The sequence below is a fragment of the Streptomyces sp. NPDC005485 genome (assembly GCF_040606085.1).
In the GTDB taxonomy this organism is placed as follows: Bacteria; Actinomycetota; Actinomycetes; order Streptomycetales; family Streptomycetaceae; genus Streptomyces.
On sequence record NZ_JBEXDZ010000004.1, the window covers coordinates 56,869 to 114,539 of the forward strand.

The window sequence follows — 57,671 nt, forward strand, 5'->3', positions numbered from 1 at the left end:
GTGCGGGAGCTGGGGGCGAAGCCGCCGGACGGGGCCGTGGTCGCGGACGGATACCTGCTGCCCCTGGCGTCCGCCACCGCCGACGTCTGTTTCTCCTCCAACGTGCTGGAGCACGTGTCCGACCCGCAGACGTTCCTCAGCGAGATGGTGCGGGTCACCCGCCCCGACGGGCTGATCTACGTGTCGTTCACCAACTGGCTGTCCCCGTGGGGCGGTCACGAGTGGGCGCCGTGGCACTACTTCGGCGCGCAGCGGGCGCGGGCCCGCTACCAGCGCCGTACCGGAGTACCGGCCAAGCACACCCTCGGCGAGAACCTCTTCGCCGTACACATCGGCACCACCCTGCGGCAGGTCCGTGCCCGCGACGACGTCACGGTCGTCCAGGCGCGCTCCCGCTACTGGCCCTTCCTCGCCGGTGCCGTCGCGAAGACGCCGGGACTGCGCGAGTTCGCCACCTGGAATCTCCTCCTCATCCTCCGGCGGTGTCCACCATGACGACCACGGTCCAGGCTCCTCCCCCGGCAGCCGTCCCCACCGCCCGGGCCACCGCGGGACCCCCTGAGGGCCCGCGGTCGCGGCGGTGGCTGGTGGGGTTCTGGGCCGTGGTGTTCGTCCTGGTCCTGGTGGTGCACCCCGGGCGGACGACCTTCGACACCAAGCTCGGGGTCGCGCTCGACCCCTGGCAGTTCCTCTCCGACCTCGGCCAGTTGTGGCACGACCGGGGCGGCTTCGGCGGCATCCAGGACCAGTACGTCGGCTACGCCTGGCCGATGCTGCCGTTCTACGGCCTGTGCAAGCTGATCCATCTCCCGGTGTGGCTGGCGGAGCGGCTGTGGCTGTCGCTCATCGTGTCGGTGGCGTTCTGGGGCGCCCTGCGGCTGGCCGAGCGCCTGCGGATCGGGAGCGGTGCGTCCCGTCTGCTCGCGGCCGTGGCGTACGCGCTGTGGCCGGTGTTCACGATCGTCGTCGGCTCGACCTCGGCGGCCGCGCTGCCCGGCGCCTTCCTCCCGTGGGTGCTGCTCCCGCTCACCGACGAGCGCTTCACCGCTCGCGTCGCGGCCCTCCGCTCGGCGCTGTTCATCCCCTTCATGGGCGGTGTGAACGCGGCCGCGACCCTGGCCTCCCTGCTGCCGGTGGGGCTGTACCTGCTGTCCCGCCCGAGCGGACCCCGGCAGCGCAAGCTGATCACCTGGTGGGTGCCCGGCGTCATCCTGGCGACCGCGTGGTGGGTGGTCCCGCTGCTGATGCTCGGCATCTACGGCGAGAACTTCCTTCCCTACGTGGAGACTTCGCAGACGACGACGGCCACCATGTCGGCGACCGAGTCGCTGCGCGGCGGCGGCAACTGGGTCGCGTACCTGCACTTCGGCGAGGCGTGGCTGCCGGCCGGCTGGACCGTCGCGTCCTCGGTGATCGTGATCGTCTGCTCGGCGCTCGCGGCCGGGCTGGGCCTGGCGGGCCTCGCGAGACGGGACATGCCCGAGCGCCGCTGGCTGGTGCTGACCGTGCTGTCGGTCGCGCTCATCACCCTTGCCGGGTACGGCGGTTCGTTCGGCGCACCCTTCCACGGTGTCGTCCAGGACTGGCTGAACGGCGGTCTCGTCCCCTTCCGCAACATCTACAAGTTCCAGACGGGCCTGGCTCTCGCCCTCGTGTTCGGCCTGGCGCACCTGGTGGGCGTCGCCGCGCAGGAACGCGGGGCCCGCCGGGTGCGCGGACGCCGCCTCGCCCCGCTGGTCGCCGCGATCCTGGTGCTGCCCGGTCTCGCCTGGCCCTACCTCAACGGGTCGATCCTGAACCCGGGTTCGTTCCAGAAGCTGCCCACCTACTGGGAGACCACCGCCGACTGGCTGAAGAAGTACTCCCCCGACTCGCGCGCCCTCGTCGTCCCCGCCACCGCGCACGGCATCTACACCTGGGGCTCGCCCATCGACGAACCCCTCGACGTCCTCGCCGACTCCCGCTGGGCGGAGCGCGACTACGTGCCGTTCGGCACCCCGGGCAACCGGCGCGCCATGGACGCGGTCGAGCAGTCGCTGATGACGGGCGGCCAAGTGCCGGGCCTGGCCGACTACTTGAGCCGCGCGGGCCTCTACTACGTCGTCGTGCGCAACGACCTCGACCCCGACCAGGTCGGCTACGTGCCGACCGCGACCGTCAAGCGCACCCTGGAGCAGTCGGGCTACCAGCGGGTGACCGGCTTCGGCCCGGTGATGACCGGCGGACGCATCGCGAACGACACACCCATGCAGGTCGAGGGCCTGTATCCGCGCCAGCGCGCCGTGGAGATCTACGAGCCGACCGGCGAAGGTGTGCCGCGCCCCGGACAGGCCGGGCTGAAGCCGATCGCGGACACGGCCGTCGTCTCCGGTGGTCCCGAGGCGCTGCTGCCGCTGGCCGCCGACCCGTCGATGCGGGGCCGGGCCACGGTCCTGACCGGCGACAACCATCCCGGCCTCGGCACGCCCGGGGTGCAGATCCTCGGTGACGGGATGCGGCGCGCCGACACCCGCTTCGGCCTGGTCAACTCCAACACCTCGTACACGTACACCGCCGACGAGCGGAACCCCTCCGACAGCGCGCAGGACGCCGGGAGGAAGCCGCACCAGATCCTGCCGATGCAGGGCCTGGACCACCAGACGGTGGCACAGCTGCGCGGCGCCCGTTCGGTGACCGCGTCGTCGAGCGGCAACTGGCTGTTCCAGCTGCCGCAGTACGACCCCGTGAACGCCTTCGACGGCAACCCGGACACCGCGTGGGCGGAGGGCGCGGCGGGCTCGGCGAACGGGCAGTGGCTGCGGATCCGGTTCACCGGGTCCATCGACATGCCGTCGTCGTTCAAGGTCACACCGCTGCCCCAGGGCGGCGTGCGGTCGGCGCCGACGCGGGTGCGGGTGGAGACGGAGAAGGGGTCGGTCACCAGCTTCCTCGAACCGAACGGCATGACGCAGCGCATCAACGCCCGTGCAGGATCGACGAGTTGGATGAGGATCACGATCGTCGACTCCGTCGCCCGGCACACCGGCCTCACGGGTGCGGGCTTCTCCGAGATCGACCTCCCGGACGTCCAGGTGACCCGGCTGCTGCGGCTCCCGACGGACGCCGCCGGCTCGGACGCCTCCTCCGAGATCGTCTCGCTGCACCGCACCGCCGACCCCACCGGCCTCTCCCCGACGGGCACGGAGGCGGGCCTGCACCGCCGCTTCTCGACGTCGACGTCGGGCACGTACGACGTGAAGGCGAGCGCGGTCCCGATCCCGGGCGAGGGCCTCGACAAGCTGCTCTACGAGGTGGCGCCCGACCAGGAGCGCCGGATCACCGCGACGGCCGATTCCACGGCGGGAATGGGCGCGGGCCTGTCCGCGCGCAACCTCACCGACGGCGACCTCACGACGGCGTGGATCGCGGGCGACCGGCCGACGATCCACCTCAGCTGGCCGGACAAGCAGCCGGTCTCCTCGATCGTGCTGGCCCCGGCGGGCGGCCTGTCCACCCGCCCGACCGAGGTGAACATCAGCTCCCCGGACGGCGCCGCGATCGCCGGAGTCGACGAGAACGGCTGGGTCCGCTTCGACCCGATCACGACCGACCACCTCGACATCACGGTCACGAAGACGGCGCCGCTGACCGTCCACAACCCGGTCGCGGACGAGGACCTGCAACTGCCCGTCGGCCTGACCGAGGCCTACATCCCGGCCCTCGACCAGTACCGCACCCCCCAGCCCTCGGCCACCCGCACGTTCACCCTCCCGTGCGGCAAGGGACCGGTGCTCGCGGTGGACGGCAAACTGTACGAGACGAGCGCGAAGGGCACCGTACGGGATCTCGTGGAGCGTCGCGGCATCGAACTGACGCTATGTCAAGAAGGGCGTGCGGAGGACGGGTTGCAGCTCGACGCGGGTTCGCACCGGGTCGAGGCCGGGGACGCGGGCCCGCTGGTCGTGACCGATGTGACGCTCACCAGCGGCACGGTGGGCACCGAAGCCACCGCCGGCGCACGCGAGTTGAAGATACGGGACTGGCTGGGCGACCGCCGCGAGGTGTCGGTCGGCTCGGGCGCCGCCTCGTACCTGACGACGTACGAGAACTACAACGACGGCTGGAAGGCGACTCTGGGCGGCAAGGAACTCACGCCGGTACGGCTGGACGGCTGGCAGCAGGGCTGGCGCATCCCGTCCGGCGCGGGCGGGACCGTCAAGCTCTCCTACGGGCCCTCGACGACGTACGAGGCCGGGCTGATCGGCGGCGGAGTCGCGGTGGCGGCGCTCGCCGGGCTCGCCCTGTGGCGGCGCCGCTCGCCCAACCCCGACGTGCCGCAGCCGCTGCCGCCCGACCCCGGACTGTGGCTCGGCACGGTCGCGCTCACGCTCGTAGGCATCGTGATCGCGGGCTTCTTCGCCCTGCTGGTCCCGGTGCTGGCCCTGCTCGCGTGGAAACGGCACGCCCTGCTCGTACCGATCGCCTTCCTCTCGCTCGTGGGGGCGGGGATCGCGGCGGCGACGGGGGCCGGGTCGCCGGTGGGCGCGGGCGAGGGCGCGTTCGGGCCGGCGGCCCAACTGCTGGCCCTGATCGGCCTGTTCGCCGCGCTCGTGAGTGTGCAAGAGCCCAGTGCGCCCGATGCGGCGGGGACGACGGCACAGTTCGCGGCGCCGCCCGGCTCGGAGGCACCGACCGCGCCGCTTCCGCAGCGGCGGCGCGGGGAGGCCGGCGGGCCCGGCGCCCCGGGTCCCGCTGCGGAGCCCGGTCCCACGACGGGCTCCGGCCTCGCCTCCAGCACCACCATCTCCGCGCGCGGCCCGGAGTCCGCGCGGCCGGATCCCGACCCGCCGACGGCACGGATCGGGTTCCGCAAGCCGCGGTTCAAGGCGACGCCGCCCGAGCCGGAGGACACCCCGAAGCGGCCCGGCGAGACGCCGGCACCCGGCACGGGGACCACCGATACGAGTACCGGAACGGACACGGACGCGGAGAAGGGCCGGCCCGCATGACCGCACTGGAACAGCCCGCACGCGGCGGCACGGACGGCCCGGCGCGGCCGCCCGACCGCGTGCCGTTCCCCGTGGTGGACGAGGTCGCCCGGCACTGCCACCAGGAGGAGGAGCCCGAGACCGTCCACATCGAGGTCCATCTGCCGGGCCGGCTGGACCCCGCCCGTCTCACGTCCGCGTTCACCGAGGCCCTGCACCGCCACCCGCGCATCCTCATGCGCGAGGCGGCCGGGCCCTGGTACCGGCGGCGTTACGAGTGGGAACTGACCGCCGATCCCGACGTGCGGGTGGTGACGTTCCCGCCGCCGGACCGGGACGCCCTCAAGCACGCCCGGGACCGTGCACTGAACAACGCGCCGCCCCTGTCCGCCTCGCCGCCGATCCGCCTGGAAGTCGTCGACGAGGACGACCGGTCCGAAGGCACCGTCCTCTTCCTCACCATCAACCACACCGCCCTGGACGGTCCCGCCTGTCTGCGCGTGCTGGCCACCGCGGCGGAGCTGTACGGCGGCCGGGACAACTCCCCCGCCGCGCCCCCGGTCCGCCCGCCCGACGCCCCCGAGGAGCAGGTGGACACGCCGTCCGGCTGGGCCCCGCCCGCCCGCGTCGTCCACGGCACCCCCGAACCCTCGCCGGGCAACGGCCTGCTCGTCACCGAGCTGAGCGTCCCGCGCCGGCCCAAGGGCGCCCCGTACACCGTGAACGACCAGCTCATGGCCGCCACCGCCCTGATGATCACCCACTGGAACCGGGAACACGGCGCGCGGCCCCGCCCGCTGCGCATCACCATGCCCGTGGACGACCGGCCACGGGGCACCGACATGCCCATCGGCAACGGCACCCGGCTCGTCGAAGTCCCCTTCACACCCGAGGAGTTGGACCCGGACCGGATGGCCGAGCTGCTGCGCCGCACGGCGGACCGCACCCGCGCCCTCAAGTCCCTGCCGCGCCCCCAACTCGGCCATGGCGCCGCCCTGTTGACGGCGCCCGTGGTACCCGTGGCGTGGCGCGCCGCACTCACCCGCGGCCTGCGCAGAACGGTCGCCCCCTGGACGTCGACCACCCTCCTGAGCAACATCGGCCGCATCCCGTACAGCCTGGACTTCGGGGACACGGCCGGGCGCGCCCACGCGGTCTGGTTCTCCGCGCCGGCCCGTATGCCACGCGGCCTGACGGTGACGACCGCCTCCACCGCCGGCCGCCTCCACCTCGCCCTGCGCTGGTCGCGCACCCTGCTCAGCCACGGCGACGGCGCCCACCTCCGCGACCTCTTCGAGCACTATCTGCACGCGACGGAGGTCTCATGACGACCAGCGCCCCGGTGCGCAGGGAACTGCGCGACTTCTACGAGGACCCCGCCGTCCCCGTCGCCTCCGGCACCCCCCGCAGCCTGCGCCAGGCGCGCATGCTGGCCGCCGTGCTCGGCCCGGCCACCGACGGCGCGAGGACCGTCCTCGACATCGGCTGCGGCGACGGCACCGCGGCCGCCACCGCCGCGCCCCTCCTGGCCGGACACCGTCTCGTCGGCGTCGACTGGTCCCAGGACGCGCTCAGACGCGCCCACGCCCGCCTGCCGTACGCCGTACGCGGTGAACTCACCGACGGCGGCCTGCCGTTCGCGGCGGGCGCGGCCGACGCGGTGCTGTTCAGCGAGGTCATCGAGCACCTCGTCGACCCGGACGCCGCCCTGGACGAGATCCGTCGCGTGCTGCGCCCCGGCGGCCATCTCATGCTCTCCACCCCGAACCTGGCCGCCTGGTACAACCGCGCCCTGCTTCTGGCGGGCGTCCAGCCCGTGTTCTCCGAGGTGAGCCTGCGTGCCATCCACGGCCGCCCCGGGACGGAGGTCGTCGGCCATCTGCGGCTCTACACCGCCCGCGCGCTACGGGAGTTCGTGGCCGCGTCGGGCTTCGAGGTCGTACGGCTGCGCGGGGCACCCTTCCACGGTGTGCCGCGTCCGCTGCGCCCCCTGGACCGGGTGGCGTGCGCGGTTCCGTCGGCCTCCTCGATCCTGCTGCTGCACGCGCGGAGGACCTAGCCGATGTGGTGGGGAGTGGCCGCGGCCCTGATGGCGAACGTCCTGTACAGCACCGGATTCGTCCTGGAGAAGCGGGCGTTGGCCGCTCTGCCGGAGGTGAACTTCCGGCGTCCCGCCCGGCTGCTGCGCCTCGTCCTCGGCAGCCCGCTGTGGATCGGCGGCTCCCTCGCCCTCGCCGCGGGGTTCGGCGCGCAGCTCGCGGTCTACCGCACGCTTCCGATCGCCGCCGCTCAGGGGATCTTCGTTTCGGGGCTCGTGCTCCTTGTACTGCTCTCCGCGCGGCTGCTCGGCGAGGAGACGAGCGGCCGGGAGCGGTACGCGCTCGGGGCGATCCTCGCCGCCCTGCTCATGGTCGTCCTCTCGCTGCGCCAGGGCTCCGACACGGTGAGCCGCAGCGCCCCCGTGCCGCTGATCCTCCTGGTCTGCGTGCCGTCGCTGGCGGCGGGCGTGTGGCTCTACGGGGCCGCCGAGCGCCGCTCCCGGCACCGGCACCGCGTGCCGTCCACGGGCGTCGAGTACGGCGTCGCGGTGGGCCTGTTGTACGGGGTGAGTTCGCTGGCGATCAAGGGCGCCTCGACCTATCTGACGACAAGCGGGCCGGGCAGTGCGGTCGTCGAGCTGCTGCGCTCCCCGTACCCGTATCTGCTGCTGTTCACCGGCGCGTTCGGCCTCGTCATGTCGCAGGCGGCGCTGCAGCGCTGCAGGGCCTCGCTGATCGTGCCGGTCTGCACGACCGTGACCTGTCTGTTCACGGCGGTCCTCGGCACGCTCGCGTTCGGCGAGGCGCTTCCGCACGATCCGCTGCGGCTCGCGCTGCGCCTGGCGGGCACCGCTCTCGCGGTCTCCGTCCTTCTCGCCATGCCGAAACACGACGCGGCGCCCCAACCCCCCATAGGTGCCAAGGAGTTGACACCCCCATGAACCCCGACGACCCGCTGCTGAAGATCCTGGCCTGCCCGCTCGACAAGGGGCCGCTGCATCTGCTGACGCCGGAGGCCGAGAAGGAGGAGGTGCTCTACAACCCGCGGCTGCACCGCCGCTACCCGATCGTGGACGGCATCCCGCAGCTGCTGCCGTCCTCCGGCGAACAGGTCACGGAGGACGAACACGAGGAGCTGCTGAAGCGGATGGCTCCATGACGACCCTGACCGCGCGCCTGGCCCCCTTCCTCCCGCTGCGCCTGGTCGCCGCGACCGCCCGGCTGGTCTACCCGCGCTTCGAGCCCGAGCTGGCCCGGCTCGGCGACCTCTGCCCCACGGACTGCGGCACGGCCGTGGACGTGGGCGGCTGGTACGGGCCGTGGACGCGCCGGCTGGCGAAGCGGGCCGCCCGTGTGGTCACCGTCGAACCCGTCCCGCACCTGGCCCGGCTGCTCTCCTCCGGCGGCCCCGCGAACGTCCGCGTGGTCCCCGCCGCCGCTTCCGACCGCCCGGGCACCGCCCGTCTGTGGCTGCCGTCGGACGACGCGGGCGACCGGGGCGTGTCCTCGCTGGTCCGCCGGGACATCCACGCCCGCGCACTGGAGGTGCCCTGCGTGACGCTGGACGGCCTGGACCTGCGGGACGTCGACTTCATCAAGATCGACGTGGACGGCAACGAGCTGGCCGTGCTGCGCGGCGCGGCAACCCTGCTGGCCCGCGAACGCCCCGCCCTCTTCGTCGAGCTGGAGTCCCGTATCCAGCCGATCGCCCCGGTCGTGGAGCACCTCGCCGAGCGGGGCTACGACGGCTGGGTGCTGCCCGGCGCCGCCTGGCTGCCCCTCGCGTCGTTCCCCCTGGAAGCCCACCAGGCCCGCACCGCACACGTCGTCTCACAGGGTCTGCTGCGCAGGGTCCTCCCGCCGCACGGCCCGCGCTACGTCAACTCGGTCCTCTTCCTCCCGGACGGCCGCCGCCCGGGCCCCGGCCCCCGCACGCGCCAAGGCCGAGGAAACGAGCGCGCACAGTCCCGAGGAGTCGCCCACGGCCGGCGCCCCGACATGGACTGAGGCGCCTTGGAGGCGGGGAGGACGAAAACAGACACCACGCCCTCCACCCGGACGATCGCTTCCCAGGCCCGGCCCCCGCACGCGAAGAGGCCGAGGAACGAGCACACAGTCCCGAGGAGTCGCCCACAGCCATCGCCCCGACCCCGGCTGAGGCGCCCCGGGGACGAAGCGCGAACCGGACGCCGTGCGCGACCATGGACCCCATGCCCTCCGCAAAGCGACCCACCGGTGCCGGCCCCTTCACCCCGCTCGACTTCCAGCTGGTCCTGCTGCGCCGCATGGCCGACCACAACCCGGATCTCGTCGAGGACGCCCGCCGGGAGCTGGGCGCGTCCATGGGTGACATGCGTGAGGCGAACCGCCGCTGGCAGGCGATGCTGCACGCCCCGAGGTCCAGGGCGGCGGCCTCCCGCTACCGCTCGATCCTCGGCGTGCCTGAGCATGTCGAGAAGCGCCGGATCGGTGACCTCGCCTGTGAGGCCCTGCTGTGGCCGGTCCCCCTCTGGCCGGACCTCCGCTTCGAGGTGCTGCTCGGCCCGAACGGCGCGGCCTGGAACGAGTGGCTGGTCCGCGCGCCGGGCGCCCCGGGCCCGCTCCTGCGCACGCTCGACGACCTGACTCCCTGGTCCTGCACGGTCGACGAGGCCGCCCGCGCCTTCGCCCCCGCCCGCCCCCTGGAGGGCACGGCCCCGACCCGCTGGGGGCTGGCGTTCACGGCGCCGGACGCGGCGGGCGTGCGGCGCGAGTGCGCGGCCGAGTTCACATGGGGGCTGGTGCAGCGGGTGGCGGTCAACGAGCGGCAGCCCGGATGATCGCTTCCGCCACCGCCGGGACCGACTCCGGGTGCAGTCCGAGAAAGAGGTTCGGCTCGACCAGCTCCAGCTCCATCACCCGCGGCTCCCCGTCGTCGCCGTCCACGAGGTCGACCCGGGCGTAGAGCAGCTCGGGAGCGTCCGGTACGGCGGCCAACGCGGCCACGGCCACGGCGAGTTCGGCCGCGGTGGGCGTCCAGGTCTCAAGCCCGGGGTGGGCCACCTTGTCCTCGTCGTACGGTGTGCCGGGCGCCAGCACGGCCCCCTTGCGGCTGGCGTGCAGCAGACGGCCGCCGAAGAACTGCAGCGCGCGCTCACCGGTGCGGTCGATGTGCGCCAGATAGGGCTGCACCATCGCGGTCAGCCCCTCCTCGTGCATCCGCGCGAGCTGCCGCAGAGCCGTCTCCCGCTCGCCGGGGGTGTACCGGGCGGCGAACCGGGCGCCCGCACCGGAGGTCGGCTTCACCACGTACTCGTGGTCCTCGGGCAGGTCGCCGGGGTCGCCGGGCGCGACATACCGGGTGTGCACGACGGGGACCCCGGCCGCGGCCAGGTCCCCGATGTACCGCTTGTCGGTGTTCCACCGCACGACCCGCACCGGATTGGCGAGCCGCGTGGCCTTCCCGCACCGCTCGGCCCACGCCACGAACTCCGCGGCCCGCCAGCTGTAGTCCCACGTCGACCGGATCACGACAAGGTCGTACGCCCCCCAGTCCACATCCGGATCGTCCCAGTACACGGCCTCCGCCCCGGCCCCCGCCCCCTCCAGTGCCCGCACCAGCACCGGCAGATCCCCGTCACGACTGACCTCGCCGGGATCGGGCCGATACGTGGCGAGCGCGATACGGACAGCGGCGGTACGGGCCACGACAGACTCCATCCTCGGACGACTGATGTCCGGCGAGGCTAACAATGGCTGCCCTGACCCGGACAACGCGCCGCCCCACCGATTACTTCTCCCGCTCCCCCAGGTCATACGGGTGAAGCGCATCGGCGCCTCGTGAGTTGTTTCCCCGGACGGACAGGACATCGGCGACATGAGCGAACCCGTGAAGGGCCCCGCGAGCTACTTCCCCTCGATCGAGAAGAAGTACGGCCGGCCGGTCGCCGAGTGGAAGGGACTCATCCGTTCCTCGCCCCTGAGCAAGCACATGGAACTCGTCGCCTGGCTGAAGACCGAGCACGGGCTGGGGCACGGCCATGCCAACGCCCTGGTGGCGCACACCCTCGCCGAGGGCAAGGGCAACCAGGCCTAGGCGAAGAGGGGAGGCGGCGAGGAAGGGAGCGGTGCTCGGGTTCGGCTCGGGTGCCGTGCGGCGGCGGGTTTCCCCGGCTCTGGTGTAGGAACGGTCTTGTTGTCCCTGACATCCAGGCAAGGAGTACGCCGCGTGTCCTCCCTCTTTCCGGCCCTGGCGAACGGCTCGGTCGCGCAGCGGCCCGCCCTGCGCTTCGGCGACCGCTCCCTGACGTACGCGGAACTCGGCGCCTCGGCGGGGGCGCTCGCCGCGCGGATCGGCGGCGCGGGGAGGGTCGCCGTCTGGGCGACGCCGACCCTGGAGACGGCCGTCGCGGTGGTGGCCGCGCTGCTCGCCGGGGTTCCGGCCGTACCGCTCAACCCCAAGTCGGGCGGGAGCGAGCTCGGGCACATCCTGTCCGACAGTGCGCCGTCGCTGGTGCTGGCGGCTCCTGGTGATCAACTCCCCGATCCTGTCGGCCGGTTGGAGCGGGTCGACGTCGAGGCGCAGGGCAGCGGCGAGGCGGCGGCGCCGGTCGGCCTCGACCCCGCCGCCCCCGCCCTCGTCGTCTACACCTCCGGCACCACCGGCCCGCCCAAGGGCGCCGTCATCCCGCGGCGCGCGATCGCCACGACCCTTGACGCGCTGGCCGACGCCTGGCAGTGGACGGGCGACGACGTGCTCGTGCACGGGCTGCCGCTCTTCCATGTGCACGGGCTGATCCTGGGTGTTCTCGGACCGCTGCGGCGGGGCGGATCGGTACGGCATCTGGGGCGGTTCAGCGCGCAGGGCGTGGCGCGGGAGCTGAACGACGGCGCGACGATGCTGTTCGGGGTGCCGACGATGTACCACCGCCTCGCCGAGGCGCTCGCCGACGACACCGAACTCGCCAAGGCGCTCGGCCGGGCGCGCCTGCTGGTGTCCGGTTCCGCCGCGCTGCCCGTGCACGACCACGAGCGGATCGCGGCCGCGACGGGACGCAGGGTCGTCGAGCGGTACGGCATGACGGAGACCCTCATGAACACGAGTGTGCGTGCGGACGGGGTGCCGCGCCCCGGGACGGTCGGGGTGCCGCTGCCCGGTGTCGGGGTGCGGCTCGTCGAGGAGGACGGTTCCCTCATCGGCGGTTACGACGCCGACGGCAGCCCCACCGGTACCTGCGACGGTGAGACGGTCGGCGAGATCCAGGTCCGTGGCCCCAATCTCTTCTCCGAGTACCTGAACCGGCCCGACGCCACCGCCGCCGCGTTCACCGAGGACGGCTGGTTCCGCACCGGCGACATGGCGGTGCGCGACACGGACGGCGCCGTACGGATCGTCGGCCGCAAGGCCACCGACCTGATCAAGAGCGGCGGTTACAAGATCGGCGCCGGTGAGATCGAGAACGCCCTCCTTGAGCACCCGGCGGTGCGCGAGGCCGCCGTCACGGGCGAGCCGGACGACGACCTCGGCGAGCGGATCGTCGCCTGGGTCGTACCGGTGGACGATCCCCCGGCCCCCGCCCTGGCCGCAGAGCTCTCCGACCACGTCGCCCGCCGCCTCGCCCCGCACAAACGCCCCCGGGTGGTGCACTACCTCGTCTCCCTGCCCCGCAACGACATGGGCAAGATCCTGAAGCGAGACCTCAGGAATGACTGAGCGCTTCTCCGCCCGCGAGGCCGTCGCCCTCGTCATCGACACCCCCGACGGTTTCCGCGAACTGCCCGCTCCCGGCGGGGAGCAGGGGCCCGACGGCCCCCTCTCCTGGCAGGGCTACGACGCCTCGCGGGCCCGCGCCGCGGCCCGCACCGGTGAGGAGGAGTCCGTCGTCTGCGCCGCCGCGACGGTCGGCGGCACCCCGGCCGTGCTGATCGCGTTCGAGTTCGGCTTCCTCGGCGGCTCGCTCGGCGAACGCACCGGCGACCGGCTGGAAGCGGCGTACACCTACGCCCGTGAGCACCGGCTGCCGGTCGTCTCGCTCGTCGCGACGGGCGGCAGCCGGATGCAGGAGGGCATGCTCGCCCTCAGCCAACTCCAGTGCGTGGCACGGCAGTCGGCGCTCACCCGGGAGGCCGGGCTGCCGCAGATCGCCGTGTTGCGGGACCCGACGACGGGCGGTGGCTGGGCGACGCTGGGCGCGGGCGCCGACGTGACGCTGGCGCTGCCGGGCGCACAGGTGGGCTTCGCGGGCTCCCGGGTCCGGCCGCCCGACGCGGACCCGGCGGCGTACACGGCCGAGGCGCAGTGGGCCGCGGGCGCGGTCGACGCCGTCGTGGGCGAGGACGAGCTGCGGGAGACGGTGGCTCTGTGGCTGGGCCTGCTCACCCGGCCCTCGGGCGGGGCCGCACCCGCCCCCTACGCCCTCGGCGCCACCGGTCTGCCCGCCACCGGCTGGGACGCGGTGCTGCGCGCCCGCAGTACACAACACCCGCGCGCGCAGGCCTACTTGGACGACTACTTCACGCGGCGCGCGGCCCTCAGTGGCGACCGCTGCGGCGGCACGGACGCCGGCATGCTGTGCGGTTTCGGCGAGCACACCGACGAGCACGGGACGCGGACCGTCGCGTACGCCGCCCAGTGCGGCACCGCGACTCGCCCCGCCGGATACCGTACGGCCGCCCGGCTGATCCGGCTCGCCGGTCGACTCGGCATCCCTGTGCTGACGTTGGTGGACACGCCGGGTGCCGCGAACGACGCGGACGCGGAGCGGCAGGGCGTGGGCTCCGCGATCGCGGACCTGTTCGCCGCGGTGGCCACCGCCCGTACGCCGGTCACCACGCTGGTGATCGGCGAGGGCGGATCGGGCGGCGCTCTCGCACTGGCGGCGCCGGGCAACACCTGGGCCACGCCGGACAGTTACTTCTCCGTCATCGCACCGGAGCTCGCGGCCGCGATCCTCAAGCGCCCGGCGCACGAGGTGCGCCCCACGGCGGACCAACTCCGGATCCGCCCCCAGGACTTGGTGGACCTGGGGGTGGTCCGCGGCGTGCGGCGCCACTCGTCCGACGGGCCGGTTACCTCACCCCCACCGCCCTGATGATCTCCTGGCTGACCGTGCCGCCCCGGTCGTCACCGGCCGAGGCCCGCAGCGAGACGTACTCCGCGCCGCGCGGCACGGTCAGCGTCCCCTTCCACCTGGCGCCACGGCCGTCCAGGGTCACCGACGTCCACGACTTCCCGTCGTCGTAGGACACTTCGAGCCTGCCGCGGCCGATCGTCCCGGTGTCCGGGGCGCCCTTCACGTACTCGGCGAAGACCCCGACGGGCACCCGGCCGCCGCCGCGCACATCGCCGGCGAGGTCGGTGTCGATGTCGTAGCCGAGGTTGAGCAGGGGCAGGAAGGTCCAGCGGTCGTCGGGTGTGGCCGACGACCTGAAGGTCCACTCGGAGTGGCCCTTCGTGGAGAGCCTCCAACGGTCGGGGTCGAGGGTGGTGTCGGTGGCGACCTTGTAGGTGTGCTCGTCGGCGGGTGCCTCCCAGTCGTAGGCGCCCGAGCTCGTGCGCCGGTCGATCAGGGTGCCGTCCCGGTACACCTCCGTGTACTGGGTCATGCCGCTCTCCTGGCTCCACACGTCGCCGAAGCCGGTGTGGTCGGGGCCGGAGTCGCCCCAGCCGGGCGTGTTGAACTGCAGGACGTTGCCCGAGCGCTGCTGGCCCCAGCCGAGTCCGGTGCCGAGCCAGGGGTGCCAGACGGGCTTGAACCAGTTCCGTGCCGTGTGCGAGCCGCCTCGGTAGTCGATCAGACCGCTGCGCTCCTCCAGGGCGCCGTCGCCGACGGTCACGGACTCGTGCCAGAGCCGGCCCGGGGTGGTGGAGACGTGGTCGGTGCGCTCGGCCGGATAGTCGATCCGCTCCTGGAAGCCGATGCCGATGGGGAAGGCGTCGGTGATCGAGTACCGGAACTCGCCGCCCGAGGTGGGCTTCACGGCGTGGAACCTCGTGTCCACCGTCGCGAGTTCGCCCTTCCTCGGCTCGTACGTCAGGTCGCCCTTCGGGACGGCGCCGCGGTGCCCCTGCGAAAGGTCGTACACGTAGGGCGTGTTGCGGGTGCCGGTCATCTCGACTCGCGCCGTTGCCCTCAGCCGGGCCGCGTCGGCCGTGTTCACCGTGGCGATCTGCAGCGGCCGGTCGGCGCCGTCGTCCGTCCCGAACCAGGCGTTCAGCCGCCCGGCCGCGTCGTCCGTCACGAACAGCGCCTCGGCGCCCGCGTCCTGCGCGGCCCGGGCGAGCGCACCGGGCTCGACGCCCTCGGTGAGCCGCGCGAGAACCGCCTTGCCCTTCACACCGGTGAACGGCCCGGTCCCGACGTCGACGAGCGGCAGCCTGCTGCGCCCCTCGACGAGGGTGCCGCCGGGCTGGACGACGGCCTCGCCGACCCCCTTGACCTGCAGCGACGGCTTTCCGAGCCGCCACACGGTGCGGTACTCGAAGTCGCCCTTCGTGACCTTCGCGGTCGGCGCGGCGAAGATGCTGTCGTACTTGACGGGCACCTGGACGGCGCCGAACAGGTCGGAGCCGCCCGCGTTGCGGTCGTACTCCATCAGCAGCTGCCGGGTCTCGGTGCGCTGCTCGACCTTTGCCCGCACCTCCCGCAACTTCCTTGCGTCCAGGGTGACTTCACGATCCCGGTCGAGGGTGATCTCCGGGGCCGCGAGAAAGCCGAGGCCCAGCGAGTCCGTGCCGTGGCTGCCGTGCACGTCGAGGAAGGACGTCAGGCTGTACATGCCCGGGGCCAGCCGCAGCTTCAGGGTGCCGGAGTCGCCCACGGCCGCGCTGTACGGGTCGACGCCTGCCGCCAGCTGCTGCACCGCCACGTCGGCCGCCGTCGGGTCACCTTCGCGGTCCTTGACGTGCACGGTGAGCGTGTACCGCTCCTCCTCCTTGACCAGCCCGAACACGGTGTGCGCGACAGGGCGGCCGGCGGCGGACGCCACGATCTGCCCACTGGTCTGCCCCACAGGGGCCTTGGCGCCGTCTCCGGTCACGGTGGTGGACGCGGTGCCGTGCGCGGGCACGGTGAGCGTGGAGTCGGCGACCGTGGCGACACCGTCGGAGCCGCCCTGCACGGCAAGGCTCAACTCGACTGCCGCATCTGAGGAGTTGGTGTACGTCAGTGTCCTCGTGACCGGCTCGTTCGCGTCGTAGGGCCAGCCGTAGAACCCGAGATCCGCGCTCCCGGTGGCCGTGACGGCCGACCCGACCACGTCGGGCACACTGACCCGCCCCGCGCCCAACACATAGGCAGAGGCGTCCAGTTGCTTGGACGTCGACATCAGCGCGTCCTTGAGCCGCGCGCCGCTCCACTCGGGGTGCTTCTCCGCGAGCAGCGCGGCCACGCCCGCGACATGCGGGGTCGCCATCGACGTACCGCTCATGGAGGTGTAGTAGCCACTGCCGTCCACGAGCCCGGAGCGGGCGGCGAGGATGTCGACGCCGGGCGCGGAGATGTCGGGCTTGAGCGCGTTGTCGCCGTAGCGCGGTCCGGCGCTGGTGAAGTAGGCGGCCTCGTCGGCGGAGTCGACCGCGCCGACGGTCAGCGCGGAGTCGGCGGCGCCGGGCGAGCCGATGGAGGACGGGGCACCGGTGTTGCCGGCGGCGATGACGAAGAGCACGCCGGTCTCCGCGGAGAGGGTGTCGACCGCGGCGGCCATGGGGTCGGTGCCGTCGCTCGGCTCGGTCGAGCCGAGGCTCATGGAGATCACCTTGGCGTGCACGTCCCGGGCAGCCCACTCCATCCCGGCGATGATCTGCGACTCGCTGCCCGAACCCTGGTCGCTGAGCACCTTGCCGACGGCGAGCGTCGCCCCGGGCGCGACGCCGCGCTCCTTGCCGTCCGAGGCGGCACCACTGCCCCCGACGGTGGACGTGACGTGTGTGCCGTGCCCGTTGCGGTCGGCGACCTCCTGCCCCTCGATGAAGCTCTTGGTCGCGGAGACCCTCTGCGCTAGGTCGGGATGGCCGACGTCCACGCCGGTGTCGAGGACGGCGACCGTGACGCCCTTGCCCGTGAGCCCGGTCTCCCAGGCCTTCGCCGTACCGATCTGCGCGTTGCTCTCGGCCATGTCCGCGCTGACGCGCCCGTCGAGCCAGACCTTGCCGATACCCGCATCGCCATCGGTCACGGCCCGCCAGAACGTCCGCCCCTTGTCCGCGTCGAGGGCCGCGCCGCGAATGCTCGGCAGCGCCCGCGTCCGCTCGGCCCCGCGCGGGGTCGCGCCCTTCGTCTTCCCCTTGTACGTCACGATCAGCGGCAGCTCGGCCGTCTTCCGGTCGGTCAGCCCCTGCCGTATCAGCCCGCTCACGTCGAACAGCCGCCGGTCGAGGGTTCCCGCCCGCAGATACGGCAGAGCCTCGTCCGGTACGACGGTGACGGCGCCGTTCGCCACCTGCGTCCGCACCGCTCCGCCGGCCCCCTCGGGCCGCGTCACGGCGACCGTCTTCTTCCCGTCGGCGAGGTCGGTGACGGTCACCTTGTCGCCGGTGACGAGGGTGACGGTCTGGGCGGTACGGGCGGTGCCCGCCGTGCGCGTCGGCCCCTGGGTGTCGGCGTCCCGCGCGGCCCGCGCCTGCCCCGCGGGCAGCATGGCCAGCACAACTCCCGTCGCCAGCAAGGCCGTTGCGCGTCTCGCTCGTCCTGCTCCTGGTCCTCGGGTCATCGATGCCTCTCCTCGCCCACGGGGTGGTGTCGGGGTGCTGCGAAGAGTGTCGGGGCCCTTGTGTCGCGGAAGAGCCGGACGAGGCTGGCGGGAAGGCGCCCTGGCGTGTTCCCGCCAACGGCGGGGGCCGTTGTGAGCGGCGCGGAAACCGGGACAGCCCCAAGTACCGTCCGTAACAATGGAGATGCCGGAGGTCACAGACGACGGGGGTTCGAGGCGCCATGGACGGATTGGTCGAGTTCAGGACCCATGACGGAACGCCCGTCGTCGTCGAGACAGCCGAGGACGAGTCCGGCTCCCGGCTCGTCGCCCGGGACGACGGGACCGTCCAGGCGGCGCGCACCTTCGAAGGGTCGCTGGAGGGCGTGCGGGCCGCCGCCGAGTCCGCGCTGCGCGTGTTCCGCGACGGCAGTCTGCGCCCCGACTCCGTGGAGATCGAGTTCGGGGTGAAGCTCACCGCCGAAGCGGGCGCCCTGATCGCCAAGAGCACGGTCGAGGGCCACCTGGTCGTCAAGCTCTCCTGGTCGCCGGGGCCCACCGACAGCTCCCAGGAACCCTCACCGCAGGCATGACCAACGCCTCCTGGCACGCCAGGATCAGCTGCGGGCGGGAGACCGGCGCCGGGTTCCTGGTCACCGACCGGCACGTCCTGACCTGCGCACACGTGGTCGCCCGCAGCCGCACCGACGCGGTCGGCATCTCCTTCGCACAGGGCGAGCGGGACATTCCCGCGCAGGTGGTCGCGCACGGCGGCTGGGACGGCCGGGAGACCGACCCCGGCGACGTCGCCGTACTCGAACTCGACCGCCCCGTCCCGCTGAAGCCCGCCGAGTTCGCGACGCCGTCCGACGCGTACGGCGACCCACCGCGCCGGCTGCTGGCGTACGGCTTCCCCAAGCGGTTCGACGAGGGCACGCTCGCCGAATACCGGGCCACCGCCGACCAGTTGATCGCCGGTCAGTGGGTGCAGCTGGAGGCGTGGGCCGCGCACGGGCAGCCGCTCGTGCCCGGGTTCAGCGGCGCCGCGGTGACACTCGCGGACACCGGACGCGTCGTGGGCATGGTCTCCGCGGCCGCGCGCAGCCCCGAGATCCGCAACGGCCGGATGCTGCCCGCCCATGTCATGGCCCGCTACTGGCCGCGCCTGGGCGAACTGATCCCGACACCGGAGTACGGGCGGGGCGACAAGGAGCGGCTTCGGCAGCTCATCGAGGCGGTCGCGGAGCGGGGAGGAGCGCGCTGCGGGCCCGAGCGGCTGTACCAGGACGCGGTGGGCCCGCTCGGCCCGCCGCTGCCGTCGCACGGCTTCGCCTCGCTCTGGGACGCGGCCTGGTACCTGCTCTCCGAGGTGCCGGACAGCGAGGCCGCCGCCCGGTTCGCCGCGCGGCTCGCCGACTTCGTGGAGGACACGCCGACCCGGGGCGCCCTGCGCTCCTGGCCGCGCCCCCGGCGCACCCCGGAACCCCCGAAGCCGCGCACCACGGCGCCCGGCTGGTCCCCGATCCTCGTCGAGATCGCACCCAGCGGCTGCGGCGAGGGCCAGTTCCTGGTCGAGGTGTCCGCGTACAACGGCCGGCACCGCCGCGTCGTCGGTTCGCGCCCGCTCCCTGTCGACGGCGTCCGCCCCTACGTCCTGGAGCGCATCGACGAGGCCTACCACGAACTGGAGCCGGGGGCACGGGAGTTGATCGCTTTCGTGCTGCCGCGCCGCTGGCTCAACGCGGACGTGGCGCACTGGAAGCGCAGCGCCGACGACGACAGCCCGCTCGGCTCGTTCGCACCGCTCGTCGTGATGGACCTGGAGCGGCGGCGCAGCGGCGGCCTCCAGCACAAGCTGCTGCAGAAGTGGCGGCGCCTCGACGCCGAGCCTGCGGCCAGGCTGCACCGCATCGACTGCGCGGCCGTGGGGCAGGACCCGGTGAAGCTGACCATCGGCCTGCGGCGCGGCGCGGACATGGTGGGCTTCGGCGCCCCGCCCCGCGCGGACGGCACCCGGCGGCTGTTCCAGGCGAGCCTGAACGCGGCCGTGCCGGTGATGCTCTGGCCGCGCACGGGCTGCCGGGGCGAGCACCGCGGCGGAACCCACGGGGACTGCACGGGCGCCGTGTTCCTGGACCATCTCGCCGAACACCTGGCAGGTCTCCCGCCGGGCGAACTCCCTTTCCACATCCATGAGTTGCGCGAGACGGCGTACGCCTCGGACGCGCCGGAACCGCACTGGGCGCACGACCTGGCGCTGCTCTGGGAGGACCCCAGATGTCTGCCCGACCCGGTCGGCTATCTGCACAACCCCGTCGGCTGAGCGGCCTGCCCGCCTCGGACAGCCGGCATCCGGTACGCAGCAAGGAGAGAGCATGTCCCTGTGGCCCGTCTACACGGGTGGGAGCGAGCCCCACGACGGCATCGCGGACCTTCCCGCACCGCCGCCGTGGCGCGCCTTCGACGGCGGACCGGAGCTGGAGACCCCCGCGGAGGGCGGCGACACCTCGGCCACGTCCCCGGACCGCAGGCACCGCGCCCGCACCTACCGTGCCACGGATCGCGCGGTCCAACTCGTCAACGCGGCCCTGTACCTGCGCCGTCCGCTGCTGGTGACGGGCCCGCCCGGCAGCGGCAAGTCGAGCCTGGCGTACGCGGTGGCCAGGGAGCTGCGGCTCGGCCCGGTCCTGCGCTGGAACATCACCAGCCGCACCACGCTCCACGACGGCCTCTACCAGTACGACCCGCTGTCCCGCCTCTACGCCGCCGGGCGCTCCGCCGCCCGCGAACTGCCCGCCGACGGTGCGCTCCAGGACCATCTGCGGCTGGGCCCGCTGGGCACCGCGCTGCTCCCCTACGGCCGTCCGCGCGCGCTGCTCATCGACGAGATCGACAAGAGCGACCTGGACCTGCCCAACGACCTGCTGAACATCCTGGAGGAGGGCCAGTACGAGATTCCCGAGCTGGCCCGCGCCGCGCGTCACACTCCCGACGCGGAGGTGATGGTCGACGGCACCGACGACCGTGTCACCGTCTCCCGCGGGCGGGTCCGCTGCCGCGCCTTCCCCTTCGTGGTCCTCACCAGCAACGGCGAACGCGAGTTCCCGCCGGCCTTTCTGCGGCGCTGTGTCCGCCTCGAACTCCACCAGCCCCGCGACGCCCACCTGGAGTCCATCGTCCGCGCCCATCTGGGCGAGCCCGACGCCTACGCCCGCGAGCTGATCGCCCGCTTCCTCTCCCGCGGCACCGGCGGCGACCTCGCCACCGACCAGCTTCTCAACGCCATCTATCTCACCGGCGCGGCGGGCATCGACGCGGACTCCCGCGACGAACTGGCCGAGCAGCTGATGCCGTATCTGAGCGGGCCGCGGGACGACGATGACTTCTGACTCCGGTGGCGGGAGCGTCGACCGGTTCGCCGCCCTGCTCGGCCGGGCCGGGGGCGGGGCGCGGCCGAACTCCGTGGAACTGGCCGAACTGCTGTGGCTCGCGGGGAAGATGTCCCCCGGCGACCCGGTCCCGGAAGAGGCCCGTCCCGCCACTCTCGCCACCCCTGACGCCCCCGCCCCACCGCAACCCGCCTCCGCGCAGCCGGACCCCCAGCCCGCCCCCACGCCGCCGCCGGCTCCGGCGCCCCGACTTCCCGCCTCACGCGTCCCGTTGAGGCTGCCGGGAGGCCGGGACGCGGACGATCCCGCCGGCTCGTTCACCACCCTGCTCGCCCCCGCGCCCCCGATGCTGTCCCATCCCCTCGCCCTGCAACGCACCCTGCGCCCGCTCAAGCGCCGGGTGCCCGCGCCCGTCGGGCAGGAGCTCGACGAGGAGGCGACCGCGCACCGGATCGCGGGGCTCGGTGCGGCCCCGCAGTGGTGGCTGCCGGTGCTGCGTCCGGTGTCCGAGCGCTGGCTGACCCTGCACCTGGTGCACGACACCGGTCCGACCATGCCCGTCTGGCGCCCGCTCGTCCGCGAACTGCACACGACCCTGGTCCAGTCGGGTGTGTTCCGCACGGTGGAGCTGCACCGGCTGGACGCCGACGGGACGGTACGGCGTCCGGGCTCGCAGGAGTCGTACGCCGCCGGGCGCACGGTCACGCTGCTGGTCAGCGACTGCATGGGCCCGCAGTGGCGGGGCGGCGCGGCGGGCGCCCGCTGGTATCGCACGCTACGGCGCTGGGCGGCCCGGATGCCGGTCGCCGTGGTCCAGCCGCTGCCGGAGCGGCTGTGGCGCACCACCGCGCTGCCCGCCGAGCCCGCGCAGCTCGGCGCGCCGTGGCCCGCGGCGCCGAACGCCACGTACACCGTGGACTGCTACCTAGCCGAGAGCCTCCCTTCCGGCGTGCTCCCGCTGCCCGTCCTGGAACCCGCCGCGCCCTGGCTGGGGAACTGGTCGTCACTGGTGGCCGGGGCGGGCCGACTCCCGGGCTCCGTAGGCCTGTTGGGTCCCACACCGCCGCCCGCCCCGGTGGACGAGCGAGGCCGGGGCGACGTGGAGCGGCTCTCCCCCGAGGAACTGGTCCTGCGCTTCCGCTCGCTCGCCTCCCCCGAGGCCTTCCGTCTCGCCGGCCATCTCGCCGTCGGGCAGCCCCAGTTGCCGGTCATGCGCCTGGTCCAGGCGGCGATCGAACGCCGGCCCCAGCCTCAGCACCTCGCGGAGGTCATCCTCAGCGGCCTGCTCACCCACACCGGGGCCGGCCCGGACGCGTACGCCTTCCGCCCGGGCGTCCGCCCCCTCCTCCTGCGCACCCTGCCCCGCTCCGCCCATGGCCGCACGTCCGAACTGCTGGCCCGGGTGGGCGCGTTGATCGACGCGCGAGCGGGAGTGGCCGCCGGTGACTTCCCGGTGCTGGCACCGGGCGGCGACTCCCCGGCGTCCGCGGGCGAGCCGTTCGCGGCGGTGCGGGAGGAGAGTGTGCGGCGGTTGGGGGGCCACGGGGGAGGCCCCGAGGGGCTGCTTCTGGGGAGGTATCGGCTCCTGCGGCGGCTGGGGCGGGGCTCGCCGCAGGTATGGGAGGCCAAGGACACGCGGCTGGACAGGATGGTGGCGGCGTACGAGTACTCCGCGGCGAGGAACCATCAGCAGTTCGTGGAGAGGGCGCGACAACTCGCGGAGATCGACCACCGGAACATCGTCACGGTCCACGACTTCGGCATCGATCGCGGCGTCCCGTATCTCGTCACGGAATTCGTCGAAGGGGTGACGCTCGCCGAGCTGACCGCTCAGGGTGGCTTCCGGCTGCCCTTCACGATGCTCGCGCCGCTGGCCCGGCAGGTCGCGCGCGGCCTGAAGGCCGTACATCAATCCGGTACGGCCCACGGCCGTTTCACGCCGAACAGTCTTCAGTTGGACCCGGACGGCGGTGTCAAGATCACCCGCTTCGCCATGATGCCAACGGACGCGGACGACATTTCAAAGGATCTGAACGACTTCGGATGGATGCTGATCAAGCTGTCCGGCGTGAACGAGCCGAATCCCTCCCCCCATGTGCCCCTTGAGCGCGGGCCGCTGTTCACCGCTGTCTCCCACTCCCTCGGCTCGGCGGATCCGGACGTGCAGCGCCAGGGCCTGGACCTGCTGCTGTCCCCCTCCTTCGAAGAGATCCTGGACGCCGCCGCCGCGGACCGGCTCCGCTACCGCCTGCTCGGCCCGGTACGCGTCAGCCGGGGCGACCAGGCGCTGCCCTCGCTCCCCCCGGAGGAGAGGGCCCTGCTCGCCATGCTGCTCCTGCGGCATGGCAGGACGGTTTCGTACGACGACCTCATCGCCGGTCTGCGGGAGCGGCAGCCTCCCGACGACCGCCCGGCCCAGGCTCTGGCCGCTCATGCCTCCGCACTCCGCAGGGCCCTCGGCCCCGGCGCCCTCGCCACCACCACCGACGGCTACGCCCTCCTCGCACCCCCTTCCACCATCGACATCAACCGCTGCGAAGACCTTGTCGCCACGGCCAAGTCCCGTCGGGACGAGGGCGATCCCGCCGCGGCGCGCGAGGCCATCAAGTACGCCCTCGCCCTCTGGCACGGTGAACCCCTGGACGGCGCCCCGGGCCCCGCCGCCAAGGCAACGCGCACCCGGCTGCACGCCCTGTATCTCTCCCTCTGCGCCACCCGCGCCGAACTCGACCTGGAGCTCGGCCACTTCGAGCAGGCCGCAGGTGATCTCACCGCACTCCTCCAGGAGCACTCCAAACGCGAGGACTTCCGGCGGCTGCACATCCTCGCTCTCAAGGGCATGGGCCGGATCACGGATGCGATGGCGTCGTACGAGGCGTACGAGACGCACCGGGAGCAGCAGCACAGCGAGCCCAATCCCACGATGCTGGCGCTCTACCGCGAGCTGCGGGCCGCGCCGGAGCGTGGTCGTTCCACGGTCGTCGCCGAGTTCACGGAGCCCGGGGACCACCCGGCGGCGTACGACGTCCTGGGCCGCACGCTCACCCGGCTGCTCTCGCTCAGCGACCTGGCCTCGAACGCGTACGAGGTGCTCGCGCGCGACAACGGCTATGTGGTGATCACCGAGCCCGATACATCCGTACTACCCATCCTGGACGAGGTGTTTCGCGAGCTGTCCCATCTGCTCACGAAGTTGGAGCAAACACCGAGGGTCCGGCTCACGTTCTGGCACACCGCGCACTTCGCCCGGCCCGGCGTGCCGACCAGGCAACCCGACCTGGAAGCCGCCCTCGCGAACTCGACGGCGGACCTCGTGGTCGTCCTCTCCCCCGCTCTGCACGAGGAGTTGACCGCGAGCGGTGTCGATCTCGTCGGCGGGCACTCGTTCCGGCCCGTGCACCGGGGCTCGGCCGCCGGCCCGGCCATCGCCTGGTACTGCTCGCTGAACATCACCGCGACCGTCGCGGATCCCGGGCAACATGATCTGGCGCAGGGCCCGTTCACGACGCGCGACCTCCAGGCGATCCCCGCACCCGAGCCGGGCCGTACGGCCGTCGTGCGCAGCAGGTCCGACGGCAGACTGACCCTCCTCACCCCCGACCGTCCCCTCGGCACGCGCCCCGCGTACACCCCCGTCACGTACTACGAGGTCGACCTCACCACCCACCGGGCCTCGCACCGGCTGTCCCTGCCGAGCGCCGGAGGGGGGTCGTTCGCCGCGTCCGTGGAGCTGTCGTGGTACGTCGACGACCCGGTGTCCTTCGTAGCCGGCGAGACCAGTGACGTGTCCGGGCGACTGCTCGACCATCTGGTCAAGACGGCCGGGCGGCTCACCCGGAGGCACCCGCTGCGCCGGGCAGGCGCGGCGCAGCTCGCGGTGCGGGACGGGCTTCAGAAGTGGCCGGTGCCGGGACTGTCGGTGGCGTGTTCGGTGGTGCTGACCGCGGAGGAGGAACCTGCCCCCGCGGCGCCGGAGCCACCACCGTCCCGGCCGTCGAGGCGGGCGCCGTCCCGCGCGGAGGCCGCGCCACCGGACGCGCCCGCCGCCCTCGACGCCGCCGAGGCCGTACTCCTGGGCTTCGACGGGCCCGTGGCCCGGCTGTACACCCGGCAGGCATCGGAGCAGGCCATCCAGGACCTCGTGGCGCTCTTCGTCGAACTCCGGCACCCCGACGAGGCGTTGGGCGGAGAACGGCTGCTGTCGCAGAGCACCCTCCGGTCCCGTCGGGACGAGGCACCCGATCCGCTGGACCTGCTGCGTGCGCTGGCACACCACCGTCTGGGCGCCGACCTGCGCCAGGCACTCCACCGAGTGGAGGAGCGCGCCGCCCGCTCGGCGCGCCCCACCCCGCACGCCGCCTCGCTGATCCGCGCGCTCGGCACCCTGGGCCCGCCGGCCGCCGTCGTCTCGGACATCTCCACCGGCGCCCTCCTGACGTACCTGGAGTCCCGGGATCTCATGGCCTCGGTGCCGGGCGGAGCGCACGGCCGCGCCGACGACCTGACGCTCCTCACCCCGGACCCCTTCTGCCTGCTGCGTGCCCTGAGCCGGCTGGGCACCGCGCCCGCGGACGCCCTGCTGATCACCTCCTCCGTCACGGAGGTCACCGCGGCGCGCTCCATCGGCCTCCCCGTCCTCGGCTACGCCCCCGGTCAGCAGGCCAGGCTGCGTCTCGTCGAGGCCGGCTGCGAGCTGACCGTGGCCTCGCTGGAGCCGGTACTCGAAGCGGTCCGCGCCGACTGAGAGCTCCTTCGACTCCCCCTCACCGTTCTTCTTTATTTCGGACATTACGGACAAATACACCCGTCCAGCGGCACCCCACCCGGCCCCCCACAAAAGGCGACGCCCCGTCAGGGCCCGCACGATGCGAGAGAGGACCGCCACCCGGCGGGCCCGTACGGTCTGCGCTCTCGGGAGGATCTGCCATGACCGCCAGTCTGGAGCAGCTGCGCCGCTGCCACTTCGCCGTCGACCTGGGTGCGGCAAGGACCCGCGTGTACGTGAAGGGCGCGGGGCTGGTCGTCGATCAGCCGAGCGTCGCCGCGGTGAACACGAAGACGGGTGCGCTGATCGCCGTCGGCGAGTTCGCGGAGAAGATGACGGGCCGTACGCCGGACTACATCCGGGTGGTGCGGCCGGTGTCCGGCGGCACGGTCGTCGACATCGAGATGGCGCAGCGCATGCTGCGCCACCTGATCGGCGACAAGGCGCGCCGCGCCCTGCGCCGCAAGCCGCGGCTGCGGGCGGCGGCCTGCACCCCGCACGACGCGGACCCGCTCGCGCAGCGCGCGGCGATCGAGACGCTCGTCGGCCTCGGTGCCCGCCGGGTGGAGCTCGTCGACACGCTCATCGCGGCGGCCGTCGGCTGCGGACTGCCCGTGGAGCAGCCCGAGGCCACCATGATCATGGTGTGCGGCGCCGCCGCGACCCAGCTCGCCGTGCTGTCGCTGGGCTCGATCGTCACGGCCGAGCGCATCCCGGTGGGCGGCGAGGCCGTCGACCACGCGATCGTGCAGCACCTGCGCCACCAGCACGAGCTGATGCTGCCGAGTCAGGCGGTACGTCCGCTGCAGCTGGCGCTCTCCGGAAACGGGCTCACCCCGCACGGCCCCGCCTCGACGGAGATCCACGGTCGGGACGTGGCCACCGGCCTCGCCCGTTCCGTGCAGGTCGACACCGCTGCCGTACGCGATGCCATCCAGACCCCGCTGACCGCCGTACTGGACGGCATCGGCAAGGTGCTGCGCGCCTGCCCGCCCGATCTGGTGGCCGACCTCGCCGACCGCGGGATCATGATGGTCGGCGGGAGCGCCCTGCTCCCCGGGCTCGACCAGATGCTGCGGCACGCGACGGGCATGCCGGTGCACATCGCCGAGCGGCCCGACGTGTGCGCCGTGCAGGGCCTGGGCTACATGCTGGAGGGCAAGATCGAGCCACTCGTGCTGGACCCGCTGGCGGGCTGACCGGAACCCGGGTGATGACCGATCCCGTCCCCCGCCTGCCGCCCCTTCTGGAGGCCGTCCTCAACGTCGGCACCGACCTCGAACTGCGGGCCACGCTCCAGCACATCGTGGACGGCGCCGCCGAGCTGACGGGCGCCCGGTACGCGGCGCTCGGCACGGTCGACCCCGGGCAGGACGGGCTCGCGCAGATCCGTACGGCCGAGCCGGACCCGGTCGCGCAGCGGACTTCGGTCGGCCGGGGGGACGACTTCGTGGGCGTTCCGATCCGCGTGCGGGACGAGGTGTTCGGGACGCTCCACCTCGCCGACAAGGCGGGCGGCCCGTTCACGGACGAGGACGAGCAACTGCTGCGGCTGCTGGCCGCCCAGGCGGGTATCGCGATCGGCAACGCCCGGCTGTACGAGACGGCCCGTCAGCGGGAGCGCTGGATCGAGGGCGCCGCGGCCGTCACGACGGCGCTGCTGACCGGTGAGACCGCCGCCGACGCGCTGATGACCGTTGCCGAGCGGGCCCGGATCCTCGCCGATGCCTCGGCGGGCGTGATCCTGCAGCCCACCCCGGAGGGCGGTATGGAGATCGTGACCGCCTCCACCCATGAGGACCCCGGCGACATCGTCGGCACGACGATCGAGCCCGGCAGCGCGGTTCTCGAACAACTCCTGGGCGGGAGGCCGGTGTTCATCGAGGACTCGGCCACCGACCCACGCATGACGACGCATGTACGGCACCGGTTCGGGCCCAGCATGATGCTGCCGCTCCAGGCCGGCGGCCGTCTCATCGGCACCCTCGCCCTGCCGCGCCGTCGCGGCGACCGGCCGTACAGCCCGGTGGAGCGGCTGCTCGCCACCCAGTTCGCCTCGCAGGCCGCGCTGGCGCTGGTACTCGCGGACGCCCAGCACAGCAGGGAGCGGCTCGCCGTCTTCGAGGACCGCGACCGCATCGCCCGCGACCTGCACGATCTCGTCGTCCAGCGGCTGTTCGCGACCAGCATCATGCTGGAGTCCACCCAGCGCAGGACTCCGGCGAAGGACGTGCACGACACGCTCGGCAGGGCCGTCGACGAACTCCAGTCCACGATTCAGGACGTCCGCACGGCCATCTTCGCCCTGCAACAGCCGCCCGTGGACGCCCCGACCACCTTCCGCGGCAAGGTGCTGCGCGAGACCGCGGGCGCGGCCGCGCTGCTCGGCTTCCAGCCGTCCACCCGGTTCACCGGAGCCGTGGAGAACCGCATCACCGAGCCCGCCGCCGGCCATCTGCTGGCCGCCCTGCGCCGCGCCCTGGCCGCCGCCTCCCGCCGCACCGGCGTGTCACGCATCGCGATCACCGTCGACGTGACGGCCGCACTCCCCGACGGCCGCTCCGGGGTCCGCCTGACGGTGTACGACGACGGGGCGGCGGAGGGCAGCGGCAAAGAGGCAAACGGAAGAGGAACGACGGAGACCTGGCAGTCGCCGCTGTGAACATCACGGGCCGATCCGACGTATCACCCTCCGAACGTACGTTGCCGTCCGGCAAGGAGTGTTCGAATTCTCTACGACATACGCATGACTTGCCGGTCGGGCCGACGCACGGAACGGATGCAGCACATGAGAGAAAGCGCGAGAGACACCGAGGAGGAGCGGAAAGGACATGGGGGTGGAGAGTGCGACCCGGGCACCGTCACACAAAGTGACGCTCCCCCAGCGTAAGCCCCCTATAGGGACCCCGTACCCCACACGTATGAGGCGGGGGTCACCGCCGGTAGCCGCACACCTGCCGTGCGTGTATTGTCCGCGATGAAGTATCCGCATCAGATCTCAGGCTGTCTCCAGGCGTCTACAGGCTCACGCTCCTCCCACCTCGCGACGGGAATGGGACGGGCTGGATCTGTCAACGAAGAGTGGAGCTATGAGACAGCCATGAATTCTTGGGCCACCACGATCCAGCACGGATCAGCCGATTCCCGCGACGCGGAGAAGCGACACACCCCGATTTCCTCGGTAGCCGCCGACAAGGCCGCCGCCGTGAGGTCGAGCGGTCGGTTGGCATATGCCGCCGGATGGAGTTCGAAGAAGGCGATCACGTTCGACGCCGCACTCTGAACAAACGTAGGCCCAACGATCCGGGGCTCCTGGCGGACCCATCGCCGAGAGCCCCGGACTCGCATCTGCGTCCACTTCAACTCGTGTGACAGGATGACCAGTTGAAGTGACCCCGACTGTAGCCGAAGACCCGTACGCTGGGCGCGTGACCCATATCCAGGAACTGGTCCTGAAGATCCATAGCAGATGCAACATCGCTTGCGACCACTGCTATATGTACGAGCATGCCGACCAGAGCTGGCGAGATCGACCGGTAGTGATCTCCGAGGAAACGGTCACACAGATCGCCTTACGCCTCTCCTCGTACGCGAGTGCGCACCGCCTGGATTCCGTCTCGGTCATTCTCCACGGAGGCGAACCACTCCTCGTCGGCCCGACTCGGTTGCGCCGCATCTGTGAGGAACTCACCCGCATCCTGGCCCCCGTCACGACGGTGGATCTGCGCATGCACACCAATGGCATGCTGCTGCACCGCAGGCATCTGGAGATCCTCCGGGAATTCAATGTCAAGGTCGGCATCTCCCTGGACGGCGACCAGACCGCGAATGACCGCCACAGGCTGGACCGCAGAGGGCGAAGCAGTTACGAAAAGGTGCTGCGCGGGATCGAGCTTCTGCGCTCCCCGGAATATCGTCACCTCTTTCAGGGCCTGCTCTGCACCGTAGACGTAAAAAATGACCCCGTCACCGTCCATGACGCTCTCACCGCTCTTGAACCACCCCGGATCGACTATCTGCTTCCGCATTCCACCTGGGACAATCCGCCTCCCGTCGGAAATTCGGATTCGCCCACTCCTTATGCGGACTGGCTGCTGAAGATCTTCGACCGCTGGCTCGAGCAGGGCCGCCCGATGGAAGTGCGCACCTTCGACTCGGTCTGGAGCACCCTGTCCGGCGGCCCGCCCCTCACCGAGGCCATGGGGCTGGCCCCGTCCGACCTCGCGGTCGTGGAAACCGACGGCACCATCGAGCAGGCCGATTCACTCAAGACCGCCTACGACGGGGCGCCCGCCACCGGCTACGACGTCTTCCGGCACACCTTCGAGGAGTACGTCCGGCATCCCGGCGTACAGGCCCGGCAGCTGGGGATCGAAGGGGTCAGCGAGACCTGCAGGCGCTGCCCTGTCGTGAAATCCTGCGGAGGCGGGCTCTACGCACACCGCTACAGCACCGAGCGGGGCTTCGACAACCCGTCCGTCTTCTGCGCCGACCTGCGCACCTTCGTCGACGGTGTGGCGGACCGGATCACCGACCGCGCGCTTTCCCCGGGCGTCCACGCCCTTGAGGAACTCCGGTTCGCCCAGGTCGAGTTGAACCGCACTCTGCTGGCGTTCACGAACGACCGCTTCGCGGCGCATGCGGACTGGTCCGAGGCATGGCAGCTGCTGCTGCGCCTGGACGAGGACGCCCGCACGGCGGCCGAGTTGAATGCGATGCTGGCATACCCGTATACGCGCCAGGCCCTGCGGCAAGGCCTGGACGGACCTCCCCCGACGCCCTGGCTCGCCTCCCTGCTCGTCGCGGTCGCCGCAGGCACGCAGACCGAGGCGACCCTGGCGTGGGAGCACCCGGACACCCGTCTGCACCTCCCTGCCGTGGGTACCCTGCGGCTTCCCCGGCCCGGCCGGATCGAGGTCACAACGGGCGAGGACGGCTTCCGCGTACGCCACGCGGAAGGAACCCTGCGAGTCCGTCCGGGCGACCCCGACTCCGAGCACTGGCGTTCCCTGCAAGGGGGGGAGAACGGCCCCCTGATCGACGACGCCGACCCCGTGCGCGGCTGCTTCCCCGCCTCCGTGACCGCGCCGCTGGACCTCGACGACCGCGACCTCTTCCGCAAGCTGCTCACGCGGGCGTTCGAGCTCATGGACGACCGGCTGACGGACTGGCGGAGCCAACCGAACGCGCTCGCGCCCATGACCGTGACACCGCTCGCGAAAGGCGCGGGCATCCATCTCGGGGTGCACGCGCCCGGCGCGCTGGGAGTTGCCGTCGACTGTGAGCCCGAGGAGATCCTGCTGCAACTCCCCGTCCTCGGGAGGCGGGCGAGGCTGGCCGCACTGCGGGACACGGCGGACCTGACCTTGGCGGGCAGCCCGGCCGGTCAACTGCTCGACGACGCCAGTGAGTTCCTCGGTGCCGCGGCCCTCCAGGACCGGTGCGAAAGCCCGGACTCGGAAGCCCGGTCCATCGCGTTGAAACGCGCACGGCAGGCGCTTGAGGAACTGGCCGCGCTCCCCGAGCGGGAACTCACCGAGACCGGCACGGTGCTGGTCGGCCAACTCGGCGCCGAGTGGACGGAAATGGACGCGCAGGCGTGACACCGGACGACGAACTCACCCGCCTCGGCGGAGCGTTGGGCATCCGCCGAGGCGGCGTCCTCATGGTGCACGCCTCCCTCGGCGGCAGCGGGCTGCGCGACACCCAGGTCCGGGACGCCCTGCTGGACGCGCTGGGGCCCGGCGGCACGCTGGTGGTGCCCGCGTTCACACAGGAGAACTCCCGTACCTCCCGGGCCCACCGAGCACTGACGAGCCACCTCACGGAGCGGGAGAAGGAGGAGTTCCGCGACTCGATGCTCCCCTACGCACCGGAGACGACTCCCTGCCTGGCCATGGGGCGGCTGGCCGAGTGCGTCCGCACCACACCCGGTGCCGTGCGCAGCGCCCACCCGCAGACGTCCATGGCGGCGCTCGGGCCCCGCGCCGCCGAACTGCTCGACGGGCACGATCCGCACTGCCTGCTCGGGGAGCGCTCCCCCCTCGCGCGGCTGTACGCGGCGGGGGCCCAAGTCCTGTTGCTGCGTGTGGGGTTCGAGGTGTGCACCGCGTTCCACCTCGCCGAGTACCGGACGACTCCGCCCCGGCCCAGGCGCACCTATCAGTGCGTGGTGGGCGAGAAGGGCAACTGGGTCACGTACGAGGACACCGCTCTGGACGACAGCCCCTTCGCCGTTCACGGGGCTGAACTTCCTCCCGCACTTCTCACGGGGGGCGAACTGGCGGGGAGGAATGTGACTCTTTTCGACATGCGCCCGGCCGTCGACTTCGTCGGCGCGCGGATGTCACACGGATGACTGGATATCGCCAGTAAATGACGTGAAAGCGGCGACCCGTTCGGGCAGGTCGTCGGGCACATTGTTGGTTCCGGCCAGATGGCGCCAGCGGCGGGATGAAGGCGTCATCGGCAGGCAGGGGGGCGCGTGAACACACCTGAACGAGATCGGGCATCGGACAACTGGCCCTACTTTTTTCTCAGTTACGCGCACACGCCGGCCTGGGGGTCCGGCGGCGGCGACCCCGATCACTGGGTGCACAGGCTTTTCACGGATCTCTGCGACCACATCATGGCGCTCACCGACCTCCCGGCCGGCGTCCCCGCGGGCTTCATGGACCGCGAGATGCGTTCGGGGGACGGCTGGCCGGAGAAACTCAGCGAAAACCTGGCCACCTGCCGGGTTTTCGTGCCGTTGTTCTCGCCGCGATACTTCACCAGCGAGAGTTGCGGACGCGAGTGGTTCGCCTTCAACGAGCGTATTCTGCGCGCTCGTTCGACCGGATCGGGAGACGTACCCGCGATCGTCCCAGCCCTGTGGACGCACATCGACTACGCTCAACTCCCCGACTCCGTACGGCACATCCACATCGACCACGCGGCTTTGGGCGACCGCTACGCGGCCAACGGAATATACGGCCTGATAAAACTCAACCGGCTGCACGACGAGTACGAGGAAATAGTGCTCGGCCTCGCCCAGCGCATCGTGCGGGTCGCCCACGAGTCGCCGCTGCCGCCCAGCCGGCCCCGGCCCTACGAGTCCACGCCCAGCGCATTCAAGCCGCGCGGCGAAGGACCCCGGCGCATCCACCTCACCATCGCCGCCCCCACCCGGCACACCATTCCGGAGCATCGTGACGTCCGCCCCTACGGTGAGGACGCCCAGGACTGGAACCCGTACCACTCGGAGAGCACCCGGCCGCTGCCCGCCCTCGCCGAGGAGCTGATCCGCTCGCTCGACTACCGGATCACCGTGTCCTCCTTCGACGACGACGAACCCGGCGACGAGGACGGCTTCATCGGCTCCACCGCCGACCAGGAGAAGGCGACACCGACCCGGCCCGGCATCCTGCTCGTGGACCGCTGGGCGCTCGCCGACGAGGAGCGCCGGCGCAGACTCAAGGCCTTCGACACCCGCGCCCGCCCCTGGATCAGCGCCGTCGTCCCCTGGAACCGGGCGGACGTGCAGTGTCATGGCGCCGAGGGCCAGAAGCTCACGGCCGAACTGGAGCGCACCCTCCCGCTCATCCTGGACCGGGGGCGCCGCACCGACTGCCGGATCGCCGTCAACGGCGTCCCCACCCTCAAGGCGTTCACCGATGTGCTGCCGGCCGTCGTGGCGAACGCGACCCGGCAGTACCTCAAGCACGCGGCGGCCAACCCGCCCGCCGGCCCGCACCTGCCCAGGCCCCGCCTCGTGGGCCCCACCCACCCGCAGCCGTACCCGGACGCGGGACCCGACCACGGAGGAGAAGCATGACGGCCGCGCAGGACGGACGCATCATCACCTTCTACTCGTACAAAGGTGGCACCGGCCGCACCATGGCCCTCGCCAACACGGCCTGGATCCTCGCCGCCAACGGCAAGCGCGTACTCGCGGTCGACTGGGACCTCGAAGCCCCCGGCCTGCACCGCTTCTTCCACCCCTTCCTCGATCCCAGCGCGCTCGCCGCCACCACCGGCGTGATCGACATCATCAACGAGTACGCCTGGGCCGCCACCGCCGGAACCCAGCGCTCCGGGCCCTGGCACCTGGACTTCGCCGATGTCGAGCAGCACGCCATCTCGCTCACCCCCGAGCGCCTCGGCCTGCGCTTCAACGAAGGCGGCTCGCTCGACTTCCTCTCCGCCGGCCGCCAGGACCGCTCGTACTCGGCGACCGTGTCGTCCTTCGAGTGGGACAACTTCTACGAGCGCCTGGGCGGCGGACTCTTCCTGGACGCCCTGCGCGACAGCATGAAGGCGTCCTACGACTACGTCCTGATCGACAGCCGTACCGGCCTGTCGGACAACGCGGACATCTGCACCATCCAGATGCCGGACGTCCTGGTGGACTGCTTCACCCTCAGCGACCAGTCGCTGGACGGGGCGGCCGCCGTGGCGCGCAGCGTGCAGGACGGCTACCGCAAGCGCCGGATCCGCGTCCTGCCGGTCCCGATGCGCATCGACGAGGGCGAGAAGGAGAAGGTCGACGCCGGACGGGCCCTGGCACGCCTCAAGTTCGACGGCCTGCCCAAGAACCCCGACGAGGGCGAGCTGAGCGCCGAGGAGCTCAGCACGTACTGGGGGAACGTCGAAATCCCCTACCGGCCGTACTACGCGTACGAGGAGACGCTGGCCACCGTCGGCGACGAGAGCGGCATCGCCAACTCGCTGCTGGCCGCCTTCGAGCGGCTCACCACCGTCATCTCGGACGGCGAGATCACCTCGCTGCCCACGGTCCCCGAACCGGTGCGGCTGCGCTGCCGCGACGCGTTCCTGCGGCGGCGGCCGCTGACCGTCGCGACGGACGTCGTCGTCGCGTACGCGGCGGAGAACCGCATGTGGGCGGACTGGGTCGAGTCGCTCCTCAAGCGCTCCGGCTGCAACGTGACCCTGCACGACATCTCGGCGGGACCCGTCGAACGCTCGGACAACACCACACGCATCCTCGTCCTGCTGTCGAACGCCTTCCAGAAGTCGAGGTACGCGGACGCCGTCTGGCGTGCCCTGACCGAGGCCGACTCGGACACCCCGCGCGGCGCGGTGGTCCCGCTGCGCGTCGACGAGGTCCGGCTGCCCACGGCCTACCTGGACCACAACCCCGTCGACCTGCACCGTCTCGACGAGGCTCAGTGCGTCATCTCGCTGCTCACCGCCGTCGACCTGCCCGGGCAGTCCGTGGAGAGCAGCGCGTCCGGCCCCCGCTTCCCCGGCAGCGCCCCGGCGCACTGGAACGCGCCGCAGCGCAACAACACCTTCACCGGCCGCAACATCATCCTGGACCGGGTCCGCGAACAGTTCGACAGCGGCGCCTCCTCCGTCGCGCCGCAGCCGCTCGCGCTGTTCGGCCTCGGCGGCGTCGGCAAGACCCAGGTCGCCATCGAGTACGTGCACCGCTTCATGGCCGACTACGACCTCGTGTGGTGGACGTCGGCCGAACACGAGGACGACGTGGTCGCCTCGCTCGCCGAACTCGGCGCCCGCATCGGGGCGCCGGGCGGCGACGACATGACGATGGCCAGCCAGGAAGCCGTGCAGATGCTGGCCCGCGGGCTGCCGACCAAGCGGTGGCTGCTCATCTTCGACAACGCCGACGACCCGTCCTGGCTCTCCCGCTACTTCCCGCAGGGCGGCGGCCACATCCTCATCACCTCGCGCAACCAGGCCTGGGTGCAAGGGGGTTCGGCACTGCCCATCGACGTCTTCCTGCGCGAGGAGAGCGTCGAGCACCTCACCCGGCGGGCCTCCGGCCTGAGCCTTGAGGAGGCCGACAAGGTGGCGAACGCGGTCGGCGACCTGCCGCTCGCGGTCGAGCAGACGGCGGCCTGGCTCGCCGAGACGGCCACCCCCATCGCCGACTACCTCCAGCAGCTCGCCGACCAGACCACCGACGTACTGGCGCTCAACCAGCCCTCGGACTACTCGCACTCCGTGGCCGCGACCTGGAACATCTCCATCGCGCGCCTGAAGGAACGCTCCCCCGCCTCGGTCCGGCTGCTGCAGCTCTGCGCCTTTCTGGCTCCCGAGCCGATCTCCTCGCAACTGCTCTACAGCAAGGAGATGATCGACGCCCTCAAGCCGTACGACGCCTCGCTCCAGGAGAGTCTGCTGCTCGGCCGCGTCATCCGGGAGATAGGCCGGTTCGCGCTCGCGAAGGTCGACCAGGTCAGCAACAGCATCCAGGTCCACCGGCTGGTGCAGGCCGTGATCCGCGCCCAGCTGACCGAGGAGGAGCAGCAGCAGGCGCGACACGTCGTGCACACCGTGCTGGCCGGCGCCCGCCCGGACGGCGACGAGCCCATCGACGACCCGGAGACCTGGTCGCGCTTCTCCGTCATCTGGCCGCACCTCACCGCCTCCGATGCCCGCAACTGCTTCGACGCGGCCACCCGCCGCCTGCTCATCGACCGCGTGCGCTACCTCTGGAAGCGCGGCGACTTCCCGGGCGCCCAGCGCCGCACCGAGGAACTGCTCGTGCACTGGAAGGAGTTGCTGGGCGAGGACGACGTCCAGTATTTGTATCTGCGCTGTCAGCTCGCCAGCGTGCTGCGCTCCCAGGGGCGATACGTGGAGGCCCGCGAGATCGACACGGAGCTGCTGGACCGGCAGCGCCGCGTCCTTGGCCCCTCGCATCCGCACACCTACGTCACGACGTCCAACCTCGCCGCCGACCTGGCGGCGCTCGGCGAGTACCGCTCGGCGGTGGGTCTCGCGAGGGAGGCGCACGACGGGTTCAGCCAGATCTTCCACGAGTCGCACCGGCGCACGCTCAGCGCCGCCAACAACCTCGCGCTCGCGCTGCGCATGGTCGGCCGCTACGGCGAGGCGCGCGCCCTCGACCAGGAGACCCTGGACCGTCGTATGGAGGTCCTGGGCCCCGACCACCCCTACACCCTGGCCTCCGCCGAACGCCTCGGCCGGGACCTGCGCGAGGTCGGCCGCTACTCCGAGTCCGTGGCACTGCTCTCCCGGACGTACGACGCCCACAAGCGCCTGCTCGGCAAGGGGTTCCCCGGCACCCTGCGGTGCGCCAAGTCGCTCGCCGTCTCGCTGCGCAGGGCGGGGCAGTTCGAGGACGCCCGGCGGCTGACGACGGCGACGCGTTCCCAGTACCGGGCGCAGTACCCGAAGCCGACGCCGGACTCCCTGGCCTGCGATCTCAACCTGGCCGCCGACCTGTTCGCGGCCGACGAGCGGGAGGCCGCGCGCGAGGTGGCGCAGGACGCGCTCGCCGAGTACGTGAAGGTGCCGGGCGAGGCGCACCCCTACACCCAGGCCGCGCTGAACAACCTCGGCATCTTCCACTGGGGATGCGGGGACATCGAACAGGCGGAGGAGGTCTTCAGCCAGGTCCTGCCCCGTATGCAGGAGATCCTGGGCGACCAGCACCCCCACACCCTCTTCTCCGGTGTCAACTACGCCAACGTCCTCGCCGACCAGGGCCGCCTGGCGGAGGCCGGCGTCCTGGAGGAGAAGGCCGTGACCACGCTGCGCACCGTCCTCGGCCCGCACCACCCCGAAACCCTGGCCGTCGTCACCAACTACGCGCTCACCCTCGCGGCGGTCGGCCGCGAGGACGAGGCCCACCACGTCCGGGAGGAGGCTCTCACCGAACTGCGCATGCTGCTCGGCGAGGACAACGGCATCATCCAGGTCGCCTCCGACGAACGTCGCATATACCGGGACCTGGAGCCGCTGGCCGTATGAGGTTCCGTCAGACGAGCGCGCCGCCGATCAGCCAGCCGAGCACCTTGGGCAGGGCGCGCAGGGCCGCGAAGTGCGCTGCCGTCGGCTCGACGACCTTCTTGGCCCGGGGGATGCGGTCGGCGAGCCAGGAGGCATGAGAGGCGGGCGAGAAGACGTCGTGCTCCCCGTGCCACAGCAGCACGGGGACACGGATGTCCGCGGGGTCGAAGCCCCAGGGGCCGGTCAGCGCGAGGGCGTCGTCGATCCAGCCGTACGGCGAGGTGCGCAGCGCCTCGCGGAAGTTGCGCAGCAGCATGGAGCGCATCGCCGTGTCCGACACGATCGAGCGGTCGTCGGCGGTGAGGTCCCGGCGCAACTCCTCCAACAGCCGTCCCGGGTCGTTGCGGATGGCCGCGGAGCGTGGGATCAGCCGTTCCTCGAAGCGCTCGGGGTCGGTGAACGCGGTGCGGAACTCGTCGACGTTGGAGGGTGCCATGCCCGCGAACCAGTCGAGCCCCTCGGCGTCGCGCGGGGCGAGGCCGACGAGCGCGGCGGCGCGGGTCACCCGGTCCGGCAGGAGCGCGGCGCAGGCCAGGGCGTGCGGTGCGCCGCCGGAGCGGCCGACCACCGCGAACCGGTCCACGTCCAGCGCGTCCGCGACGACCGCCACGTCCTGCACGACGTCCACGACCCGTCGCCCGGCCATGCGGTCCGAACCCCCGTAGCCGGGGCGGTCGTAGCTGATGAGCCGGGTGCCGCGCTGGTACAGGAACATGGAGCGCGGTCTGGGGCCGACCCGGCTGCCGGGCATGCCGTGCATCAGGAACACGGGGTGCCCGTCCGGATCGCCCGACACCTCGACCCGCAGCAGCCGTCCGTCCACCGTTCGCACATGGTCATGCACAGCGCTTCCCCCCTCCCTCAGGCGAACAAGTCGCCTAGGCCCGACGGGCCGGGACCACGCTGCCCGAACCTTGCCCAACAGCCCACCCCCCGAAACGATTTCGCAGGTCAACCGGGCCCGAGATCAAGCCACTCGAAAGCGGCACCCGGCGCCCCCGCGCCCGCACCGCTCAGAGCCCCCGGACACAACTCCGCCCCGACCGGTGACATCCGGTCAGGGCGGTGAAGACGCAGGTCGCATCGATTCTGCACGCGTAGCGCGTAGTGGGGCGGGTGGGACTCGAACCCACGGCCGACGGATTATGAGTCCGCTGCTCTAACCGGCTGAGCTACCGCCCCTTACGGCGCGTCGCGCACACTTGTGCGCGCCGTCTGCCGCAGCATAGCCGCTCATACGATCTCCTGCTTCGGATGGTCGGCATCGCATGACCATGAGGACTTCGCCGTGGTCTGCGTGGTTCCCCGGACATGAAAAAGGACCCCGAAGGGGTCCTCTTCCGCTGCTCTCCCGACTGGACTCGAACCAGTAACCTGCCGGTTAACAGCCGGCTGCTCTGCCAATTGAGCTACAGGAGATCGAAGCTCCCCCGACTGGACTCGAACCAGTAACCTGCCGGTTAACAGCCGGCTGCTCTGCCAATTGAGCTACAGGGGATTGCCTCGTTGCATCGAACGTACCTACCTGGGTATTCGCCAGGGGGCGTGCGCTCGCTGCGACACATACATTAGCGCAAGCAGGGGGGTGCTCCGCCAATCGGTTCCCTCCCCACCGAAGCCGACGCAAGGGAAGGGTGGCCGTCATGCGCTACCGGCTCACATTCGTCGCCGGACTGGCCCTGGGTTACGTGCTGGGCACGCGGGCCGGGCGCGAGCGCTACGAGCAGCTGAAGAAGTCCGCTCGCCAGGTCGCGCAGAACCCGGCGGTGCGCAACACCGCCGAGTCCGCCGCGCAGCAGGGGCGCGCAGCCGCGGGCAAGGCGTACCACGTGGTCAGCGAGAAGGTCGGGGACCGTGTGCCCGACTCGGTCGCCGACCGGGTGCGCTCGCTGCGGGAGCGGAACACGGACGGTTCCGGCGAGGACGACTGGGGCAGCAGCAACACCTGACGGTGACGCCTCGGGCCGCCTCCCACGTACCAGGGACACCGGGTGTCCAACGGGTCACCGGTGACTTCGGCGCGCGCACCTCTCGCCGTACGGCAGAATTTCTGGCATGGGGATAGTCGCCGGGCTGGACAGTTCGCCCGATTTCACTCGCATCGTCGTCTGCGACACGGACACGGGTGCCGTGCTCAGGCAGGGGTATGCGCCGCATCCGGTGGAGCCCGCCGAGGGCGGCGGCCGTCCTTCGGACGTGGATCCGCAGGCCTGGCTGCTGTCCCTGGGCGAGGCGGCCGGCGGCGGGCTGCTCGAAGGCGTGCAGGCCATCGGCGTCTCCGCACAGCAGAACGCACTCGTTCCGCTGGACTCGCAGGGCAACACGGTGCGCCCCGCGCTGGTCGGCGGTGACAAGCGCGCGCAGGTCGCGGCGGCGGATCTCATCGACGCCCTCGGCGGGCGCGAGGCGTGGGCCCAGGCGGTGGGCTGTGTGCCGCAGGCCGCCCAGCCGGTGACCAAACTGCGCTGGATGAACAGGACCGAGCCGGACTCCGCGCAGCGCACCGCCATGCTGCTGCAGGCCCACGACTGGCTCGTGTGGCAGCTGCTGGGGCGGCCGACGCGCAGGACGACCGACCGCGGCGGAGCCTCCGGCACCGGCTACTGGTCGGCGGCGACCGGCGGGTACCGGCCGGATCTGGTCGAGCTCGCGCTCGGCCACCAGGCGATGCTGCCCGATGTGCTCGGTCCGTCCGACGCGGCCGGGACCACCCCGGAGGGGCTGCTGATCTCCGCCGGGACCGGCGAGACGATGGCGGCCGCCTTCGGGCTCGGCATCGGGCTCGGCGACGCGGTCGTCTCGCTGGGGGCCTCCGGGTCCGTGATGGCCGTACACCCCGAGGCGCTGGTCGACGCGACCGGGATGATCACCTCGCTCGCCGACGCGACCGGGATGCACCTGCCGGTCGTCACCACGCTCAACGCCGTTCGGGCGCTGCGCGGCGCCGCCGAACTGCTCGGTCTGCCCGATCTGGAGAGCTTGTCCGACCTGGCGATGAAGTCGACGCCGGGCTCCCACGGGCTCGTCATGCTGCCGTACCTGGAGGGCGAGCGGACCCCGAACCTGCCGCACACCGCGGGCACCCTCGCGGGCCTTCGGCGGGAGTCGATGCGCCCCGAGCACCTGGCGCGGGCGGCCTTCGAGGGCATGCTGTGCGGGCTCGCGGACGCGCTGGACGTGCTGCGCGGGCGCGGGGTCGACGTACGGCGGATCTTCCTGCTCGGCGCGGCCGCGGAGCTTCCCGCCGTACAGGCCGCGGCGCCCGCGCTGTTCGGGGTGCAGGTCGTGGTGGTGCAGCCGGCGGACTACGCGGCGCTCGGCGCGGCCCGGCAGGCCGCCTGGGCCCTCGGCGTCTCGCAGGGCACCCTCGACCCGCGCACGCCGCCGATGTGGCAGGGCGCGGTCGCCCAGGTGCTGGAGCCCGGCGAGGAGCTGGCCGTCGGACAGGCCGTACGGCAGCAGTACGTGTCCGTACGGGAACAGACGCATCCGGGGGCGTTCCGGGCGTAGCAACACCACCGGCGTACGCCTCAAGGCTGAGGCCGGACGCGCTATTGGACCGCTCTTGGCTTAATCAGTTGAGGTAACACGGGGGGAGTGTCCGACGATAGGGGGTGGTGCACCACCGAACGCCCCGTCGCCGTCGACTCCGAGAGACCCCGCGTGCTCATACGACTTCTTCGAACCCACCTCAGTCCGTACCGCAAACCCATCGCCCTGCTCGTCCTGCTGCAGTTCCTGCAGACCTGCGCGACGCTCTACCTGCCCACGCTCAACGCGCACATCATCGACAACGGTGTCGTGAAGGGCGACACGGGCTACATCCTGTCCTTCGGCGCCCTGATGGTCGCCATCTCGCTGGCGCAGGTGGTCTGCAACGCGGGGGCCGTCTACTTCGGCGCCCGTACGGCGTCCGCGGTGGGCCGGGACATCCGGGCCGCCGTCTTCGACCGGGTGCAGTCCTTCTCGGCGCGCGAGGTCGGCCACTTCGGTGCGCCGTCGCTCATCACCCGCACCACGAACGACGTGCAGCAGGTGCAGATGCTCGCGCTGATGACGTTCACGCTGCTGGTGTCGGCGCCGATCATGTGCGTCGGCGGCATCATCCTCGCCCTCGGCCTGGACGTGCCGCTGTCCGCCGTGCTGATCGCCGTGGTTCCGGTGCTCGGCATCAGCGTGACGGTGATCGTGCGGCGGCTGCGCCCGCTGTTCCGGAAGATGCAGGTGCGCCTGGACACCGTGAACCGGGTGCTGCGCGAGCAGATCACCGGCAACCGCGTGATCCGTGCCTTCGTCCGGGACGAGTACGAGAAGGACCGCTTCCGGGACGCGAACACCCAGCTCACCGAGGTGTCCCTGGGCACCGGACGGATGCTGGCCCTGATGTTCCCGATCGTGATGACGGTGGTGAACCTGTCGTCGATCGCCGTCGTGTGGTTCGGCGCGCACCGCATCGACAGCGGGGGCATGCAGATCGGTGACCTGACCGCGTTCCTCGCCTATCTGATGCAGATCGTGATGTCCGTGATGATGGCCACCTTCATGTTCATGATGGTGCCGCGCGCGGAGGTCTGCGCGGAGCGGATCCAGGAGGTGCTCGACACCTCCAGCAGTGTCGTTCCCCCGACCGCTCCCGTCCTGGAGCTGCGCCGCCACGGCCACCTGGAGATCCGGGGGGCCGGGTTCCGTTACCCGGGCGCCGAGGAGCCGGTGCTGAAGGCCGTCGACCTGGTGGCGCGCCCCGGCGAGACCACGGCCGTGATCGGGTCGACCGGCAGCGGCAAGTCCACGCTGCTCGGGCTCGTCCCGCGGCTGTTCGACGCCACCGACGGCGAGGTGCTCGTCGACGGCGTGGACGTGGCGACCGTCGAGCCGCGGCTGCTGGCGAGGACCGTGGGCCTGGTGCCGCAGAAGCCGTACCTGTTCGCGGGCACGGTCGCCACCAACCTGCGCTACGGCAATCCCGAGGCGAGTGACGAGGAGCTGTGGCACGCGCTGGAGGTCGCGCAGGCCAAGGGCTTCGTGGAGGGGCTGGAGAACGGCCTCGACTCCCCCATCGCCCAGGGCGGAACGAACGTCTCGGGCGGTCAGCGTCAGCGGCTGGCGATCGCCCGCACCCTGGTGCAGCGCCCGGAGATCTACCTCTTCGACGACTCCTTCTCGGCGCTCGACTACGCGACCGACGCGGCCCTGCGCGCCGCGCTCGGCCGCGAGACCGCCGAGGCGACCGTCGTGATCGTCGCCCAGCGTGTGTCGACCATCCGCGACGCCGACCGGATCGTGGTCCTGGACGAGGGCCGCGTCGTCGGCACCGGCCGCCACCACGAACTGATGGCGGGCAACGAGACCTACCGGGAGATCGTGCTCTCCCAGCTGACGGAAGCGGAGGCTGCCTGATGGCCGGGCCTATGGGGCGGATGATGGCCGGGGGCGGCCCCGATCAGCGCTCGATGGACTTCAAGGGATCCGGAAAACGGCTTCTCTCCCAGTTCAAGCCCGAACGCGTCACCCTGTACGGGATGCTCGTCGCCGTCGTACTGAGCGTGGGCCTCTCGGTGGTCGGGCCGAAGATCCTCGGCCGGGCGACGGACCTGGTGTTCGCCGGGATCATCGGGCGGCAGATGCCGGCGAACGCGACGAAGGAGCAGGTCCTCGACTCCATGCGCAGGCGGGGCGAGGGCGGCGTCGCCGACATGCTCTCGGGCACCGACTTCACCCCGGGCAAGGGCATCGACTTCGACGCCGTGGGCAACGTACTGCTGCTCGCGCTCGGCACGTTCCTGGTGGCCGGCCTGCTGATGGCGGTGGCCACCCGCCTGGTGAACCGCGCGGTCAACAAGACGGTCTACCGGATGCGCGAGGACATGCAGGCGAAGCTGTCCCGCCTCCCGCTGTCGTACTTCGACAAGCGGCAGCGCGGCGAGGTCCTCAGCCGCGCGACCAACGACATCGACAACATCGGGCAGACGCTTCAGCAGTCGATGGGCCAGCTCATCAACTCGCTGCTGACGATCATCGGTGTGCTGGCGATGATGTTCTGGGTGTCCTGGCTGCTGGCGCTCGTGGCGCTGGTCACCGTGCCGCTGTCGTTCTACGTCGCCACGCGCGTCGGCAAGCGCTCGCAGCCGCACTTCGTGCAGCAGTGGCGCACCACCGGCAAGCTCAACGCGCACATCGAGGAGATGTACACCGGGCACACCCTGGTGAAGGTGTTCGGGCGGCAGGACGAGTCGGCTGCGCAGTTCGCCGAGGAGAACGACAAGCTGTACGAGGCCGGGTTCAAGGCGCAGTTCAACAGCGGCATCATGCAGCCGCTGATGATGTTCGTGTCGAACATCAACTATGTGCTGGTCGCGGTCGTCGGCGGGCTGCGGGTGGCGACGGGCGCGCTGTCCATCGGTGACGTGCAGGCCTTCATCCAGTACTCCCGCCAGTTCTCCATGCCGCTGACGCAGGTCGCGTCCATGGCGAACCTGGTGCAGTCCGGCGTCGCCTCCGCCGAGCGGATCTTCGAGCTCCTCGACGCCGAGGAGCAGGAGGCCGACCCGATGCCGGGAGCCAAGCCGGACGAGCTGCGCGGGCGGGTCGCCCTGGAGAACGTGTCGTTCCGCTACGACCCCGACAAGCCGCTCATCGAGGACCTCTCGCTGAAGGTTGAGCCCGGGCACACGGTCGCCATCGTCGGTCCGACCGGCGCGGGCAAGACCACGCTCGTCAACCTGCTCATGCGGTTCTACGAGGTCACCGGCGGGCGCATCACCCTCGACGGGGTGGACGTCGCCACGATGTCCCGGGACAGCCTGCGCGACGGGATCGGCATGGTGCTTCAGGACACCTGGCTGTTCGGCGGCACGATCGCGGAGAACATCGCCTACGGTGCCTCGCGGGACGTGACGCGGGGTGAGATCGAGGAGGCCGCGCGGGCCGCGCACGCCGACCGGTTCATCCGGACACTGCCCGAGGGGTACGACACCGTCATCGACGACGAGGGCACGGGGGTGAGCGCCGGTGAGAAGCAGCTCATCACCATCGCGCGGGCGTTCCTGTCCGACCCGGTGATCCTCGTGCTCGACGAGGCGACGAGTTCGGTGGACACCCGCACCGAGGTGCTGATCCAGAAGGCGATGGCGAAGCTGGCGCACGGGCGGACGTCGTTCGTCATCGCGCACCGGCTGTCGACGATCCGCGATGCCGACACCATTCTGGTGATGGAGAACGGCGCGATCGTCGAGCAGGGCGCCCACAGCGATCTGCTCGCCGCCGACGGGGCGTACGCCCGGCTGTACAAGGCCCAGTTCGCACAGGCCGTCGCGGAAGTGGACTAGCCGCCCGGTAGTTGATCCCAGGGGCCGCTCGCCTTGTGTGAGCGGCCCCTGCTTCAGTCCAGGTACCCCCGCAGCTGGTCCGCGAAGGCGTGGTCCCTCAGCTTGTTGAGGGTCTTGGACTCGATCTGGCGGATGCGTTCGCGGGTGACGCCGAAGATGCGGCCTATCTCCTCCAGCGTGCGCGGCCGGCCGTCGGCGAGCCCGTAGCGCAGCTGGACGACCTTGCGCTCGCGCTCCCCGAGCGTGGACAGCACGGCCTCCAGGTGTTCCCTGAGCAGCAGGAACGCCGCCGACTCCACCGGCGAGGTCGCGTCACCGTCCTCGATGAGGTCGCCGAGCGCTACGTCGTCCTCCTCCCCGACCGGTGCGTGCAGCGAGACGGGTTCCTGGGCCAGCCGCAGAACTTCGCTGACGCGTTCGCTGGGCAGGTCGAGGTGCGCGGCGACCTCCTCCGGTGTCGGCTCGTAGCCGCGCTCCTGCAGCATGCGCCGCTGCACGCGTACGACCCGGTTGATCAGCTCCACGACGTGCACCGGGACCCGGATGGTGCGGGCCTGGTCGGCGAGGGCGCGGGACATGGCCTGGCGGATCCACCAGGTGGCGTACGTGGAGAACTTGTACCCGCGCGCGTAGTCGAACTTCTCGACGGCGCGGATGAGGCCGAGGTTGCCCTCCTGGACCAGGTCGAGCATGGTCAGCCCGCGCCCCACGTACCGCTTGGCGACGGAGACGACGAGGCGCAGGTTCGCCTCGATGAGGCGGCGCTTGGCCATGCGGCCCATGACGACCAGCTTGTCCAGGTCGAGGGCGAGCTGGCTGTCCAGGTCGCAGGCGAGGCGGAGCTTCTCCTCGGCGAAGAGCCCGGCCTCGACGCGGCGGGCGAGTTCGACCTCCTCGGCGGCGGTGAGCAGGGGGATCCGGCCGATCTCGCGCAGGTACTGGCGGAACAGGTCGGAGGAGGGGCCGCTGGTGTCGGCGACGCGGCTGCGGGGCGGTTCGACGGGCTCGGGCGCCTCGGTCTCGGTGATCTCCACGGCGCCGGCGGGGGGTTCGCCGGGTTCGGGCGGACTCTCCGCGTCCGCCTCGGGACGTGCTTCGGGGCGTGCTTCGGGATGGTGCGCGACGTGGCTCTGCGGGGGGACTGCCGGTATGACGTCGTTCTCCGCGTCCGTGTCCGTCGCGGTGTCGGTCTCTGTGAGGGTCTGGGTCTGCACGGGGGCGACCTCCAGGAATGTCGCTGCTGAGGCATGCGGCAGCGGTACGTCGGAGATGGGGTCGGCGGCCTCGCCGCTGTCCATCCCGTAGTCGTTGAGCGGAACCGCGGGGGTGTGTAACCCGCTGTGGGCGGGCCGGCCGCGCTCCGAGGACTCAGGCACCGAGACCCAGTGTGGAGTACGACACATCGCCGCCACGAGGGGCGTGCGGTGACTTTTTGAGTCCGGTCCGTGACCGCGTGGTTACCCTGCCGTACGAGTGCGCAGCTGACAGGGCGCGAAACAGCTTGAAAGGCGCACCAAACAGCGCACGGAAAGTGGCCGCTGCTCCGTCAGAGCGCCGTCGCGCCCTGTTCCCGGAGAGCCTGGTCGTACTGCTGGAGCACCCACAGCTCGTTCTGCACGGCCGCCAACTGGGCCGGGTCGCCCTGGGCGCTCACCCGGGCCAGCGCGCCCTGTACGTCGCGTACACGGCGCTCGACGGCCCGGCGGCGCACCGAGACCAGCTGGGCCCCCGCGTACGTCTCGTCGACGGTCTTGCGCATGATCGCCTCGACGGCCAGCTCGGTGACCATGGCGCGCACCGCGTCGTCCGGGGCGGCCTCGCGGACGCGGACCAGATACTCCTGGGAGTCCTCGACGCCGTACTCGGCGCCACCCGCGTCCATGATCGCCTGGCGTACGGCCGCGTACGGGGCGGCGGTGAACTCGTCCACGCCGTACGCGTCGAAGGCCGGGGAGACCAACTCCGGGCGCTGCAGGGCGAGTTTGAGCAGCTCGCGTTCGGTGGCGAAGACGGGGTTGCGCAGGGTGAGGGCCGGGCCTCCGGCGGGCGTCCGGGCGGCCTCGTACGCCTGCTGGGGGCGCTGTCCGGCCGGGGCGGGGCCCTTGCCGCCGCGGCCCTGGGCCCAACGGGCCAGCTGAGCCACCCGCTTGACGACGAACTGCGTGTCGAGGATGCCGAGCATGCCGGCGAGCTGCACGGCGACCTCGTGCTGGGCGCCGCTGTTCTTGATGCGGGCGACGATCGGGGCCGCCTCGTCGAGCGCGGCGGCGCGGCCCGCCGGGGTCTCCAGGTCGTAGCGCAGGACGATCTGGCGCAGCGCGAACTCGAAGAGCGGGGTGCGGGGTTCGGCCAGGTCGGCGACCGCCTCGTCGCCCTTGGCGAGCCGCAGCTCGCAGGGGTCCATGCCGTCCGGGGCGATCGCGATGTAGGTCTCGGCGGCGAACTTCTGGTCGTCCTCGAAGGCGCGCAGGGCGGCTTTCTGGCCGGCCGCGTCGCCGTCGAAGGTGAAGATCACCCGTGCGCTGCCGTTGTCCATGAGCAGCCGGCGGAGGATCTTGATGTGGTCGCCGCCGAACGCGGTGCCGCAGGTCGCGATCGCCGTGGTGACGCCGGCGAGATGGCAGGCCATGACGTCCGTGTAGCCCTCGACGACGACCGCGCGGCTGGCCTTGGCGATGTCCTTCTTCGCGAGGTCGATGCCGTACAGGACCTGGGACTTCCGGTAGATCGCCGTGTCGGGTGTGTTGAGGTACTTCGGGCCGTTGTCCGACTCGTACAGCTTTCGCGCGCCGAAGCCGACGACCTCGCCGCCGATGTCGCGGATCGGCCACATCAGGCGGCCGCGGAAGCGGTCGATGGGACCGCGACGGCCTTCCTGGGAGAGGCCGGACAGGAGGAGTTCCTTGTCGGAGAAGCCCTTGCCGCGGAGGTAGCGGGTGAGGTGGTCCCAGCCCTGGGGGCTGTAGCCGACGCCGAAGTGGGCGGCGGCGGCCTGGTCGAAGCCGCGCTCGGCGAGGAACTTGCGGCCGGTGTCGGCCTCGGAGCTGGTGTCGAGCTGCTCGATGTAGAACTGGGCGGCGATCTTGTGCGCCTCTACCAGGCGGATGCGCTCGCCGCGCTGGTGGGAGGGGTTGTACCCGCCCTCCTCGTACCGCAGCGTGATGCCCGCCTGGGCGGCGAGGCGCTCGACCGACTCGGAGAAGGAGAGGTGGTCGACCTTCATCACGAACGTGATGGTGTCGCCGCCCTCCTGGCAGCCGAAGCAGTGGAAGAGTCCCTTGCTCGGGCTGACCTGGAAGGACGGCGACTTCTCGTCGTGGAAGGGGCACAGCCCCTTGAGGTTCCCGCCGCCCGCGTTGCGCAGCTGGAGGTACTCGGAGACCACGGCGTCGATCGGGACCGCGTCCCGAACCGCCTTCACGTCCTCGTCGTTGATCCTTCCGGCCACGCATGGATTCTACGGGGACGGTGTGACAGTCGGGTGCCGCTGTCGGTCAGGGGAGCAGGCTGTCCAGTGGAACGTGTGGGTCGGCGAGCGCCTCGGTGTCCACCCGGGCCCGGGAGCGGATCAATGACTGAATCGGTTCCGTGACGTCCCACACATTCACGTTCATCCCGGCCAGCACCTGTCCGTCCTTGAGCCAGAAGGCGATGAACTGCCGCTTGCCCGCGTCTCCTCGGATCACCACCTGGTCGTAGGAGCCGGGGGGCGCCCAGCCCGAGTACTCGAGCCCGACGTCGTACTGGTCGGAGAAGAAATACGGCACGCGGTCGTAGGCGAGGTCGCGGCCGAGCATTGCGCGGGCGGCCGCCGGGCCGCCGTTGAGGGCGTTGGCCCAGTGCTCGACGCGCAGCCGGGTGTCGAAGAGCGTGTGGTGGAAGGCGGCCACGTCACCGGCGGCGTAGATGTCGGGGTCGGAGGTGCGCAGCCGGGCGTCGACGGCGATGCCGCCGCCGTGCGCACGGTCGGCGATCTCCAGGCCGGCGGCCTCGGCGAGGCCGGTGCGCGGGGCCGCTCCGATGGCGGCCAGCACATCGTGGGCGGGGTGCTCCTCGCCGTCGTCGGTGCGGGCGGCGAGCACCATGCCGTCCTGGCCGACGATCTCGGTGAGCCGGGCGCCGAAGTGGAAGCGGACGCCGTGCTCGCGGTGCAGCTCGGCGAAGAGCTGGCCCAGCTCGGGGCCGAGCACCGCGTGCAGCGGGGTCCCCTCGGGCTCTACGACGGTGACCTCGGCGCCGTACTCACGGGCCGCCGCCGCGACCTCCAGGCCGATCCAGCCGGCGCCAGCGATGACGATGTGGCCGTTGTCCCGGCCGAGGGCCGAGAGGACGCCCTTGAGGCGCTCGGCGTGCGCGAGGCGGCGCAGGTGGTGGACACCGGCGAGGTCGGTGCCCGGGATGTCCAGGCGGCGGGGTTCGGCGCCCGTCGCGATGAGCAGCTTGTCGTAGTGCACCAGCGTGCCGTCGTCGCCGAAGCGGACCGTCTTCGCGCCGCGGTCGATGGCGTCGACTGTCTGGCCGAGGTGCAGCTCGACGTCGTGCTGCGCGTACCAGGCCGGTTCGTGGACGAAGACGCTGTCGCGCTCCTCCTTGCCGAGCAGGTACCCCTTGGAGAGCGGCGGGCGCTCGTAGGGGTGGTCGCGTTCGTCGCAGATCAGTATCACGCGGCCGGTGAAGCCCTCCGTTCGAAGGGTCTCGGCCGCCTTGGCGCCGGCCAGGCCTCCTCCGACGATGACGAATGTCTGATCCGCGTCGACCACTTGATGCCTCCTCGTAAGGATGTCGCCACATGCGAGCGTCCCGCACGCAGGGTGATGCGGGAAGAGGGAGTGGCCCGATCAGGCCACGCAGGGTCACACTCGTGTACTTATTTGCCCTGGTTGGCCCCAATCATCGAAGGTGCGGTGTGCCGGAGTCCGGGTGCAGCCGCGCGGTGGTCAGCGCGGACGGGCGCCCGTGAGCCGGGCGTGCAGGGAGCGTGCGGAGGCGTCCGTGAGGGACGCGATCTGGTCGACGATCACTCGCCCCCGGGCCCGGTCGTCGGGTGCCTCGTCGAACAGCGCGCGGAACTGCGGGTCCAGGCCGTCGGGCGCGCGGGCGGTGAGCGTCTCGGCGAGTTCGGCGACGACGATCCGCTGGTCGGCGCGGAGCGCCTCCTGCTCGGCGCGCTGCATGACGTACCGGTCGGCGACCGCCTTGAGGACCGCGCACTCCAGCCGGGCGCTTCTCGGCACGACCAGCTCGGCCGCGTACCGGGTGAGGCGCCCGCTGCCGTACGCCGCCCGGGTCGCGCCCTCCGCCGCGAGGCAGAAGTGGCCGATGAGCTGGCTGGTGGCGTCCTTCAGCCGGGCCTGCGCGACGGCCGTCCCGTCGTAGCCGTGCGGCCACCACTCCTGGTCGAGGAGGCGGTCGAGGGCGGCGGACAGCTCGGCGGGGTCGGTGTCGGCCGGCACGTACCGCCCGACGGCGACGGCGAAGATCTCCTGCCGCTCCGGCTCGGCGTGCAGGACGTTGGGGTCGATGTGGCCCGCGTGCAGGCCGTCCTCGACGTCGTGCACCGAGTACGCCACGTCGTCCGACCAGTCCATGACCTGGGCCTCGAAGCACGTACGGGTGCCGGGCGCGCCCTTGCGGATCCAGTCGAAGACGGGCCGGTCGTCGTCGTAGACCCCGAACTTCGGGGACTTGGCGTCGGTGGGATGGGCGCCGCGCGGCCAGGGGTACTTGGTGGCGGCGTCCAGGGCGGCGCGGGTGAGGTTGAGACCGACGCTGACGAGGTCGCCGCCCGCCGCGGCAGCGGCTGATGTCAGGGTCTGGGAGCGCACGAACCGCTTGGGCTCGATGCGGGTCAGCAGGCGCAGCGACTGGGCGTTGCCCTCGAAGCCGCCGATGTCCTCGGCGAATTCGTTGAGCGCCTGTTCGCCGTTGTGCCCGAAGGGCGGGTGGCCGAGGTCGTGCGAGAGGCAGCATGCCTCGACGAGGTCGGGGTCGCAGCCGAGGGCGGCGCCCAGCTCGCGGCCGACCTGGGCGCACTCCAGGGAGTGGGTCAGCCGGGTGCGGGGGCTGGCGTCCCAGACGCTGCTGCGCGTGCCCGGGGTGACGACCTGGGTCTTGCCGGCCAGCCGGCGCAGGGCCGCCGAGTGCAGGACGCGCGCGCGGTCGCGCTGGAAGGCGGTGCGGCCGGGCCGCTTGTCGGGTTCGGTGGCCCAGCGCTCGATGGCGGACTCGTCGTACCCCTCCGGGGCGATGTGCTCGAACCCGTCCGGCCTGGCGTACTCGGTGGGGTCTTCGTATGCCTTCGGTGCAGTGCCTTCCATGCACCGACAGTAGACGCAGGCACTGACAAACGGGACACAGCTGTCCGGGTGACCTGGGTCAGGCCGTGGCCAGTTCGCGTTCCGAGGCGGTTCCCGGCCGGGCGACGGCCTGGTCGTAGCGGTGCAGGACGAGGCGGGCCATCATCGGGTGCGCGCCGAGCGGGGCGGCGGCGATCCAGGGGGCCGCGGCGGCGCATTCGGTGGCGAAGCGGCCGGGGGCGGTGAAGTAGGAGGCGACGGCCACCCGGTGGCGGCCGCGGGCGGCGAGCGCGCGGACGGCGGCAGAGACGGTCGGGGTGGCGGCGGAGGCGTACGCGGGGACGACCGGGACACCGAGGCGCTCGGCCAGCAGCTGGGCGGTGCGGCGGGTGTCGACGGCCGCGTGAGGGTCGCGGGAGCCCGCGGCGGCGAGCACGACACCGCTGGCGCGGCGGGTCGCCTCGGTCGTCCGGGTGCGCCAGCCCGCCTCGACGAGCCGCGCGTACAGCGTCTCGACCAGCAGCGGATGCGGGCCGAGCGGGGCGGCGACGCGGGTACGCAGGTCTTCGGCGGCGGCCGCGGCCTCGGGGATGTCGTGCTTGACGTGGTAGCCGCGGCTGAGGAGCAGCGGGACGAGCACGGCGCCGGCGGGGGTGTCCTGGTCGGCACGGGCGAGGGAGGCGAGCGTGTCGGGCAGCAGGGGCTCGTTCAGCTCGATGTGGCCCAGGTGCACGGGCAGGTGCGGACGCAGCTCACGGACCCGCTCGATCAGGGTGCGTACGGTGGCCAGTGCTCGCGGATCGCGGCTGCCGTGCCCGACGAGGACGAGCGCGGGCGGCGCCGGGCGGCGGGTGCCGTTGAGCGAGACGAGGCTGAGCTGACTGCCGAGCTGGCTGGTGATCCGGTTCATGAGTTGCGCCGTACTGTCGAGGTGAGCGGCGCCGTGGGGCGCACCACCGGGCCGGTTCTTGGACGCGGTCGTGGACTCGTCGCGAGGAGGGTTCGACGCCGTCATGGACCGATCCTGGCGGCAGGAGGTTGCCGGGCCGTTGCGTGAGGGTCACGGGTATTTTCCGGCGGTTCACGGTGCCGGGTCCGGCGGTGTGAGGTACCCGACCGCCCGGCCCGTACGGCTCGGGCGAACCGGATCACCGTACGCTGCGTCCCCACTGGCGAGAACCGGTCGTGCCGAGGGCCGGGCAGACCGGGACCGACCTGGGGGGACACCGTCGATGCGCCTGCCGCGCCTGAGCATCCGCCGACCGAGGCGACCGATACTGCCGCGCACCCGCAAGGGGCAGCGGCGGGCCGTGCAGGCTGTGATGCTGCTGTGCGTGCTGGCGCTGCTGCCGGCGACCTGGATGTTCACCGCGGCCGGTGACCGGCTGCGGACGACGGCGGACGCGCCGCGCACCGAGGTCGCCGTCGTCTTCGGCGCCGGGCTGTGGGACGGGGAGCCGTCGCCGTATCTCGCGCACCGGCTGGACGCGGCGGCGAAGCTGTACCGGGCGGGCCGGATCGAGGTCGTTCTCGTCACCGGCGACAACAGCCGCGAGGACTACGACGAGCCGGACGCGATGCGCACGTACCTCACGAAGCGCGGGGTGCCCGACGCGCGGATCGTCAGCGACTACGCCGGTTTCGACACCTGGGACTCGTGCGTCCGCGCGAAGAAGATCTTCGGCGTCGACCGTGCCGTCCTGATCAGCCAGGGCTTCCACATCCGACGGGCGGTGGCGCTGTGCCAGGCGGCGGGCGTGCAGTCGTACGGCGTCGGCGTCGACGCCAAGCACGACGTGACCTGGTACTACGGCGGTGCCCGCGAGATCTTCGCGGCGGGCAAGGCCGCCCTGGACGCGCTGTTCGAGCCGGATCCCCGGTTCCTCGGACCGAAGGAACCGGGGGTGACGAAGGCGCTGGCTAGCGGTCGGTGAAGCGAGGTGGGCGCTTTTCCAGGAAGGCGGTCATGCCTTCCTTCTGGTCCTCCGTCGCGAACAGGCCGTGGAAGACGCGGCGTTCGAAGAGGACACCGTCCCGCAGGCCCGTCTCCAGCGCCCGGTCGACGCATTCGCGGGCGGCGGTGACGGCGCCGCGGCTGTGGGAGGCGATCGTCGTGGCGGCCTCCAGCGCCTCGGGGAGGACCTGGTCGTCGGGGACGACCCGGGAGACGAGGCCCGCGCTCTCCGCCTCCCGCGCGTTCATGGTGCGGCCGGTGAGGACGAGGTCCATCGCCTTGGCGCGGCCGACGAGGCGGGTGAGGCGCTGGGTGCCGCCGATGCCGGGGATCACACCGAGCCTGATCTCCGGCTGGCCGAAGAGCGCGGACTCGCCGGCGATGATCAGGTCGCACATCATCGCCAGTTCGCAACCGCCGCCCAGGGCATGGCCGTTGACGGCGGCGATCTTCGGGGTGCGCAGGGCCGCGAACTCCTCCCAGCCGCAGAAGTAGTCCTCGGTGACCATGTCGGCGGCCGTCTTCCCGGCCATCTCCTTGATGTCCGCGCCGGCCGCGAAGACCTTCTCCGAGCCGGTGACGACGAAGCAGCCGACCGCCGGGTCCGTGTCCAACGGGCGCAGGGTGTCGAGGAGTTCGGTCATCAGCTCCGTGCTGAGGGCGTTGAGGACGTGCGGGCGGTGCAGCCGTACGGTGAGGACGCGCCCGTGGCGTTCGGTCTTGAGGTTGTTGTTCATCGGCTCCCTTTCCCGACAGGCCGGTCATGAGTCCCAGATGGCGCCGTACGCGGGGATGCCGCGCCGTTCCAGGCCGTGCACGACCTGCCAGGTGAGTTTCTTGTTGGAGATGCAGATGACCGCCTCGGCACCGAAGTCCCGGTACGCGGCGTACGCGAGCCGCACCATGTCGGGCTTTCCGTTCCGGGAGGTGTCCCAGACGAGGGCGTGCGGCTGAACGGCGAGGATTTCGTCGACGAGCGCGTCGCCGTAGGTGGTGCGGGGGTCGCGGGTAGCCCAGACGAGGCGTGAGGGCACCTCGGCGGCGAGCAGGTGGGGCAGGCAGGGGCCGATGCCGCTGCCCGTGGCGACGTAGACCACCTTCGTGAACAGGGTCTCGATGTTGGCGACCCCGGCCGTGGTGATGCCCTTCACCCAGACGCGTTCGGGAGCGTCGTCGACGAAGGAGCCCGTCCAGTCGCCCGCGCGGGAGATCGTGAGCCGGAAGCCGGATTCGCCGGGTGACGGCACGTTGGCGAACGAGTGCCACTCCATGAGCGGGCTGCGGCTGATCGCGGTCGAGGACCCGGCGAAGGGTGTCACGCCGTGGTCGAAACGGGCCAACGCCACGTGGGGCGAGGGCCGTTCGATGCGTACGGCGACCTTGCGCAGCCGCATCCAGGGCAGTGCGACGCTGAAGGTGACCAGGCCCAGGACCGCCACGGACACCGGGTCCGGGACGGCCAGCAGCGTGTGCGTCCAGAACAGCGCCAGCGCCGTCCAGCCGCCGAAGCGGTGGATCTTCTCGAAGTGGTCGTGGAAGCGGGAGCGGAACGGCGGCAGCGCGGTCGCGATGATGCCGGCGAGCAGGCCGATCAGCGTCCAACTGATCACGATGAGCGGCGTGTTGGCGCCCTCCGCCGTGACCGCCACCGCGACCGCGACGAACCACGCCGCCCCGGCCAGCGCGCCCCCGACGTGCAGTCCGCCGAAGTGGTAGACCTTCGCGAGCGTCCAGCGCACCTTCAGCGGCCACGACGTCGGCGCCCAAGTCGCGACGCGGAAGAAGAAGTTGACGACGTACTGCTGGCGTACGACGACGGCGAGCGCGAGGTTGGCGAGCGCCGCGTGGCCGAGGGTGCGGGTGGCGAGGGGCCAACCAATGGCCAGGAAGGCAAGGTTGGTGATCAGCACCAGTGCCGCCAGCCGGTTGTAGTGCATCAGGCGGGGGTGCTTGAGGAGGCGGCGGGGCGCGGAGGTGAGCGGGGGAAGCTCCACCGCCGCATCCGCCACGCCCATGACATCCGTGGACGATCCCGTGGACGTCCGAGGCGGTGACGAGGTCATCGCGCCACCACCTCGCGCTCCTCCGCCAGCCGCAGCAGCGCCGCCTTGTCGATCTTTCCCCGGTCCGTCTCGGGGAGGAAGGCGAGGGGCAGGACCTCGGCCGGGACGCAGTAGTAGGGCAGCGCGGCCTCGACCGCCCGACGGGCGCCCTCCGGATCGACGTCGGCCGGGCAGACGAACGAGACGAGGGTGCGGGCGTCGCGTCTGAGGGTGACTGCGCGGGCGCAGCCGGCCACCGACTCCAGGACCGAGGAGACGCCGTCGAGTTCGACGCGGAAGCCGCGGACCTTGACCTGGTCGTCCGTACGGCCGAGGTGTTCGAGATCGCCGCCCGGGGCCCAGCGGCCGAGGTCGCGGGTGCGGAACATGAGCCGGCCGTCGCCGAGGAAGGGATCGGGCGCGTACCGCTCGCTGTTCAGCCGCTCGTTGCCGAGGTATCCGGCCGACACGCAGTCGCCGCCCGCCCACATCTCGCCGGCCGCGCCGATGGGCACGGGCCTCCGGTGCTCGTCTAGGACGTACACCGTGTTGTTGGGGGTCGGGCGGCCGATGGTGAGGAGCGGATCGGACGGATGATGGCGGCGCATCGTGTTCACGATGGTCGTCTCGGTCGGGCCGCAGCAGTTGTGGAAGGCCGCACGGGCCGCCCACCGGTCGGCCAGCGGGCGGGGGCACGGCTCGCCCGCGACGGCCACCGCGCGGATGTGCGGGCAGCTCGCGGGGTCGATGCCGGACAGGACGGTCGGCGTGGCGATCAGGACGTCCGCCGTACGGGCCGTCTCGGCGATGTCCTTGCCGCGGATCACGAGCGTGCCGCCGTGCGTCAGACAGCCGAGGATCTCCCAGGCCGCCATGTCGAAGGCGACGTTCAGCAGGTGGGCGACGCGCTCGCCGGGGCTGATGCCGAGGCCGCCCGGCCCGGTGAGCAGGATGTTCGCGACGTTGCGGTGGGTGACCTTGACGCCGTTGGGCGGGCCCGTCGTACCGGAGGTGAACAGGACGTAGCAGCCGTCGTCGGGGCGGACGGCCACTCCTGGCGGCCCCCCTTCGCGACTCGTCGGCCCGCCTTCGTACGTCAGGGGCTCGTCCAGCGCGATCAGCCGGACGTCCTGCTGCCGTGGCACGCGGTGCGCGTGTTCCGAGAGGGTGAGGACGACCCGGGTCGCGGCGGTGCGCATGACATGGTCGAGCTGGGCCGTGGGGGTGAGCCCGATGTCCTGCGGGACGTAGGCGGCGCCCGCCTTGAGGGTGCCGAGGAGGCCGACGAGCAGCGGGATCGACCGGCGGGCGAACAGGCCGACATGATCGCCGGGGCGTACGCCTTCGCGGACCAGCCGGGCCGCCAGCCCGTCGGCGTAGCGGTCGAGCTCGCCGTAGGTGATCGTCGCGCCCCGGTGTTCGGCGGCGACGGCGTGCGGTGTGGCCGCGGCCTGCCGTTCGACGGCGTGGTGGACGAGGGGGTCGGGCACGGGGACGGCGGGGCCTCGGCCGTAATGCCAGAACAGAGCCTGGTCGCGGGGGGTGAGAGGGCGCAGAGGCATGACTGCTGAGACCTCCTGGCTGTTTCGAGAACGGATGACGTGTCCGGTGTGAGCGGTGCCGAATCCGGGTTTTTCGAACGCCGTGCGGTCTTTCGCGGCCCGACTGTAGTCGCGAATTTTGAACCCTCAACAAGGCCTGTTCGGCCACGTACGATGCACAATCGGCCACATGTGGTGACTTTCATCACAGCGGCAACTTCCGTCGTGCCGACGGCAACCCACAGGTGTCCGGTTGTGCGGCCGTGCCTCTGTCCGGGGACTTTGGGCCTCACCGCCGCCCCCGGCCGCCCGGGAGGTCCCCGTCCCGGCCGCGTAACGCCGGACATCCCGGCGCGTAACACGCCCGACGCACGCTGGACGGTATGCAGACCTCCGCGACGCCCACCCACTGCCCGTACTGCGCCCTGCAGTGCGGGATGAACCTCACGCCCGAGCAGAGCGGGGGCGTCGCGGTGGTCGAGCGCCCCGACTTCCCGGTGAACCGGGGCGCGCTGTGCGGCAAGGGCCGTACGGCGCCGGAGCTGCTCTCGTCCCGGCTCCGGCTGACCTCCCCGCTGGTCCGGAAGGCGGGCGTCCTTGCGCCCGCCACCTGGGACGAGGCCCTCGACCGCATCGCCGAGGGGCTGACCCGCACGCGCACGGAGCATGGCCCGGACGCGTGCGGTGTCTTCGGCGGCGGTGGGCTGACGAACGAGAAGGCGTACGCGCTCGGCAAGTTCGCCCGGGTCGTCCTCGGCACCTCGCAGATCGACTACAACGGACGCTTCTGCATGTCGTCCGCCGCGGCGGGCGGGATCAAGGCCTTCGGCCTCGACCGCGGTCTGCCCTTCCCGCTGGAGGACATCCCCAGGACCGGCTGCGTGATCCTGGTCGGCTCCAA

General features: G+C 71.8%; 38 protein-coding genes and 3 tRNA genes (2 of these 41 only partly in view). 27 read left to right on the forward strand and 14 right to left on the reverse strand.

The genetic code is table 11. From position 1 onward, the window contains the following. The 8 genes from ABZS97_RS03140 to ABZS97_RS03175 all read left to right on the forward strand — a co-directional run. Positions 1-495 carry the 3' portion of a class I SAM-dependent methyltransferase gene (locus ABZS97_RS03140; protein WP_356132885.1) on the forward strand. Its footprint begins 339 nt before the window's first position, so only the last 495 of its 834 coding nucleotides appear in the window; its start codon lies off the left edge, out of view; its stop codon occupies positions 493-495. Then, on the forward strand, positions 492-4,988 hold the full coding sequence (locus ABZS97_RS03145; protein ID WP_356132960.1) for an alpha-(1->3)-arabinofuranosyltransferase family protein: 4,497 nt from the start codon (positions 492-494) through the stop codon (positions 4,986-4,988). The genes ABZS97_RS03140 and ABZS97_RS03145 overlap by 4 nt, the downstream gene beginning before the upstream one ends. Further along, on the forward strand, positions 4,985-6,295 hold the full coding sequence (locus ABZS97_RS03150) for a condensation protein (protein WP_356132887.1): 1,311 nt from the start codon (positions 4,985-4,987) through the stop codon (positions 6,293-6,295). Before ABZS97_RS03145 ends, ABZS97_RS03150 begins: the two co-directional genes overlap by 4 nt. Then, positions 6,292-7,026 carry a methyltransferase domain-containing protein gene (locus ABZS97_RS03155; protein ID WP_356132889.1) on the forward strand — a complete coding sequence of 245 codons (735 nt, stop codon included), beginning with the start codon at positions 6,292-6,294 and terminating at the stop codon, positions 7,024-7,026. The genes ABZS97_RS03150 and ABZS97_RS03155 overlap by 4 nt, the downstream gene beginning before the upstream one ends. Before the next feature lie 15 nt (positions 7,027-7,041). Continuing rightward, positions 7,042-7,947, forward strand: coding sequence for a hypothetical protein (locus ABZS97_RS03160; protein WP_356132962.1), 906 nt, complete (start codon positions 7,042-7,044; stop codon positions 7,945-7,947). Further along, positions 7,944-8,165, forward strand: a complete 222-nt coding sequence (locus tag ABZS97_RS03165) for a Trm112 family protein (protein WP_356132891.1) — start codon at positions 7,944-7,946, stop codon at positions 8,163-8,165. Before ABZS97_RS03160 ends, ABZS97_RS03165 begins: the two co-directional genes overlap by 4 nt. Further along, a complete protein-coding gene (locus ABZS97_RS03170) occupies positions 8,162-9,013 on the forward strand; it encodes an FkbM family methyltransferase (protein ID WP_356132893.1) in 852 nt (283 codons plus the stop codon). Before ABZS97_RS03165 ends, ABZS97_RS03170 begins: the two co-directional genes overlap by 4 nt. A 194-nt stretch (positions 9,014-9,207) precedes the next feature. After that, entirely contained in the window at positions 9,208-9,825 is a 618-nt protein-coding gene (locus ABZS97_RS03175; protein WP_356132895.1) for a hypothetical protein, read from the forward strand. Here ABZS97_RS03175 and ABZS97_RS03180 read toward each other — a convergent pair. After that, positions 9,803-10,705, reverse strand: coding sequence for a hypothetical protein (locus ABZS97_RS03180; protein ID WP_356132897.1), 903 nt, complete (start codon positions 10,703-10,705; stop codon positions 9,803-9,805). The two genes, ABZS97_RS03175 and ABZS97_RS03180, sit on opposite strands and share 23 nt — an antisense overlap. Before the next feature lie 157 nt (positions 10,706-10,862). Between ABZS97_RS03180 and ABZS97_RS03185 the strand changes: the two genes are divergently transcribed. The 3 genes from ABZS97_RS03185 (at position 10,863) to ABZS97_RS03195 (ending at position 14,076) form a co-directional block, all read left to right on the forward strand. Continuing rightward, positions 10,863-11,081: a DUF4287 domain-containing protein gene (locus ABZS97_RS03185; protein ID WP_356132899.1), complete on the forward strand. Its 219-nt coding sequence runs from the start codon at positions 10,863-10,865 to the stop codon at positions 11,079-11,081. Positions 11,082-11,213: 132 nt separating this feature from the next. Then, positions 11,214-12,698 (forward strand): acyl-CoA synthetase, encoded by a 1,485-nt coding sequence (locus tag ABZS97_RS03190; RefSeq protein ID WP_356132901.1) that lies wholly within the window; start codon positions 11,214-11,216, stop codon positions 12,696-12,698. Then, a complete protein-coding gene (locus ABZS97_RS03195) occupies positions 12,691-14,076 on the forward strand; it encodes a carboxyl transferase domain-containing protein (protein WP_356132903.1) in 1,386 nt (461 codons plus the stop codon). Before ABZS97_RS03190 ends, ABZS97_RS03195 begins: the two co-directional genes overlap by 8 nt. On the opposite strand, the gene ABZS97_RS03200 is transcribed toward ABZS97_RS03195, so the two are convergent. Further along, complete coding sequence (locus ABZS97_RS03200) at positions 14,054-17,695, reverse strand: S8 family serine peptidase (protein WP_356132905.1); 3,642 nt, start codon at positions 17,693-17,695, stop codon at positions 14,054-14,056. The genes ABZS97_RS03195 and ABZS97_RS03200 overlap by 23 nt on opposite strands. A 221-nt stretch (positions 17,696-17,916) precedes the next feature. Here ABZS97_RS03200 and ABZS97_RS03205 point away from each other — a divergent pair, with 221 nt between their 5' ends. From ABZS97_RS03205 to fxsT, 10 genes are all read left to right on the forward strand, one after another. Next, positions 17,917-18,267: a CU044_2847 family protein gene (locus ABZS97_RS03205; protein ID WP_356132907.1), complete on the forward strand. Its 351-nt coding sequence runs from the start codon at positions 17,917-17,919 to the stop codon at positions 18,265-18,267. Further along, on the forward strand, positions 18,264-19,997 hold the full coding sequence (locus ABZS97_RS03210; protein WP_356132909.1) for a trypsin-like peptidase domain-containing protein: 1,734 nt from the start codon (positions 18,264-18,266) through the stop codon (positions 19,995-19,997). The genes ABZS97_RS03205 and ABZS97_RS03210 overlap by 4 nt, the downstream gene beginning before the upstream one ends. Before the next feature lie 52 nt (positions 19,998-20,049). Beyond that, complete coding sequence (locus ABZS97_RS03215; protein ID WP_356132911.1) at positions 20,050-21,063, forward strand: MoxR family ATPase; 1,014 nt, start codon at positions 20,050-20,052, stop codon at positions 21,061-21,063. Further along, positions 21,053-25,807, forward strand: a complete 4,755-nt coding sequence (locus ABZS97_RS03220) for an SAV_2336 N-terminal domain-related protein (protein WP_356132915.1) — start codon at positions 21,053-21,055, stop codon at positions 25,805-25,807. The genes ABZS97_RS03215 and ABZS97_RS03220 overlap by 11 nt, the downstream gene beginning before the upstream one ends. A 182-nt stretch (positions 25,808-25,989) precedes the next feature. Next, positions 25,990-27,027, forward strand: coding sequence for a rod shape-determining protein (locus ABZS97_RS03225; protein ID WP_356132918.1), 1,038 nt, complete (start codon positions 25,990-25,992; stop codon positions 27,025-27,027). Between the two features lie 14 nt (positions 27,028-27,041). Then, positions 27,042-28,490 (forward strand): GAF domain-containing protein, encoded by a 1,449-nt coding sequence (locus tag ABZS97_RS03230; protein WP_356132920.1) that lies wholly within the window; start codon positions 27,042-27,044, stop codon positions 28,488-28,490. A gap of 766 nt (positions 28,491-29,256) precedes the next feature. Further along, positions 29,257-31,431, forward strand: coding sequence for a radical SAM/SPASM protein FxsB, inactivated metallohydrolase extension form (gene fxsB, locus ABZS97_RS03235; protein WP_356132923.1), 2,175 nt, complete (start codon positions 29,257-29,259; stop codon positions 31,429-31,431). Positions 31,432-31,493: 62 nt separating this feature from the next. Continuing rightward, positions 31,494-32,186 (forward strand): AAC(3) family N-acetyltransferase, encoded by a 693-nt coding sequence (locus ABZS97_RS03240; RefSeq protein WP_356132964.1) that lies wholly within the window; start codon positions 31,494-31,496, stop codon positions 32,184-32,186. 126 nt (positions 32,187-32,312) lie between these two features. Next, on the forward strand, positions 32,313-33,644 hold the full coding sequence (locus ABZS97_RS03245; protein ID WP_356132925.1) for a TIR-like protein FxsC: 1,332 nt from the start codon (positions 32,313-32,315) through the stop codon (positions 33,642-33,644). Next, on the forward strand, positions 33,641-37,573 hold the full coding sequence (gene fxsT / locus ABZS97_RS03250; protein WP_356132927.1) for an FxSxx-COOH system tetratricopeptide repeat protein: 3,933 nt from the start codon (positions 33,641-33,643) through the stop codon (positions 37,571-37,573). The genes ABZS97_RS03245 and fxsT overlap by 4 nt, the downstream gene beginning before the upstream one ends. Positions 37,574-37,580: 7 nt before the next feature. Here the strand turns inward: fxsT and ABZS97_RS03255 are convergent, their stop codons facing one another. The 4 genes from ABZS97_RS03255 to ABZS97_RS03270 all read right to left on the reverse strand — a co-directional run bounded on the left by ABZS97_RS03255 (position 37,581) and on the right by ABZS97_RS03270 (position 39,110). Then, positions 37,581-38,456 carry an alpha/beta hydrolase gene (locus ABZS97_RS03255; protein WP_356132929.1) on the reverse strand — a complete coding sequence of 292 codons (876 nt, stop codon included), beginning with the start codon at positions 38,454-38,456 and terminating at the stop codon, positions 37,581-37,583. Between the two features lie 264 nt (positions 38,457-38,720). After that, positions 38,721-38,794, reverse strand: a tRNA-Ile gene (locus ABZS97_RS03260). Between the two features lie 164 nt (positions 38,795-38,958). Next, positions 38,959-39,031 (reverse strand) — tRNA-Asn (locus ABZS97_RS03265). A gap of 6 nt (positions 39,032-39,037) precedes the next feature. Continuing rightward, positions 39,038-39,110, reverse strand: a tRNA-Asn gene (locus tag ABZS97_RS03270). Between the two features lie 145 nt (positions 39,111-39,255). Between ABZS97_RS03270 and ABZS97_RS03275 the strand changes: the two genes are divergently transcribed. The 4 genes from ABZS97_RS03275 to ABZS97_RS03290 all read left to right on the forward strand — a co-directional run bounded on the left by ABZS97_RS03275 (position 39,256) and on the right by ABZS97_RS03290 (position 44,937). After that, entirely contained in the window at positions 39,256-39,561 is a 306-nt protein-coding gene (locus ABZS97_RS03275; protein ID WP_356132931.1) for a YtxH domain-containing protein, read from the forward strand. Between the two features lie 106 nt (positions 39,562-39,667). Beyond that, entirely contained in the window at positions 39,668-41,122 is a 1,455-nt protein-coding gene (locus ABZS97_RS03280; RefSeq protein WP_356132933.1) for an FGGY family carbohydrate kinase, read from the forward strand. Between the two features lie 153 nt (positions 41,123-41,275). Beyond that, positions 41,276-43,009 (forward strand): ABC transporter ATP-binding protein, encoded by a 1,734-nt coding sequence (locus ABZS97_RS03285; RefSeq protein ID WP_356132935.1) that lies wholly within the window; start codon positions 41,276-41,278, stop codon positions 43,007-43,009. Continuing rightward, on the forward strand, positions 43,009-44,937 hold the full coding sequence (locus tag ABZS97_RS03290; RefSeq protein ID WP_356132937.1) for an ABC transporter ATP-binding protein: 1,929 nt from the start codon (positions 43,009-43,011) through the stop codon (positions 44,935-44,937). Before ABZS97_RS03285 ends, ABZS97_RS03290 begins: the two co-directional genes overlap by 1 nt. A 53-nt stretch (positions 44,938-44,990) precedes the next feature. Here ABZS97_RS03290 and ABZS97_RS03295 read toward each other — a convergent pair whose 3' ends face one another. The 5 genes from ABZS97_RS03295 to ABZS97_RS03315 form a co-directional block, all read right to left on the reverse strand. Beyond that, positions 44,991-46,313, reverse strand: a complete 1,323-nt coding sequence (locus ABZS97_RS03295) for an RNA polymerase sigma factor (RefSeq protein ID WP_356132939.1) — start codon at positions 46,311-46,313, stop codon at positions 44,991-44,993. Between the two features lie 170 nt (positions 46,314-46,483). Continuing rightward, the gene (gene dnaG, locus ABZS97_RS03300; protein WP_356132941.1) at positions 46,484-48,385 is read right to left on the reverse strand and encodes a DNA primase; all 1,902 of its coding nucleotides are present in this window, start codon (positions 48,383-48,385) and stop codon (positions 46,484-46,486) included. 46 nt (positions 48,386-48,431) lie between these two features. Then, the gene (locus tag ABZS97_RS03305; protein WP_356132943.1) at positions 48,432-49,697 is read right to left on the reverse strand and encodes an FAD-dependent oxidoreductase; all 1,266 of its coding nucleotides are present in this window, start codon (positions 49,695-49,697) and stop codon (positions 48,432-48,434) included. A gap of 177 nt (positions 49,698-49,874) precedes the next feature. Beyond that, on the reverse strand, positions 49,875-51,254 hold the full coding sequence (locus tag ABZS97_RS03310; RefSeq protein WP_356132945.1) for a deoxyguanosinetriphosphate triphosphohydrolase: 1,380 nt from the start codon (positions 51,252-51,254) through the stop codon (positions 49,875-49,877). Positions 51,255-51,312: 58 nt separating this feature from the next. Next, complete coding sequence (locus ABZS97_RS03315) at positions 51,313-52,248, reverse strand: sirohydrochlorin chelatase (protein WP_356132947.1); 936 nt, start codon at positions 52,246-52,248, stop codon at positions 51,313-51,315. 217 nt (positions 52,249-52,465) lie between these two features. Between ABZS97_RS03315 and ABZS97_RS03320 the strand changes: the two genes are divergently transcribed. Beyond that, complete coding sequence (locus ABZS97_RS03320; RefSeq protein ID WP_356132949.1) at positions 52,466-53,167, forward strand: ElyC/SanA/YdcF family protein; 702 nt, start codon at positions 52,466-52,468, stop codon at positions 53,165-53,167. On the opposite strand, the gene ABZS97_RS03325 is transcribed toward ABZS97_RS03320, so the two are convergent. Genes ABZS97_RS03325 through ABZS97_RS03335 form a run of 3 tightly spaced genes read right to left on the reverse strand, consistent with a single transcriptional unit; the run spans position 53,154 to position 56,791 of the window. Further along, a complete protein-coding gene (locus ABZS97_RS03325; protein ID WP_356132951.1) occupies positions 53,154-53,924 on the reverse strand; it encodes an enoyl-CoA hydratase-related protein in 771 nt (256 codons plus the stop codon). The two genes, ABZS97_RS03320 and ABZS97_RS03325, sit on opposite strands and share 14 nt — an antisense overlap. A 24-nt stretch (positions 53,925-53,948) precedes the next feature. After that, positions 53,949-55,202: a hypothetical protein gene (locus tag ABZS97_RS03330; protein WP_356132967.1), complete on the reverse strand. Its 1,254-nt coding sequence runs from the start codon at positions 55,200-55,202 to the stop codon at positions 53,949-53,951. A 44-nt stretch (positions 55,203-55,246) separates the two neighbouring features. Beyond that, entirely contained in the window at positions 55,247-56,791 is a 1,545-nt protein-coding gene (locus ABZS97_RS03335) for an amino acid adenylation domain-containing protein (RefSeq protein ID WP_356132953.1), read from the reverse strand. A 362-nt stretch (positions 56,792-57,153) separates the two neighbouring features. On the opposite strand from ABZS97_RS03335, the gene ABZS97_RS03340 reads away from it, so the two are divergent. Then, a protein-coding gene (locus ABZS97_RS03340) for a molybdopterin oxidoreductase family protein (RefSeq protein ID WP_356132956.1) crosses the window boundary here: on the forward strand, positions 57,154-57,671 show its 5' portion. It continues 1,630 nt past the right edge of the window; 518 of the gene's 2,148 nt are visible here — the first part of the coding sequence; its start codon is at positions 57,154-57,156; the stop codon falls past the right edge of the window.

Bases quoted from the DNA above. Each gene is read 5' to 3' on its own strand.
- ABZS97_RS03145 (WP_356132960.1), top strand. From the start codon at position 492: ATGACGACCACGGTCCAGGCTCCTCCCCCGGCAGCCGTCCCCACCGCC.
- ABZS97_RS03150 (WP_356132887.1), top strand. From the start codon at position 4,985: ATGACCGCACTGGAACAGCCCGCACGCGGCGGCACGGACGGCCCGGCG.
- ABZS97_RS03155 (WP_356132889.1), top strand. From the start codon at position 6,292: ATGACGACCAGCGCCCCGGTGCGCAGGGAACTGCGCGACTTCTACGAG.
- ABZS97_RS03165 (WP_356132891.1), top strand. From the start codon at position 7,944: ATGAACCCCGACGACCCGCTGCTGAAGATCCTGGCCTGCCCGCTCGAC.
- ABZS97_RS03170 (WP_356132893.1), top strand. From the start codon at position 8,162: ATGACGACCCTGACCGCGCGCCTGGCCCCCTTCCTCCCGCTGCGCCTG.
- ABZS97_RS03175 (WP_356132895.1), top strand. From the start codon at position 9,208: ATGGACCCCATGCCCTCCGCAAAGCGACCCACCGGTGCCGGCCCCTTC.
- ABZS97_RS03180 (WP_356132897.1), bottom strand. From the start codon at position 10,705: ATGGAGTCTGTCGTGGCCCGTACCGCCGCTGTCCGTATCGCGCTCGCC.
- ABZS97_RS03185 (WP_356132899.1), top strand. From the start codon at position 10,863: ATGAGCGAACCCGTGAAGGGCCCCGCGAGCTACTTCCCCTCGATCGAG.
- ABZS97_RS03195 (WP_356132903.1), top strand. From the start codon at position 12,691: ATGACTGAGCGCTTCTCCGCCCGCGAGGCCGTCGCCCTCGTCATCGAC.
- ABZS97_RS03200 (WP_356132905.1), bottom strand. From the start codon at position 17,695: ATGACCCGAGGACCAGGAGCAGGACGAGCGAGACGCGCAACGGCCTTG.
- ABZS97_RS03205 (WP_356132907.1), top strand. From the start codon at position 17,917: ATGGACGGATTGGTCGAGTTCAGGACCCATGACGGAACGCCCGTCGTC.
- ABZS97_RS03210 (WP_356132909.1), top strand. From the start codon at position 18,264: ATGACCAACGCCTCCTGGCACGCCAGGATCAGCTGCGGGCGGGAGACC.
- ABZS97_RS03215 (WP_356132911.1), top strand. From the start codon at position 20,050: ATGTCCCTGTGGCCCGTCTACACGGGTGGGAGCGAGCCCCACGACGGC.
- ABZS97_RS03220 (WP_356132915.1), top strand. From the start codon at position 21,053: ATGACTTCTGACTCCGGTGGCGGGAGCGTCGACCGGTTCGCCGCCCTG.
- ABZS97_RS03225 (WP_356132918.1), top strand. From the start codon at position 25,990: ATGACCGCCAGTCTGGAGCAGCTGCGCCGCTGCCACTTCGCCGTCGAC.
- ABZS97_RS03230 (WP_356132920.1), top strand. From the start codon at position 27,042: ATGACCGATCCCGTCCCCCGCCTGCCGCCCCTTCTGGAGGCCGTCCTC.
- ABZS97_RS03240 (WP_356132964.1), top strand. From the start codon at position 31,494: ATGGTGCACGCCTCCCTCGGCGGCAGCGGGCTGCGCGACACCCAGGTC.
- fxsT (WP_356132927.1), top strand. From the start codon at position 33,641: ATGACGGCCGCGCAGGACGGACGCATCATCACCTTCTACTCGTACAAA.
- ABZS97_RS03275 (WP_356132931.1), top strand. From the start codon at position 39,256: ATGCGCTACCGGCTCACATTCGTCGCCGGACTGGCCCTGGGTTACGTG.
- ABZS97_RS03280 (WP_356132933.1), top strand. From the start codon at position 39,668: ATGGGGATAGTCGCCGGGCTGGACAGTTCGCCCGATTTCACTCGCATC.
- ABZS97_RS03290 (WP_356132937.1), top strand. From the start codon at position 43,009: ATGGCCGGGCCTATGGGGCGGATGATGGCCGGGGGCGGCCCCGATCAG.
- ABZS97_RS03310 (WP_356132945.1), bottom strand. From the start codon at position 51,254: ATGGAAGGCACTGCACCGAAGGCATACGAAGACCCCACCGAGTACGCC.
- ABZS97_RS03315 (WP_356132947.1), bottom strand. From the start codon at position 52,248: ATGACGGCGTCGAACCCTCCTCGCGACGAGTCCACGACCGCGTCCAAG.
- ABZS97_RS03320 (WP_356132949.1), top strand. From the start codon at position 52,466: ATGCGCCTGCCGCGCCTGAGCATCCGCCGACCGAGGCGACCGATACTG.
- ABZS97_RS03325 (WP_356132951.1), bottom strand. From the start codon at position 53,924: ATGAACAACAACCTCAAGACCGAACGCCACGGGCGCGTCCTCACCGTA.
- ABZS97_RS03330 (WP_356132967.1), bottom strand. From the start codon at position 55,202: ATGGGCGTGGCGGATGCGGCGGTGGAGCTTCCCCCGCTCACCTCCGCG.
- ABZS97_RS03335 (WP_356132953.1), bottom strand. From the start codon at position 56,791: ATGCCTCTGCGCCCTCTCACCCCCCGCGACCAGGCTCTGTTCTGGCAT.